This is a genomic window from Paenibacillus sp. FSL H7-0942, from assembly GCF_045040715.1.
Lineage (GTDB): Bacteria > Bacillota > Bacilli > Paenibacillales > Paenibacillaceae > Paenibacillus > Paenibacillus amylolyticus.
In genome coordinates this window covers 173,014-230,684 of sequence record NZ_CP150279.1, presented here as the reverse complement: position 1 = coordinate 230,684, position 57,671 = coordinate 173,014, and the positions used below count along the sequence as shown (strand labels likewise).

General features: G+C 44.8%; 43 protein-coding genes, 1 tRNA gene and 1 other RNA gene (1 of these 45 running past the window's edge). 7 read left to right on the top strand and 38 right to left on the bottom strand.

Annotated features, from left to right (window positions below):
- The first annotated feature begins 208 nt into the window (after positions 1–208).
- The 4 genes from MHI48_RS01070 to pdxA all read left to right on the top strand — a co-directional run bounded on the left by MHI48_RS01070 (position 209) and on the right by pdxA (position 5,433).
- Positions 209–1,891: a sigma-54-dependent transcriptional regulator gene (locus MHI48_RS01070; RefSeq protein WP_076329624.1), complete on the top strand. Its 1,683-nt coding sequence runs from the start codon at positions 209–211 to the stop codon at positions 1,889–1,891.
- A gap of 166 nt (positions 1,892–2,057) precedes the next feature.
- Positions 2,058–3,044: a 2-keto-3-deoxygluconate permease gene (locus tag MHI48_RS01065; protein ID WP_036616292.1), complete on the top strand. Its 987-nt coding sequence runs from the start codon at positions 2,058–2,060 to the stop codon at positions 3,042–3,044.
- Between the two features lie 95 nt (positions 3,045–3,139).
- The gene (locus MHI48_RS01060; RefSeq protein ID WP_076329623.1) at positions 3,140–4,435 is read left to right on the top strand and encodes a four-carbon acid sugar kinase family protein; all 1,296 of its coding nucleotides are present in this window, start codon (positions 3,140–3,142) and stop codon (positions 4,433–4,435) included.
- Positions 4,432–5,433 (top strand): 4-hydroxythreonine-4-phosphate dehydrogenase PdxA, encoded by a 1,002-nt coding sequence (pdxA, locus tag MHI48_RS01055; RefSeq protein WP_076329622.1) that lies wholly within the window; start codon positions 4,432–4,434, stop codon positions 5,431–5,433. Before MHI48_RS01060 ends, pdxA begins: the two co-directional genes overlap by 4 nt.
- Positions 5,434–5,648: 215 nt before the next feature.
- On the opposite strand, the gene MHI48_RS01050 is transcribed toward pdxA, so the two are convergent.
- Positions 5,649–6,572, bottom strand: coding sequence for an AraC family transcriptional regulator (locus MHI48_RS01050; protein WP_076329621.1), 924 nt, complete (start codon positions 6,570–6,572; stop codon positions 5,649–5,651).
- 199 nt (positions 6,573–6,771) lie between these two features.
- Here MHI48_RS01050 and MHI48_RS01045 point away from each other — a divergent pair, with 199 nt between their 5' ends.
- On the top strand, positions 6,772–9,945 hold the full coding sequence (locus MHI48_RS01045) for an alpha-mannosidase (RefSeq protein WP_083677570.1): 3,174 nt from the start codon (positions 6,772–6,774) through the stop codon (positions 9,943–9,945).
- A gap of 109 nt (positions 9,946–10,054) precedes the next feature.
- On the opposite strand, the gene MHI48_RS01040 is transcribed toward MHI48_RS01045, so the two are convergent.
- The 27 genes from MHI48_RS01040 to MHI48_RS00910 all read right to left on the bottom strand — a co-directional run bounded on the left by MHI48_RS01040 (position 10,055) and on the right by MHI48_RS00910 (position 45,219).
- Positions 10,055–10,909 carry an aldo/keto reductase gene (locus MHI48_RS01040; protein ID WP_076329620.1) on the bottom strand — a complete coding sequence of 285 codons (855 nt, stop codon included), beginning with the start codon at positions 10,907–10,909 and terminating at the stop codon, positions 10,055–10,057.
- 165 nt (positions 10,910–11,074) lie between these two features.
- Positions 11,075–12,319, bottom strand: coding sequence for a macrolide family glycosyltransferase (locus tag MHI48_RS01035; RefSeq protein ID WP_076329619.1), 1,245 nt, complete (start codon positions 12,317–12,319; stop codon positions 11,075–11,077).
- Between the two features lie 191 nt (positions 12,320–12,510).
- Entirely contained in the window at positions 12,511–13,764 is a 1,254-nt protein-coding gene (locus MHI48_RS01030) for a mechanosensitive ion channel family protein (protein WP_076329618.1), read from the bottom strand.
- Between the two features lie 148 nt (positions 13,765–13,912).
- Positions 13,913–14,554 carry a polysaccharide deacetylase family protein gene (locus tag MHI48_RS01025; RefSeq protein ID WP_076329617.1) on the bottom strand — a complete coding sequence of 214 codons (642 nt, stop codon included), beginning with the start codon at positions 14,552–14,554 and terminating at the stop codon, positions 13,913–13,915.
- A 187-nt stretch (positions 14,555–14,741) separates the two neighbouring features.
- Complete coding sequence (locus MHI48_RS01020) at positions 14,742–15,617, bottom strand: carbohydrate ABC transporter permease (protein ID WP_017691224.1); 876 nt, start codon at positions 15,615–15,617, stop codon at positions 14,742–14,744.
- A gap of 15 nt (positions 15,618–15,632) precedes the next feature.
- A complete protein-coding gene (locus MHI48_RS01015) occupies positions 15,633–16,502 on the bottom strand; it encodes a carbohydrate ABC transporter permease (protein ID WP_076210184.1) in 870 nt (289 codons plus the stop codon).
- A 147-nt stretch (positions 16,503–16,649) separates the two neighbouring features.
- A complete protein-coding gene (locus tag MHI48_RS01010; RefSeq protein ID WP_076329616.1) occupies positions 16,650–17,963 on the bottom strand; it encodes an extracellular solute-binding protein in 1,314 nt (437 codons plus the stop codon).
- 152 nt (positions 17,964–18,115) lie between these two features.
- Positions 18,116–19,882 (bottom strand): response regulator, encoded by a 1,767-nt coding sequence (locus tag MHI48_RS01005; RefSeq protein WP_076329615.1) that lies wholly within the window; start codon positions 19,880–19,882, stop codon positions 18,116–18,118.
- Positions 19,873–21,894 carry a sensor histidine kinase gene (locus MHI48_RS01000; RefSeq protein ID WP_405142770.1) on the bottom strand — a complete coding sequence of 674 codons (2,022 nt, stop codon included), beginning with the start codon at positions 21,892–21,894 and terminating at the stop codon, positions 19,873–19,875. The genes MHI48_RS01005 and MHI48_RS01000 overlap by 10 nt, the downstream gene beginning before the upstream one ends.
- A 638-nt stretch (positions 21,895–22,532) precedes the next feature.
- Entirely contained in the window at positions 22,533–22,895 is a 363-nt protein-coding gene (locus tag MHI48_RS00995; RefSeq protein ID WP_405142768.1) for a hypothetical protein, read from the bottom strand.
- A gap of 109 nt (positions 22,896–23,004) precedes the next feature.
- Positions 23,005–23,712, bottom strand: coding sequence for a uracil-DNA glycosylase (locus tag MHI48_RS00990; RefSeq protein ID WP_405142766.1), 708 nt, complete (start codon positions 23,710–23,712; stop codon positions 23,005–23,007).
- Positions 23,713–23,843: 131 nt separating this feature from the next.
- Positions 23,844–24,770: a metal-dependent hydrolase gene (locus tag MHI48_RS00985; RefSeq protein WP_405142764.1), complete on the bottom strand. Its 927-nt coding sequence runs from the start codon at positions 24,768–24,770 to the stop codon at positions 23,844–23,846.
- A gap of 349 nt (positions 24,771–25,119) precedes the next feature.
- Complete coding sequence (locus MHI48_RS00980) at positions 25,120–25,332, bottom strand: hypothetical protein (protein WP_405142760.1); 213 nt, start codon at positions 25,330–25,332, stop codon at positions 25,120–25,122.
- A complete protein-coding gene (locus MHI48_RS00975) occupies positions 25,325–25,522 on the bottom strand; it encodes a hypothetical protein (protein ID WP_405142758.1) in 198 nt (65 codons plus the stop codon). The genes MHI48_RS00980 and MHI48_RS00975 overlap by 8 nt, the downstream gene beginning before the upstream one ends.
- 190 nt (positions 25,523–25,712) lie before the next feature.
- A complete protein-coding gene (locus MHI48_RS00970) occupies positions 25,713–28,313 on the bottom strand; it encodes an ATP-binding protein (RefSeq protein ID WP_405142756.1) in 2,601 nt (866 codons plus the stop codon).
- A 63-nt stretch (positions 28,314–28,376) separates the two neighbouring features.
- Complete coding sequence (locus MHI48_RS00965) at positions 28,377–29,213, bottom strand: nucleotide-binding protein (protein WP_405142754.1); 837 nt, start codon at positions 29,211–29,213, stop codon at positions 28,377–28,379.
- 161 nt (positions 29,214–29,374) lie between these two features.
- Positions 29,375–31,801 carry an ATP-binding protein gene (locus MHI48_RS00960; protein ID WP_405142752.1) on the bottom strand — a complete coding sequence of 809 codons (2,427 nt, stop codon included), beginning with the start codon at positions 31,799–31,801 and terminating at the stop codon, positions 29,375–29,377.
- Between the two features lie 586 nt (positions 31,802–32,387).
- Positions 32,388–32,752: a transfer-messenger RNA gene (ssrA, locus tag MHI48_RS00955) on the bottom strand.
- 586 nt (positions 32,753–33,338) lie between these two features.
- Positions 33,339–33,821 carry an SsrA-binding protein SmpB gene (gene smpB / locus MHI48_RS00950; protein ID WP_076254288.1) on the bottom strand — a complete coding sequence of 161 codons (483 nt, stop codon included), beginning with the start codon at positions 33,819–33,821 and terminating at the stop codon, positions 33,339–33,341.
- Between the two features lie 260 nt (positions 33,822–34,081).
- Positions 34,082–36,877: a ribonuclease R gene (rnr, locus tag MHI48_RS00945; protein WP_405142750.1), complete on the bottom strand. Its 2,796-nt coding sequence runs from the start codon at positions 36,875–36,877 to the stop codon at positions 34,082–34,084.
- A 561-nt stretch (positions 36,878–37,438) separates the two neighbouring features.
- Positions 37,439–37,672 carry a preprotein translocase subunit SecG gene (gene secG / locus MHI48_RS00940; RefSeq protein ID WP_017691238.1) on the bottom strand — a complete coding sequence of 78 codons (234 nt, stop codon included), beginning with the start codon at positions 37,670–37,672 and terminating at the stop codon, positions 37,439–37,441.
- A 211-nt stretch (positions 37,673–37,883) separates the two neighbouring features.
- Complete coding sequence (gene eno, locus MHI48_RS00935) at positions 37,884–39,170, bottom strand: phosphopyruvate hydratase (RefSeq protein WP_036616228.1); 1,287 nt, start codon at positions 39,168–39,170, stop codon at positions 37,884–37,886.
- Between the two features lie 241 nt (positions 39,171–39,411).
- The gene (gene gpmI / locus MHI48_RS00930) at positions 39,412–40,956 is read right to left on the bottom strand and encodes a 2,3-bisphosphoglycerate-independent phosphoglycerate mutase (RefSeq protein WP_036616224.1); all 1,545 of its coding nucleotides are present in this window, start codon (positions 40,954–40,956) and stop codon (positions 39,412–39,414) included.
- A 1-nt stretch (position 40,957) separates the two neighbouring features.
- A complete protein-coding gene (gene tpiA, locus MHI48_RS00925) occupies positions 40,958–41,710 on the bottom strand; it encodes a triose-phosphate isomerase (RefSeq protein ID WP_076329607.1) in 753 nt (250 codons plus the stop codon).
- A 36-nt stretch (positions 41,711–41,746) separates the two neighbouring features.
- Positions 41,747–42,928: a phosphoglycerate kinase gene (locus tag MHI48_RS00920; RefSeq protein WP_036616219.1), complete on the bottom strand. Its 1,182-nt coding sequence runs from the start codon at positions 42,926–42,928 to the stop codon at positions 41,747–41,749.
- 151 nt (positions 42,929–43,079) lie between these two features.
- Entirely contained in the window at positions 43,080–44,087 is a 1,008-nt protein-coding gene (gene gap / locus MHI48_RS00915; RefSeq protein ID WP_017691243.1) for a type I glyceraldehyde-3-phosphate dehydrogenase, read from the bottom strand.
- 106 nt (positions 44,088–44,193) lie between these two features.
- Positions 44,194–45,219 carry a sugar-binding transcriptional regulator gene (locus MHI48_RS00910; protein WP_036616216.1) on the bottom strand — a complete coding sequence of 342 codons (1,026 nt, stop codon included), beginning with the start codon at positions 45,217–45,219 and terminating at the stop codon, positions 44,194–44,196.
- Positions 45,220–45,677: 458 nt separating this feature from the next.
- On the opposite strand from MHI48_RS00910, the gene MHI48_RS00905 reads away from it, so the two are divergent.
- Positions 45,678–45,752: transfer RNA gene (locus MHI48_RS00905), tRNA-Arg, on the top strand.
- A gap of 176 nt (positions 45,753–45,928) precedes the next feature.
- Positions 45,929–46,525 (top strand): ATP-dependent Clp endopeptidase proteolytic subunit ClpP, encoded by a 597-nt coding sequence (gene clpP / locus MHI48_RS00900; protein WP_017691245.1) that lies wholly within the window; start codon positions 45,929–45,931, stop codon positions 46,523–46,525.
- A 167-nt stretch (positions 46,526–46,692) separates the two neighbouring features.
- Here clpP and MHI48_RS00895 read toward each other — a convergent pair whose 3' ends face one another.
- From MHI48_RS00895 to MHI48_RS00850, 10 genes are all read right to left on the bottom strand, one after another.
- Positions 46,693–47,790: a stalk domain-containing protein gene (locus tag MHI48_RS00895; protein ID WP_036616213.1), complete on the bottom strand. Its 1,098-nt coding sequence runs from the start codon at positions 47,788–47,790 to the stop codon at positions 46,693–46,695.
- A gap of 386 nt (positions 47,791–48,176) precedes the next feature.
- Positions 48,177–48,929 (bottom strand): SIMPL domain-containing protein, encoded by a 753-nt coding sequence (locus tag MHI48_RS00890; RefSeq protein ID WP_047841458.1) that lies wholly within the window; start codon positions 48,927–48,929, stop codon positions 48,177–48,179.
- A 156-nt stretch (positions 48,930–49,085) separates the two neighbouring features.
- Positions 49,086–49,355, bottom strand: coding sequence for an HPr family phosphocarrier protein (locus MHI48_RS00885; RefSeq protein WP_017691248.1), 270 nt, complete (start codon positions 49,353–49,355; stop codon positions 49,086–49,088).
- A gap of 255 nt (positions 49,356–49,610) precedes the next feature.
- Positions 49,611–50,549, bottom strand: a complete 939-nt coding sequence (gene whiA / locus MHI48_RS00880) for a DNA-binding protein WhiA (protein WP_036616210.1) — start codon at positions 50,547–50,549, stop codon at positions 49,611–49,613.
- Between the two features lie 6 nt (positions 50,550–50,555).
- Complete coding sequence (gene yvcK, locus MHI48_RS00875) at positions 50,556–51,542, bottom strand: YvcK family protein (RefSeq protein WP_017691250.1); 987 nt, start codon at positions 51,540–51,542, stop codon at positions 50,556–50,558.
- Positions 51,543–51,555: 13 nt separating this feature from the next.
- Complete coding sequence (gene rapZ, locus MHI48_RS00870) at positions 51,556–52,455, bottom strand: RNase adapter RapZ (RefSeq protein ID WP_017691251.1); 900 nt, start codon at positions 52,453–52,455, stop codon at positions 51,556–51,558.
- Between the two features lie 51 nt (positions 52,456–52,506).
- A complete protein-coding gene (locus MHI48_RS00865) occupies positions 52,507–53,457 on the bottom strand; it encodes an ROK family glucokinase (RefSeq protein ID WP_405142745.1) in 951 nt (316 codons plus the stop codon).
- A gap of 445 nt (positions 53,458–53,902) precedes the next feature.
- On the bottom strand, positions 53,903–54,934 hold the full coding sequence (locus MHI48_RS00860) for an AI-2E family transporter (RefSeq protein WP_036616412.1): 1,032 nt from the start codon (positions 54,932–54,934) through the stop codon (positions 53,903–53,905).
- 162 nt (positions 54,935–55,096) lie between these two features.
- Positions 55,097–56,056 carry a thioredoxin-disulfide reductase gene (gene trxB / locus MHI48_RS00855; protein ID WP_036674745.1) on the bottom strand — a complete coding sequence of 320 codons (960 nt, stop codon included), beginning with the start codon at positions 56,054–56,056 and terminating at the stop codon, positions 55,097–55,099.
- Between the two features lie 171 nt (positions 56,057–56,227).
- On the bottom strand, positions 56,228–57,671 hold the 3' portion of the coding sequence (locus tag MHI48_RS00850; protein ID WP_076329606.1) for a lipopolysaccharide assembly protein LapB. The gene runs 290 nt beyond the window's last position; 1,444 of the gene's 1,734 nt are visible here — the last part of the coding sequence; the start codon falls outside the window, past its right edge; it ends in the stop codon at positions 56,228–56,230.

Sequence of the window (57,671 nt, the reverse complement as noted above, 5' to 3'; positions counted from 1 at the left end):
TATACTTATCGTGTGCAATTATGCATTAATTTTGAAATACATAACGATTCGATTCAGTGCACTTCATCACATTCCACTCGGAGAGTTATGAAGGCATAACACACAGGCATTTTGCAGACACAACAGGGCTGGTTCCCCCATAGGTGCCATTCCTTCGTAAGTTGGCTATAATAAGGGGATCAAAGTTTTCTATAAAGGCAGGAAAATTATGCGTACACTGGTTCACTTTATTGCTCCCTACGAATCGATGATTCCTATTATACAAGAGTGCATTCCTCGCTTTCCCCAGTTAACCATTCAGACGGACGTGGGCGACTTGGCAAACGGTGTGGAATTAGCAACTCAAGCTGAGAAAAACGGTGCAGAGATTATCATCAGCCGCGGCGGAACCGCCCAACTCATTAAAAAAGCAGTGACCATTCCCGTCATTGATGTGCAGTTATCGGGCTATGATATGATTCGTTCACTTACACTGGCAAGCCAGTTTAACGGCCAAACAGCCATTGTTGGCTTCTCCAACATCACCTCTGGTGCACAATCGATTATTGATCTGATGGATCTGCCCCTCAAGGTCTATACCATACATAGCTCGGAAGATGTCGCCCGATTACTCTTGGAGTTGAAAGCTTCCGGGTACCGACAGATTGTCGGAGATGTGATCACCGTCAACACCGCGAAGACCTACGGTCTGGAGGGGTTGTTAATCCAATCCGGACAGGAATCCATCCTTAGAGCGATGGAGGATGCACAGCTGGTCTACCGTTATTTGAGCAAAAATCATGCGATATCGATCATCCTGAATGACCTGGTTACACGGGAACATCCCAATTTACTTATTTTAAATGAACGGAATGAAGTTGTATTCGAGAACCTGACCGATTTTGGGAAAAATCCGCTGACCGATAATCACATATATCTGACCAATACCAGTCTGGAGTTCCATCAATCCCAGATCCAAAATGTGTTCATGGTGGACGATTACCAGCTCACGGTTAACGCCTATGAAACGACCCTGGACAACAAGAACTACAAGGTATATATGCTGGAAAAAGGACAACCCTATGCCTTTGCACAATTCGGCATAACAACGTTTACGGACGCATCGATGGAGCCTATCGTTGCCGAATCCCCTGCCATGCAGGCGGTATTACAGAACATTCGGGCACTCTACGAGAATCATGAACCGATCTATCTGCGGGGTGAAGCAGATTCCGGTAAATCTTTTCTGGTCAAACATATTCATCAGATGTACTCAGGTGGCGGACTCTTATTACAGATGGATCTCTCGCAAGTTCCGCCCGGTCATTTGCACAAGATACCACTCGCCAAGGTTAGAAATGTAGAGATTAACCACATGGAAACACGGATGGAAGATCCGGAGTTGCTCGCCTTTATCCAGAGCTGCCTTCAAAATCAGATTGGGGTGTTTATACTCGGGGAACAGATAATGAACCCGCAGTGGTCACTTGATCTGGAGCTTAATACAATCATGATGCCAAATCTTGCGGATAGACCAGAGGATCTGGCTCCACTGATGCAACATTTCCTGACGGATTACTACCACAAATACGGAACTACTGCGGTGAGAATCAAAGAAGATGCTCTACAGCTGATCCAAGATCAGATCACACATATGAATGTCAACCAGCTGAAACATCTGATCAAGCAGGCTGCACTCAACGAACAAGATTATGTAATCACCACGGCTACCTTGTCCCGCTTGCTGGATCAGCAACCTTCTTCAAGCCCAATGAAGTTGAACGGTACGCTGAAGGAGATTGAGAAAGAAGTTATTCAGTTCGTGCTTCAGGAGGAAAATAACAATCAATCAAAGGCCGCAGAGCGTCTGGGGATTAACCGGGCCACATTATGGCGCAAACTTAAAGATTAACTTTAAGTTTGCGTCTTTTTTATCGCTTTTATGTGTTGCATTTTTAAACAGTTAACTGTGTATTTGAAATTTACAATAATTTATTGTTGCTATATTAAACGATATGGGATAATATAATCCCTGCAAGCGCTTCATAAAAACGATTACTTCATAAGGAGCTACTACTATGAACATTAAAGCAACTTTAGATCGCATCCCTGGCGGTATGATGGTCGTTCCCCTGTTACTTGGTGCAACCATTAATACATTCTTCCCGAATGCCCTGCGCATTGGCGGATTCACGGAAGCACTTTTTGTTAACAGTGCCAGTACGTTGATTGCCCTGTTCCTGTTCATTGCGGGTACACAGATTACGTTTAAAACAGCAGGTTCCTCTGTCGGCAAAGGTTTGACCTTGCTTACGTTCAAATGGGTGATTGGTGCAGCCCTTGGTTTTATCGCTATTTTGTTCGCGGATTCAAACGGGTTATTTCTCGGTCTGGCCCCGCTTGCCATTATTGCTGCGATGACTAACTCTAATGGCGGTTTGTACATTGCTCTCGCCGGCCAATACGGGAAAGAAGATGACAAAGCAGCCTACCCTTTCCTCGCTCTCAGTGATGGTCCTTTCCTGACCATGGTAGCGCTCTCCATCTTTGGTGCGATGGGTTTTGCAAACGGTATGTTTTCCCCTATGGCCTTTGTTGCGGTATTGCTTCCACTCATCGTTGGTGTCATTATTGGTAATCTGGACCGCAATCTGGCGGAATGGCTGCATAAAGGCAGTGACAAACTTGTTCCGTTCTTTGCATTTGCTCTGGGTATGAACATTAGCTTCTCCTCCATCATTCAAGGTGGTCTTAGCGGAATTTTACTGGGTGTGTTAACCGTGTTATTAACGGGCGGAATCGGTTTCCTGCTCTTTAAAGCCATCGGCTGGAACCCCATCGTGGGTGCTTCCGAAGGTTCAACAGCCGGGAATGCCGTAGGTACACCTGCTGCCATCGTGGCTGCTAATGCTTCATTTGGCCCGATTGCCGAGATTGCTACGGTACAAATTGCAGCGAGCGTTGTAACAACAGCCATCCTGTTGCCGATCTTCATCGGGTTCCTCTCCAAACGACTGGAGAAATCAGGCGGAGTCGAGAAATACAATCAACGACCAACCACATAAATGGGTATCACCTGATTTAATTTGCTTAATCTGTGCTTAATGGATAATCTGAACGGACTTTTTATTAAATTGTGCTTACAAGGAGGGATGACTGCATGAAATTAGCCATTATTGCAGATGATTTGACCGGTGCCAATGACAGCGGGGTGCAGCTTGCCCGTCATGGCTTGAAGACCAGTGTTCTTTTTAATATAGATGAAGGCCCTCTTACACGTTACGATGCCGTCGTCTTTGATACAGATAGTCGTTCCATATCCTCGCAGGAAGCGTATGACCGTGTATATCGGGCTGCTGAATTGCTGACGAACAACGGATTTGAGACGATTTTCAAAAAAATGGACTCCACCATGCGTGGTAATATCGGCATCGAGATTGATGCTGTATATGATGTCGTAAAGCCGGACTTTATGATGATTGCCCCGGGTTATCCAAAAAATAACCGGACGATATTGGAAGGAATCCATTACCTGAACGGCGTTCCGCTGGCAGATACTGAAATTGCCCATGATCCGAAGACACCTGTAACGATTTCCTACCTTCCGGACTTGTTGAAACAACAGACCAAGTACGAAGTTGGCGAGATCACCGTCGCCGATCTGGAAGCCGGGCAGAATCATATTCGCACCAAGCTAGAGCAGTTGAAAACAAAGAATATCCCGTATGTAATGGTGGACTCCACCGAAGAAAGACATCTGGAACTGATTCTGCAGATGACTCGCGAGTTGGAGTATACGTTTACTTGGGCAGGTTCGGCGGGCATTGCCAATTACCTCCCCGCACATTACGAGTTGGAATCCAGGGCTGCGTCACTTGATATCCCGGAGAATCCCGGTCCAATCCTAACGGTGGTCGGCAGCGTGAACAAAAACTCCCGAGAGCAGCTGCATCGCTTGATGCGCAAGTCCCGCGTAGCTTCAGTCTCCTTCCATTCTTTCAAAGCGGTATCCGCAACCGCAGACCGCGCGGAAGAGATGGAACGTGTCTATAACGAGGTTCGAGACAAAGCGCTGGAAGGACAAGATGTTGTCCTCTACTCCACCGCTGAACAGGTGGATATCGAACTGGCACGAGCAACGGGCGAAATTCGTGGTCTCAATCACACGGAAGTCAGCAACGAGATTGTACTTGCGATGGGTGAGATCTGTGCCAGACTGCTGGAAGAGGGACTTTTCAAAGGGGTATCCATGACCGGCGGTGATACAGCTAAACAAATCTGTCTGAAATGGAATATTAGCGGCTTCGAGTTGCTGGATGAGCTTGAAATCGGCGTGCCGATCTCCAAGTTTATAGGGATTGATGATCTGCATGTGATTACCAAAGCAGGCGGATTCGGTAAACCGGATGTCTTTATCCATGCGATTCAAAAATTAAAAGGGGGTATTCTCGTATGAAACCTACAATTGGAATTACGATGGGCGACGCAGCAGGTATTGGACCGGAGATTATTATGAAAGCACTGGGTCATCAAGAAATGTACGATCAGTGCAATCCACTCGTTATCGGTGATGCAAAGATTCTGGAGCGTGTGTTGCCTGTCATCGGTTCAAGTCTGAACGTTAACGCGATTCAAGAGCCTTCTGAAGCCAAGTATGAATTCGGTACTGTGGATGTGATTGATCTGAACCTCGTTCCTGCGGATCTGGAATACGGTAAAGTATCTGCCGTGGCTGGAGATGCAGCATTCCAGTTTCTCGCCAAAGCCATTGATCTTGCCAAAAAACAGCAGATTCACTCCATCTGCACCGCGCCATTGAACAAGGAAGCTCTTCATCAGGGCGGGCACCTGTATCCGGGGCACACCGAGATTCTGGCAGACCTGACGGATACACAAGACTTCTCGATGATGCTGACCACGCCGAATCTGCGCGTTATTCACCTGACAACACACATGGGTCTGATCGATGCCATTGCAAGTATTAACCCGGAAAGAACCTACACCGTCGTGAAGCTTGCTCATGATACGTTGAAAAAAGCAGGCTTTGAGAATCCGCGCGTTGCCGTATGCGGAATCAATCCTCATGCTGGAGAGAACGGCTTGTTCGGTAATGGAGAAGAAGAAGAGAAACTGCAGCCCGGCATTGAGCGTGCACAGCAGGAAGGCATTAACGTCGTTGGTCCACTCCCGGCGGACACACTCTTCTTCCGCGCTGGTCGCGGTGACTTCGATATCGTTGTAGCTTGCTACCACGACCAAGGCCATGCACCGATCAAGGTAATGGGCATTGAAGAAGGCGTGAACATCACCGTTGGTCTGAAAGGCGGTATCATCCGTACATCCGTTGACCACGGTACGGCCTTTGATATCGCTGGCAAAAATATCGCCGATGATAAAAGCATGTTGGCTGCCATCCGCTCTGCTATTGAGCTGGCGCCGAAGGATCACGTTTAAGAATAGCCGTCATACGGGAACATGATTGAGAGAGTGAGTCTGGTCAGGAGGACCATCTCCAGGTAGACGTATCTTTATATAGAAGGAAACAGAAAAAGGCATTCCCTTTGTAACTTAGAGGGTTTGCCTTTTTTATTAGTCCTCTATACATTCTTGGCTGTCGCGATTTATGCAACACATCTCCACTGACATCCCCAGATTATCTCTGTCTTCAATCAGCGCTCAGGACTACCCAAAGATATCAGTTCACGCTCACTCTGTGAATGTCTGCTACGGCGATATGCGCTCGGTGACATGCCATTCAGTTTATTGAAAATTCGATTGAATTGAGAGAAGCTGGCGAAGCCACACTGTGCAGCAATTTCGGTGATTTTTTGGTTAGAATTTAGGAGCATTTGTTGGGCATTACGTATTCGGGTCATCTGAATATACTCGGTAAACGTAAAACCTGTGACTTTGTTAAACTGACGGGATAGATGATGAGCACTCACGAAAAACCGTTTGGAGATCTCTTCGAGCGACAGTTCATTCTGATAATGACTGTGAATATACGATGCAATGGCATACATCCGCTGCGACATAGACGAACCTGTCTCTTCACGAACGTAGCTATTCTCAGCCGAGTATCGATGGATCGCACACAGAAACTCAACAAACTTGCTATGGATCGCTACTGAATGAAGTGCGGAGGGATCCTGTGATAGAGCATAGATTTCATTTAAAGGGTTCAATACCGCCTTGCGTCTTTCTTCTGTAAATCGGAATATCGGGACCGGTTTATCAAAAATCGAGAACAGCTCTGTGTAACCGCTCTCAAGACCAGGTGTATTACGTGGCATGGCAAAGGTGATCATCAATCGTTTCGGCGGAGCACCCTTCGGATATTGCGTTTTATGCAGCAATGAAGGCCGCAACAGAACGATATCCAGAGGCTGGATCTCATATAAACTGCCTTCAATGATGTGCGCAGCTGTGCGATCGAGAAGGATACAGATTTCATAGAAATCATGGAAATGCTGAAATTCCATATTCAGTTCATAGGAGCGCTCGTCATAATCCAGATGATAAAAAAGTGAATCTCCAGGCTGGTTCACATGGATCGCATATCCTTGCTCGTATGCCAGAACCGATGGTGTCATGGACATGCCCCCTATCCTGATTCTAATGATTTTATTTTAGCATGAAATGCAATAAAAAGACGTTATTTTCAGCATACAATACATAGTTTCGCCCATTTCTCTTTTGTTATGATAGAGTTGATATGTTAGCGCTTGCATTATTATCACTCCAACAACGACTACAGCCTGTACTTACTACAAACCAAGGTGGGAAACCAACATGAAAATGAATTCCTTATATACTCGAATCCATACCATTGTGAAACACTTGGAACGTGCACGACTAACCTCAAAGACATATATCCCTGAGCTTTATCATAAAGAAAGTGGTTACCACTCCTGGGAACTGGTGCATGAGGACCCTTCCTCCTGGAACGTATTCCGTAAGGGTGATGGCTGGGGTGGCAAAGATGTACACAGCTGCTTTAAAACCCGCATTCGAATCCCGGATCATCTGGAAGGAAAAAAGGTCGTGTGTACCATCGTTACTGGTGCTGATGACATATGGAATTACGATAATCCGCAATTCTTATCATTCCTCAATGGGGAACTGATCTGCGGTCTAGACGTGAACCATACGGAAATTGACCTGACACCCGCTGCGGCAAAAGGTGATGAATTCGAACTGGCATTATATGCGTATTGCAGTACGTCTGCCGCGGATGTTTTTCTAAATGTATATATCGCCGAGCATCATCAGCAAGTCTCCGATTTGTATTACGATCTCAAGGCTGCGCTGGATGCTGCGGATCTGCTGCGTGAGGATGATCTGGAGCGCCTGAAGTTGGTCGAACATCTGAATAAAGCCGTGAATTTGCTGGATTTGCGCCAGGAAAACAGTGCAGAATTCCATGCGTCGGTACTGGAAGCGCGCCGATATCTGCAAGATCATGTCTATGGTGATATCCGCCCTGCCGGTGATCACATCCCTACCGTGCACTGTATCGGACACACGCATATCGATGTGGCATGGCTGTGGACGCTGGATCAGACTCGGGAGAAGGTCATTCGTAGCTTCGCGAGTGTATTGTATCTGATGGACAAGTTCCCGGAGTATACCTTCATGTCCTCTCAGCCCCAGCTGTATGCATACCTGAAAGCAGACTACCCGTCCCTATATGAAAAAATCAAAGAAAAGGTGGCCGAAGGCCGCTGGGAAGCGGAAGGTTCAATGTGGCTGGAAGCCGATTGTAACCTGATCTCGGGTGAATCCATGATCCGTCAGATTATCTACGGCAAACGTTTCTTCAAGGAAGAATTCGGCGTGGAGAACCGTGTGCTCTGGTTGCCGGATGTATTTGGTTATAGTGCAGCGATGCCGCAGATTATGCGCAAGAGCGGCATTGATTATTTTATGACAACCAAAATTGCCTGGAATGATACCAACCAGATTCCAAACGATACGATGTACTGGAAAGGAATCGACGGATCAGAGGTCCTGACCCACTTTATCACAGCAACAGACTATGACAAACATCCTGATTTCAGGCAGCGCCGCTTCGAGACGACCTATAATGGACGATTTAATGCTTCGCAAGTGAAAGGCACGTGGCAACGATACCAGAACAAAAACATCAATGCAGATGTCCTGCAATGTTTCGGATTCGGAGATGGCGGCGGTGGACCAACTGAGGAGATGCTGGAGCATGGCAGACGACTTGATGTTGGATTGCCTGGTGTACCCGCGGTGAAACGTACCTTTGTACGCGAGTTTTTCGAGAAGCTGGAGCAAAATCTGGCTGATGTTCCTTCCGTTCCTCGCTGGTCGGGTGAGCTGTATCTGGAGTATCACCGGGGTACCTATACTTCCATGGCGCGTAACAAACGGTACAACCGTCATAGTGAATTTGCGCTGGCCGATGCCGAGCTGTATGCCATGATTCATCGTCAGGCGAATGCACAGGCGGCCTATCCAACCGATGCACTGGAGCATGCATGGAAGCTGACGATGCTGAACCAGTTCCATGATATTCTCCCGGGCAGCTCCATTGAGCAGGTATATGTGGATTCCAAGAAGCAATATGAAGAAGTTCTGCGTGTCACGGATGAGCTGAAAGACAGTGCGCTGAACGGCATTGCAAGCCAAATTACATCTGATGGCGAAGCCATTGTAGTATTCAACACGACCGGATTTGTACGGACGGATGTGGTTGAACTGCCTGCTTTTGCGAGAAAAGTAACCGTCTATGATGGAGATCGCCCTGTACCAAGCCAGCGGACTCCCGAGGGAGGCCTCGTGTTCCTTGCAGAGAACGTGCCTGCATCCGGGTATAAATCTTTCCGAATCACACCAGATCTAACAGACGAGCTTGTCGCGGGAGTTTCGGTTGCACAGTGGGAAGCAGATCGGCGCCATATCCACACACCTTGGTACGATATTCACATGAATGAAAGTGCCGAGTTCACATCCGTATGGGACAAGCTGGAGGGCCGTGAGCTGCTCCAGTCTGGCAAGCGTGGTAACGTGCTGCAAGTGTTCGAGGATCGACCTGCGGAATACGAGGCATGGAACATTGACGATTATTATGAACAGCATATGTGGGAGATTAATGACCTGCAGTCGCTGGAGTGGGTTGAAAGTGGACCGGTACGTTCCATGCTTCAAGTGAAGCGACAGTTCCTGGACTCGGTCATTGAGCAAACGATCATCTTCTATGCGCACACGCGCCGGATTGATTTCCGTACGTTTGTGGATTGGAAGCAGGAGCATTTGCTGCTGAAAGCCGCTTTCCCGCTGGATATCTGGAGTGAAAAGGCCGTCTACGAAATCCAGTACGGCAACGTTGAGCGTGCTACCCACCGTAATACGAGCTGGGATCAAGCCCGGTTTGAAGTATGCGGGCAGAAGTGGGCCGATCTGGCGGAGAACGGGTACGGTGCTGCTCTGCTGAACGACTGCAAATACGGATATGATATTCATAACTCGGTGATGCGACTGTCACTGATCAAGAGTGCAACGTACCCGAATGAAAATGCCGACAAAGAGCAGCACGTATTCACCTACGCGCTCTATCCGCATCAGGGCGACTTCCGTGAGGGACGTGTCATCCAAGCTGCTTATGATCTCAACCGTCCGCTGGTTGCCCGTGAAGTAAGTCCGCAAACCGGTACGTTGCCGGGAACATGGTCAATTGCATCGGTCGATCAGGATAATGTCGTGCTGGAGGTTATCAAAAAAGCCGAGAACAACGATGATATGATCATCCGAGTCTACGAAGCACATGGCCGCCGCAGCCGCGCTTCCCTGCAATTGCCTGAGGGAGCAGGTGCTACGGCGTACGCGTGTGATTTGCTCGAGAATAACGAAGCGGAATGCGCCGTGGAAAATGGTCGAATTTCTTTTGATATCAAACCGTATGAGATTCTGACCTTCCGTATCCCTGCTGAACAGTAAACAGAAATTACGCAACATGAAAAACTGCAACAATGCTTACTATGCTTCAACAATAAAGGGCTGCCTCCTGTCATATCTGACATGAGAGCAGCCCTTCATTTGTCGTTCTTTAAAATTCTTCGTACTCGCTTGGGTCCTGATCCCACAAACGTCCATCTGGACGATTAAATGCAGAGATGACCTGCATCTCTTCTGTGCTCAACTCAAAATCGAATATATCGATATTTTCCTGTTGATGCTGCAAGGAGCCGGCTTTCGGAATGGGAATGGAACCAAGCTGAACATGCCACCGCAGAATGATCTGGGTTGGCGTTTTGCCATGCGTTTCCGCAATCCGAAGAATGTTCTCATCCTTCAGAATATCCTGTACGGCATCATTGCCACGTCCAATCGGACTCCAGGATTCGTTCACGATGCCATGCTTTGTATCCTGTTCCCGCTGATCGGCTTGGTCAAAGAACGGATGCAGCTCAATCTGATTCAGACTCGGCGCTATCCCCGTTTCCTTAATCAGCCGTTCATTGTGCTCAGGCAGGAAGTTGCTGACTCCAATGGATCGGATATATCCACGTTTTTTAGCTTCGATCAGCGCTTGCCATGCCTCGACATACATGTCCTTTTTCGGATTGGGCCAGTGAATCAGATACAGGTCGTAATAATCCAGATCCGCTCTGTACAGGGATTCCTGGATCGCCACAAGTGCTTTATCATGAGCGTGATAACGCCCCGGCAGCTTCGAGGAAATGAGTAGATCTTCTCTGGCGATGGAGCTTTGTTTGATTGCTCTGCCCACCGTTGCCTCATTCTCATAGTTATACGCCGTATCAATTAATCGATAACCCGCATCCATTGCGGACGCGATCGATTTAACGCCTTCTTCACCTTTTAAACTATAGGTACCAAATCCAATTGCAGGCACTTTCAAGCCATCGTTCAATGTATATTCCGGAATTTGATGATTCATCTGAAGACTCTCCTTTGCAAAAGGTATACAAACAATATGGTAAAAATAATGCCCCTCTCCGTTTATCTACCCCTCCATACGCGCTTGAATCAATTGGAAGTCACCACTCCGTTTTAGTCGGGTGACGGCTTCCTCTTCTAACTCTCATGAAGAGCGGTCTCCTTTTCATTCAAACGAAGAGATGGGCGTGGCCGATAACGGTTGATTGCCTATAAAGTTCTTAATAGCCATAGCAGCCTGCTTATACCCGCCAGCATCGCGTAACGTTTTCCCAATAACCTCAGCATGCTCCTTGTAAGAGGCATTACCGAGCACTTCTAATACTGCGTTTCTAAGCACATCGGGTGTAAGGTTATTTTTGTCCACGATGACCCCTGCTCCCAACTCCTGTATCCGGCCTGCTACACGCGGCTGATCCGATGTTAACGGAAGCATGATTAACGGTACATTGTAATACAAAGCTTCGCTGGTACTGTTCATGCCTGCATGTGTCAGAAAAGCATCTACACACTGCAACACTTCCAGTTGGGGGACATAGGGTCTTATGATGAAATTATCAGGAATGAGATCAGCAATGGGCTCTATATCGGTATCCTTCCCAGAAGACAAGATAAACTGCACAGGCAAATCACGAAAGGCCGTAAAGCAAAGCTTATAAAAATCAAGATCTTTATTTAAAATGGTTCCCATCGAAATATAAACGACCTGCTTATAAAGAGCATGCAGAGATTCATTTGCAAAAGCTGGCGCATCCTTGCGTGGGATAATGGATGGGCCGGTGAACACAAAGCTGTCGTCCAGCTTGTCCCCCATGGGTTGAAAATAACGACTTGTATAGACAATCTTCAGTTGTCCTGAATGCCCTGAAAGTTCCGCCAGGGAAGGTACAGCCACATCGAATTGGGAAGCTATTTGCTGGGACATTTCCACGATGCTGTTATATAGCTCCTTGACCTCCTCCGTATCATCCTTCAGTTGATTGTCTGATCCAAGAGGCTCCACAAAAACAAAGGTGCTGGTTGAGCATACCGTTGGTATACCTAACTTCTCACCTAGAATTTGTCCTCCCCAGCCTATTATGGAGTCAAAAATGATATAATCGTAGGTTTCAAGTTCGATCAGATTCAGAACATCTGGTATAAAGCGTTGAATCACTTTATTCAATATCATATATAAAAATTGGTAAGGATGTTTGAGTTCAAATGGCTTCATACCAGGGTTGTTGAGCAGGGTTGCCTCGTTGAAGGAATAGGCCTTAAATTGTGCGCCTAACACTTCAATCTTCGTCCGGTATTTTTCGGTACAACAGTAGACCACTTCATCACCGTTCTCTACCAGTTCCTTGATTAATCCAAGCGACGGATTGATATGGCCTTCTGCAGGGATCATCACAACTAATACACGTGCCACGGCACTCACCTCCATTAAATTTTCCAACAATCAAAGCGGTACATTGTATATCCATATGATTGAGAAGATAAAGAAAAATAGAATATGGAAATCAAACCCATATAAACATACTATTAATTATTTCCATTTTTGTAAATAGTAAATATGTCACTTTTTGAATAAAAAAAAGCACCTTTACGGTGCTTCGGATCTCAATATCCGCTCGAATATTGTTTGTTTTCTTTAAGTTGCACGATATCATGTCCGGTTGGATTTTGGAAGGCCCGTAATCCAAATGTTGACGCCACCGCGAAGATATGGTCAAAGATATCCGCCTGAACGTTCTCATATACACCCCAGTTAATATCATTGCTGAATGCATAGATTTCCAAAGGCAGCCCGCGATCTTCCGGTGCTAATTGTCGCACAATCATCGTCATATCTTTATTGATTTTTGGATGGTTCCTCAAATATTGATGGATATATTCCCGGAACACACCAACGTTTGTGAGCTGTCTGCCGTTCACGTTGCTTTCAGTGTTGACCTGGTGCTCCATGTTGTACGCTTGAATTTCTTTCAATTTTGCCGTGACATAATCAGTCAGGTAGTGGATTTTCTCAAATTCAGCCACCATCTCTTCCGTACAAAAACGGATACTGCTGATATCAATATAGATACTCCGCTTAATCCTTCTGCCGCCGGACACCTGCATGCCTCTCCAGTTACGGAACGAATCCGAAATGAGGGCGTAGCTTGGAATCATCGTAATCGTTTTATCAAAATTCATAACCTTTACCGTGTTTAATGTAATGTCGATGACGTCACCGTCCGCATTATACTTTGGCATCTCGATCCAGTCACCAACACGCACCATATCGTTCGACGATAGCTGTACACCCGCCACGAGGCCCAGGATCGAGTCTTTGAATACGAGCATTAATACCGCCGATAACGCCCCAAGTCCACTAAGGATAATGAGTGGGTTCTGTCCGATCAGGCTGGAGATGACGATAATACCCCCGATAATGAACAGGACAATCTTGGCTACCTGAATGTAACTCTTGATTGGGCGAATCTTCGACACCTCATAGGTACGATAGATATCATCGAAGACATTCAGCAGAGCATTCAGAACCGTAATCATGATAACAATCATATAGGTCATTGCTGATTTTTCAATTATGGCCTGATAGGGCGAGAAAATATAAGCAGAATAATAGATTATAATGGCTGGCACAAGATGCGACAGCTTCTGAAATAAATTTTTCTGAACCACAATATGGCCCCACTTGAAACGGTTGTTACTTACGATACGATGGACCGTCTTCAGTACCACTCGCTTGGCAATCACATTCGCCAATATCGAGATCACTGCTATAAAAATAATCATAATGATGTTTGAAAGATAACCAATGGAGGGTCCACTCATGCCGAGTTCTTCTAGTTGATTTCTGATAAAGTCCATTGTTTCCTCCTGACATAATCTAGTTTAGCCTATTATTATAAAGTAGTTTGAGAGGGCAAGCAAAGTTTGTGCTTCCACTTCATTCTTCCTATGTATTATATATATTAAAAAAGGACCCTGTCATTCAAAGAATGATGGGTCCACTTAATTATGTCGTCTTTTCATCATGCTCACTAGAAATGTCCAATAACTCACTCACCGTGACCATACGGTACCCTTCCGCGACCAGTTCATCCACCAGCACACGAACCGCCTCCACCGTCTGGGAACGATCCCCGTAACCGTCATGGAATATGAGCACGCTGCCAGGTTTCACCGCCGACCGGGTATGCTCCAGAATGTGCTCAACGCCGGGATTGTCCCAATCCCTCGCATCCCCGTTGACCGCACCAATCGTGCGATATCCACGCTCCGCTGCCAAAGACAGTATATCATCGTTTACGCCAAAATACGGCGGTCGGAAGTTGCGGGCAGGTTGCCCCGTAACTTCTTGAACAAGACGTTCTGCGCGTTGCAGCTCCTCCCCGGCTTCCTCCAGCGTCAACTTGGTCAGATCTGGATGCGCGTACGTATGGTTGGCAATCTCATGCCCTTCACGGTGCACCTCCGCCGCAATCTCCGGGTGGTTCTCTATCTCTTGGCCAATCATGAAAAACGTTGCCTGCCCACCGGCACGGCGGAAAATCTCAAGCACTTGAGGTGTATACACCGGATGCGGTCCATCATCAAATGTGAACGCCACAACCTTTTCCCGAACAGACTCCTGCTCTACCATCGCGATATTGACCATATTATAATGACCCCTCTCTGCAACTGCCTGGCTACATACCCCCTTATTATTCCATGTCTATACGACGCGGTCTAGTCCAGAGATCACACCTTGCGAAATACCGAATCAAGCCGATATCTACCAGAAAGAGAGTACAGCAAGCAAGCATCGAGCCTTTTACCGACACGCCCTCCAGTCCAGCCTCCAGCTAACCTTTAATTGCACCTGCGATCATACTCTTCTGCACCTGTTTGTTCAGCAGCAGATAGATGACCACCGTTGGCACCGTCGTAATCATCAGTCCAGCACCAATGATACCCCATTGCGTAATGTACGTTCCCACCATCGACATCATGCCCACCGTCAATGTCTGGTAAGCCGTGTTATTGATAAACGTGACCGCAAACATCAGCTCATTCCAGCAGGACAGAAATGTGAAGATGGCTACCGTTGATATAGCCGGGGTTACCAGAGGCAGAATAATAGAGAAAAACGTCCGGTATATGCCGCAGCCGTCGATAACCGCCGACTCCTCCATCTCTCTTGGGATACCTTTGAAAAAACTGCCCAGAATGAATACCGCCATCGGAATGCCAAATGCCACATAGGGAATGATCAGAGACCAGTAGCTGTTGAGCAGGCTCAGATTCTTCAAAATAATAAACAATGGCAGCAGCGCCGCATGAATCGGCACCATCATGCCCAGCAAAATAATGGTCATCGTCAACCCGCTGAGCTTCCAGTTCATTCTCGTGATTGCGTAACCCGTCATGGAGGACAGGATCAGTACCAAGACAATGGAGGCCGCAGTAACCAGCACACTATTCATAAAATAGGTCAGCACATGGCCATCGGACATTGCTTTGGTGTAGTTGCTCCACAGAAATGCTTTGGGCAACCCGGCTACATCACCGCTGAAGATCTCACTGTTATCTTTCAGGGAGAACAGCGCCAGCCAGATGAGCGGGTAGATCTGCACAATCGCGACGAGGATCAGAAACGCTTGCAGGAACACTTTCCCGATCGGTCCGGAGATGGACCTCGGCTTGGGCTTTTTTTGCAACATAACTTCTACGGTACTCATGCCTTATGCCTCCCTCTACTCCGTTTTAAACAATGAATTAATGAGGATCGTACACACCAGACACTCCACAATGATAAAGACCGAGATTGCACTGCCATATCCGTACCGGAACGTATCAAAAATGGTAGCGTACATCAGCGTGCTTGGCACTTCAGTGGTGTAAAATGGCCCGCCACCTGTCAGCACATAGATCAGGTCAAACACCTTGAATGCGCCGATGACCGAAAAAACAAGACTCACCTTCAGAATTGGCTTCATCAGCGGGATCATAATGGACCACGCCGTGCGAATACGGGAAGCACCATCCATTCGAGCCGCTTCGAGCACATCCTGAGACACGGACTTTGCTCCTGCATACATCAGCAACATGTGATACCCCACGTACTGCCACAAGGTTGGAATAAACGATGCCGCCAAGGCGGTGTCCTTCTGCCCCAGCCAGTCCTGTGCCAGGCTGGATAAGCCGATACTTTGCAGCAGCACGTTCAGCAGACCATAATCGGCATTGTAGATTTTTGACCACAACTGGGCAATAACCACCGTTGAGATCAACACCGGGATGAAATACACGGTCCGGTAGAAGCCTTCCCCCTTGACGTTAGACGCCAGAATCAGTGCGAGCACCAACGAGATCGGCAGTTGAATGAACACCGAAGCACCCGCGAATAACAGGGAGTTTTTGATCGAATTCAGCACACGGGTATCCTTAAACATCTCTACATAGTTGTCCAAGCCGATAAATGTACCCCTGCCTACGCCGTTCCAGTCCAGCAGACTGTAATAACTGGAGACAAAGATGGGAATAAGCACAATTCCGCAGAACAGAATCAGGGTGGGCAGTACAAAGACGGCTATCGTGCCTTTATTGGAAAATACAGAGTTCATTGTTGTTCTCCTCTCAAAGGCGTGACCGGGATATACCGGACCACGCCTTGTTTGGGTTCATCTTCATTGTTAACAGGCTTCAACTTGGCAAGCTCACGAGCTTACACATGTAAGGGTTGCAATTGCGCGTATATTAACCTGCGCGTCCTACAGGCTCAGCTCTGTTGGTTTGAGCTTTGCCATCTGTTTGCAGAACTCCTCCGGTGTTACATCACCGGCAAGCAGCTGGGCAATCAGGTTTTTGTGCGCTTCGGCAGACTCCGCTGGCAGGATGTTATCCCACCACGCGATGAATGAGGTCGCCGTTTTCATAATATCTGCCGCAGACAAATCTAGGGAGGACAGGCTGGACGTGTCGAGTGTATCTGTTTTCCAGCTTGGCAGGCCGGCTCCAGCCAGGAAACCTTGTGTACCAAGCTGCTCGCTCAGATACATGAGGAATTCCACGGCTTCCTTCGAATGCTTGGTATTCTGGTTGATGTAGAAACCATCGACGGCTCCGCCGAAGATTTCGGTATTTGTGCCTTTGCCATCTTCAAATACCGGGAACGGAATCACTTTCACTTTGCCTTTGACAGCGGAGGACGGGTCCTCAACTCCTGCATTCACCCAGTTGGCCTGGAACATCATCGCCCCGTTGCCTGCATTAAATGCCCCCAGCATCTCGTCATAGCTCATGCTGAACATGCTGCTGTTGAATGCTCCTGCTTGTGCAAGCTGCTGCATTTTGGTCGCGGCGGCTACAAAGTCGGGCGAATCCCATTTCGACGGATCTTTAAAGGCTTCCATCACCGCAGCATTGCCTGCCTGACGCATCGCAATAATGTCGTACCAGTACATGCCCGGCCAGCGGTCCTTTTCTCCAATCACAGCCGGGGTGATCCCCGCCGCTTTCAGCTTGGAGACCGCATCCAGCAGTTCGTTATAGGTGGTCGGAATCTTGGCACCCGCCTGCTCGAACAGTTCCGTATTCACGTAAAGGTTGGCGATATGTGTGTACACGGGCAATGTGTAGATTTTGCCGTCCATATTGATGGCCTCCGCCATACCCGGACCCATTCGTTCTTTGATATCGTCCGTCAGGTAACTTGAGATTTCCAGCACATTGCCGGATTTGATGTACGGCTGCATGAAGCTGCCGCCACCCATGCCATAGAACAGATCTGGCGCTTCACCGGCTGCAATCGATGTTTTGACTTTGGTTTTGTACTGTTCTCCTGTCGTGCCCGTACGTTCAACCTGGATGTCCGGATGCTCGCTGTTCCATTTCTCAACAATCTCGGGCAGCAGCTTGGCCGAAGGATCGGTATTGCCAACCGATTGATCCCATAGCGTCAGCTTAATCTTGCCATTACTTTCCCCCTGTGTACCACCGGACGAACCGGATGAACATGCCGCCAGACTGCTTACAATTCCCAGAGTCAGAATTAGACTTGCTGATTTTTTTAATAGCGCTTTCATCTCTATGGACCTCCCTATGTGTTTTAGTTCGTTCTAGCCCATATTTTAGGCGAACTGTGCGTTGTTCTCCATTTAGAAAACAGGCATCGATTTGTAATATTCGAACATATGTGGAATTGGAACTGGTAGTGTGGGGGGTACATTCTCGTTTTTCAGGTTTTTACATTCCGATATTCGTTCATGGACCGACCGATATGTTTTTTGAACAAGACGCTGAAATAATGCGGGTCCGGGATGCCTACCTGCTGCCCGATCTCATACCCCTTTAAATCGGTCTGCTTCAGCAACGTTTCGGCCTTTCTCATACGAAGCTGCGTCATATATTCCACAAATGTCTGCCCGGTCTCTTTTTTCATCAGCCGCCCCAGATGGCCCGAACTTACGTAAAAAGCAGCCGCGGTGCTGGAAAGCCCCACTTCCGCATTGCCCATGTTCTCTTCAAGATAAGCCATCACCCGGTCGATCAGATTACCTTCCTTGGCCTGTCGTTTGGCTTGTATGACATCCGATACCGTGCGGACATGCTGTTCCAGCATGCTTTTTAGTTCAGGCAGATGACCTGCTGTAAAAATGGCCGCAACGGCCTCTTTGTTCAATGCGTACTCTCCCTCAAGCTGTTGCTCTATGGCGGCACGCTGGCACTCCGTAACCACATCCATGGCTGCCATCCGAAACTGTGAAACGTCCGAGAACGGCACTGACAGCATACGCTCCAGCAACAATACGGCTTCTTCCCCCGCACCAACACTGACGTAAAATTGCAGTTGTTGGAGCAGCTGAGCATCCGAGTGGTACCGCCTTTTTCCGCCTTCGATGACCAGATCCTCGAAGCAAATAACCTGATTTTTCCCCACAAACGCCTGATAATCGAGTGCACGACAAGCTTCCCGGTATCCCACACAGGCCCTTCCCCATCCTGATTGCCATTGCCCAATCCCTACGGTCACATCAACTTCACACCCTTCGAGCTTAAGTGTATGTTGAAGTTCTTCCTGAAGCTGCTGCACCTGATTGGAAAATTCCGTATCCGCGCCAAGCGAGAGCACAACTATCCGGTTATGCGGGTCCATGACGATAATGGTTTGCGGATCCTGCGGATAAAATGCCTGCACCTGCTTCATGCCTACCATCCGCAGCAAAATATGTATTTCCTCGGCAGTATGTGGATGGGCTTCTGTCTGATGCTGGCTTAATTGGGGCTGACCGTGTTGTTGTTGGGGTCCTCGATGTGCTTCATGTGTTTGGAGTGTTTGGGGTGTTGGGTGATATGGTTCGGACAGATGTTGATATACCTCTGGTGCAGCTATCTTCGCTTGCGGTACAGCAACCTTCACCTCCATTACTGCGATGCGTGATCCTGGTTCGCCTGAAGAGATGGGAATACCGAAGAAACGCGCCTTCTCTTGTAGTTCATCCTCAGGTATCACATCACTTAACCATTGATTTACAAATCGCTCCCTGAGATAAGGCAGGCTCTGCTTCATCTCCTCTCGCAGCTTCATCAGCTCGTACTCACGCCCCATCTCCTGCTCGATTGCCACTCGCAGCTTCGCCGTAACCTGTAATAACTCAGAAGCACGAATGGGTTTCAAAATAAAATCGGATATGCCCAGCTTCACACTCTGACGAGCATATTCAAATTCATCATGTCCCGTCACAACCACGATTTTTAAGTTCGGGTAACGCTCCATGAGGATACCGCTCAGTTCAATGCCGTCCATCTTGGGCATGTATATGTCCGTGAACACGATGTCTGGACGCAACAGCTCAACCTGATTCAAGGCCTCTTCAGCATCGGAGGCCTCACCAATGATAGTCATGCCTTGCTGCTCCCAATCGATACGCATGCGCAGCAGATTTCGGATGAGGTACTCGTCATCCACAATCAATACCTTTAATGGTTCCACAGTTAGTTCCATGATTCATCGGCTCCCTTCGGGATCGTTATGATAATGGTGGTTCCTTTTCCAACCTCGCTATGCAGCTTAAGTCCATCTTCTCTGTCATAGAAAATGCGAAGCCGCTCCATCGTTCCCCACAAGCCAAAGCTTGGATTGTGTTTAGCGTTATAGGTAGGATTAGAAGAGTTAGATGGGTTAGATGAGTTCGAGCGATTAGACCTGTTCACTTCTGTGTGTTGAACCTGTTGCACTTCTTCCTCGGACATACCGACTCCGTCGTCAGTGATCGTTAGAAGTACTCCCTCCTTGGATCGACGAGCTTGGATGCGTATCGTGCCCGGGCTGCCTTTGGGACGAATACCGTGATACAGCGAATTTTCCACCAACGGCTGGAGCACAAGCTTGGGAATCATCACTCGTTCACAGCCTGAATCGATATCGTACTGCACCTCAAATACACCGGGGTATCGCACCTGCTGGATCGTCAGATAATTGCGTACAATCTCAACCTCCTCTTGCAGCGTAATCAGTTCACGCCCTTTGCTGACACTCAGCCGATAATAACTTCCGAGCGCTTCTAACAGCTCACATACCTTATCGTTCATACCCGACATCGCCAGGGAGGTAATGGAATCAAGTGTGTTGTATAGAAAATGCGGCTTGATCTGCGCCTGAAGTGTATTCAGCTCTGCTCGGCGGATCGTCTGCTGCTCCTGAATGATGCGTTTCAACATCTGCTCAATCTGCTCGATCATCTGGTTGTAACCTCCATATAGCTGTGCGAATTCGTAACTGTTCAGCTCAACCGTCACTTTGCGGAAGTTGCCACTTGGCGCTTTCTGCATGGAGCGAAGCAGCTTGTGAATCGGCTTAATGACGCTGCGCGAGATGATGAATGAACTGACAAAAAAGACAGTCCCGTTTACCGCCAGTAGGATCAGCGCAAGCAGCACCATGGATTTATTGCGGGTATCGGTAGCCTGGTATGGGCTCATGCTGATGAATTTCCACTGATCATCACCAGACGAACGATAGGTAACCGCATATTCCTGACCACGTGAATGTAAGGTGATGAAGCCGGAGGGCTGCTCTTGAAATGTTTGTTTTAACTTGAGCTGATTGGCCTCTAACATCTCGTGCATCCCTCCCTGTCCAGAAGCGGCAGACATGGATTCATCGGATACAGCAGGCACGGCTTTCTTTCCATCGTTTGCGTTCGTTGCGATCACCCGCTGATGCTCATCCAGAATGGCGACCTGAAATGAATCCGGTGCAGATAGGTTAGCATAGGCTTGAGCGATGGATTTGCCCTTGATGTTCATGACCAAAAATCCAAGCGGAGACGTATCATCCAAATCTCGAATGAGACGAATAAACGAAACCACCTCGTGCCCATCATTCTCCCCCATCGTCGAGACTCCGCTGTCGTTGTTGCCGCCATTCAGCCTGAGCAGATATCGTCCGTTATGCTTCAGTGCCTGTTCGTACCACGGCGCTTCCTTCACATTCGCTTCCATAAACGTGGGCCATTCCTGTGTACCAACCGAGAATCGGTGCCCCGAATTATCGTAAATATATACTGAATCGATAATTGGAACCGCTTGCATAAGATTGGTCAAATAAGCGCTGACTTTGGACTGTGTCTGTAAATTGGAGTACACATTGCCCTGCCGCAGCAGGTTCTGCAAGTTGGGATCGGAGAAAATCATTTTCGAATAATTGTTCACGTTCTCGATCATCAGATTAACGTTGGTCTCAATGGATGTAATCATCTGAAGTGATGCCTCATTGATCTTTCGCTGCGCATCACTTTCCGAGATTCGATTCAACACCAATGCACTGAACCCCACCGTTAGCAGAATAATGACAAAGTAGGCCAACGGGATTTTAAAAGCGAGTGTCTTGGGCTTGCGTTGAATGAACGCTTTGAAACGGGGAGTCCAATTCGTCTTCATTGCGCTGGTGTTCGCTTTTGCATTTGCGTTTGCTTCTGCATCGCTCTCAATATCTGATTGGGCTGTTGCTTTCACTTCTATTTTTCATCCCCTTCTGTTACTTCTCTTGCTCCTTCATCTGTTGTTGCATCTTTTGCTCTTTGATTCACTGTGACCCTCCTTTGGTTCCGATGTGTGATGGGTTTATCGGTTGTGATCGGATGACCTGTTGTGATATCCACCACTCTCTCGGATTTTATACAATTGTATATTATAGGACTGTGCATGGAGGAGGCTCAACTCTTTTTATCGCTTGGGGATGGCTTGACTGAGTGAAATAGAATGAGGTTTTGGGGATCTGATCGTTGTGAATGCTGCGGGTAGGGGCACCTAATTGGAGCCGCAAGAAGTACTGCTTTATAAAATGTTGGAGGTACAGATAATAAGTTGTGGTTTGTGCCGGGTGGAGAGAGAAGCGGGGGAGAGACGGAGGATCTGAGTACACAAAAGAAGATGGTAAACGTCTACCTTGATATGGCATACTTTTGAGCAAGATTACAATATCTACGGGCATAATCTTACTACTTACAGAGTGTTGATCGAGTGGTTAAGGCTGGGAAGTCCAATTATGGTCTTCTCGTATGATGAATTTAAGTGGGGAAAATGTTGGGGGCAAACTGCCCTCGGGCAGGACAAGTACAGAGTTCGTTATGGTAAGAAACAGCGAATCGTGATCAAAGCGAGAATTCGGTAACTCCTTTTTTGGAGGTATATTTCAGCGTGTAGCTTCCTTCTGTGCCATATGGCATCGTAGCGATTTGGATGCGGGTATAATCCAACCGACTCTCTCTCAGCACTTTTTTAATCAGCACTATGCTCCGATCTTCGTCCGTTACCACACAGAAAATGTTCATTACATATTCCTTCGGATCAGCCACACGGCTGCCCAGGTCACATCCATCCACCTCTCCCAACTCCGACTGGGTCAGAACGGTTTCCAGATATTCCATCACCTTTTCCTGCAACCAATGATCTCGTTTGCTACCCTGCGCGCTCTTCAGTGGATATTGCACCACAAGCCAGTATTTTTCACTCATTTAGCTTCACCAACCAATCTTTATATGATAGGGCATTACGTTATGTGTATTAGCACTTGGACGATAAAAACGCATATGTCAGCCTTACATTCCTCCAGTTAAAAATGGGCTAGATAATTGACCTCACAGCTTTTTGAAATTGTACTGCCCTTCCATTTGCAGGATGGGGAACATGGTGATTTTTAATGAGATGTGAGCTTAACGTGTCTGCTGACTTTCTGCCAATAGCCACGATCTGAGCATCAGGATTCAGTTGCATAAGCTGTCTGGCGAATACCACACCATCCTCCAACTCTGCCAAAGTCGGCGTTCGATTCGTCATCCTGTTTTCGGCAGATTGATAAGGATGAAAGGGATAAATGTTCCAAAATATAAAGTCCGTTGGTTTCCACCTTGAACTGGATAACACTTCACCCCATATGATGGATGCTGTCGGTTCTGCGAAACCATACAATGCCTGACTCCGGTTAGGTTTGGCGATATTGGCTAGGCTTGTTCGGACACCCGGCTCGCCTGAAAAAATCATCTGGTGATTCACCAGCGAGTGATTTCCGGTAACCATTCGCTCAGACGTCAAGGGTACGCCGGAGAACCTCGCCCCTTGATAGCCCACAGCTTCAGCAATAAAAATGTACCGAGCCTTGGACATTCTTGGTTCCAAATACCTGACCAAATGTTCAGAACGAATCTCCACCGCTTTGGGGCCGATATCATAGCCCGTCACATAATCTCTCCAAGGATTAATCACATTTACTGGCGACACATATGCTTGTATCCCTGCAACAAACTCGCGGATCTGTTGCTGCGTTTGGCTCATGTTTTTTTGCCTCCTTTGGGAGATTACAGAGTATATCGGGCTTGCACCAGCTTATTTCACAAAGATTATATCATAAACAGAAAAACCACCAACCAGACCGCTGGTTGATAGTGGATAGAAACTGTAGAAAACTATTGCGTTATAACTTCTTCCCACTGACCATTGGTGGTTTCTTTGTAGGTAAAAATGTTTCCATCATACTTTCCCTGAATAAAGTTAGAACCCGCTTCTTTCCATTCCTTAGTAACAGATAGGACAACTTTAGAATTCTGTGAATTTATTAAAACGTATTTCCCTCTTGATAAATTAATCTCAAAGGCTACTGGATAAAAATCGTACCAGAATAGTTTGTCTGATTTCTCTCCCAGTATACCCGCATCACCACCTTTAGAGAAATGAGGACTGATGACTCGAAACCTGAACTCTAACCACTTTCTGGGATCTAAAGGAAATTCATAATGACTATCGGGCTCCACTATAATATATGACTTTTCAGGAACTGGGTGTTGAACTTGAACTTTGTGCTCGATTATTTCTTTTGATATTATTCGAAAAACTAAATATACCAATATGAATAGTATCGAAGTAATTACAGGTAATTTAGGCTTGTTCCTCAAAAAAACACTCAATCCAAGACCAATAATCAACGGAAACCATATCCATGGATCTCCCAATGTAATGGCCCCCATAATATATGATTTATCGCTAAAGGGATAGAATGCTGGTAAATCATGTCCCATATAGTCTAAAAATAAGTGTCCAAACAAGACAGACAAAATAGAAGATCCCCAGATTAATTTGAAACTTGTCTTTTTATAGAACAGTTTTGTCAAATATGCTATTCCTAAAGCTAAAAGGGGTGTAAACAATATAGAATGGGACCACGGAGCTACACTTCTATCCCCAAAAATATCAGGAATTATTCCACACAGAGCACCCGAACATAGACATATTATAATATTTTTCCATGTATCCCTTGGCAAAAAGCAGTATGCAATTACCGCCCCAAGAAGAGCATGTGATAGAAGATGAAACAACAAATATAAGTACGGATCCAAAATAACTACTCCTTTACTCTGTTAGCATCAACAATATGATATTTAATGTTAAACATTATAAATTAGTTTTTCATATAAAAGACCTGAGAGTCGAACCTCTTCCAAAGGCCTGCGGGGAGTAGTCTCCGTTTGGATGTATCCAATCTACTTTCTTAGATCTAAATTCGCGTACCAAGCCAGCATAGGTTCCACAAAATAGAATCAACAAGCTTTAAGGATTCCCACAACAATTGTTGGTTCGTATGTACTTTCTCTTATCATAATTCGGTCTAGTTAAAAGCAAACTTTGGATACCTGGATATGTTTCAAGCAAATATGTACCTGATAAGGTTGTCTCATTCAAAAAGCGTTAACCGCTTTTAATAAGAGATCGGATTCTTTTTACAGCTTCCCTGCCAGCAGACAGGTCAGCACTGCGCGGATTTTCTGGCTTCAACTCTCTTGCAATTTGATCTGGATCAACCAGTTCACCAAGCCACTCTCTCATTTGCATGCTGAGTGTACTTTTCCCGGCTCCATTGGTACCCGCAAACACAGTCATGACTGGTCTGGTTTCACTCATAATACTCAAACTCCTGGCGTTTCCCAGTAGCATCAAATATAATTTCGAATTTATTGCCTTCAGCATCTTCACGAACGCGTTTGTTGTTCTTTATATAATAAATAGAGGCACCTGATTCTATAGCTTGTTTCCGTGCATGTTGATTTGCTTTTTTTAAAATTTCTTGGAGCTGTTCTTGATTTGTAAACATCTTGAGTCCCCCAATTTAAATTTCTGTTTATTATATCATAAACAGAAAAACCACCAACCAGATTACAAGTTGATGGTTTCTTGACTCTAATGGAGGCGAGGGGGTCGAACCCCTGTCCGAAGATAACGGCACATAAGCTTCAACGGGTGTTCAGAACAAAATATAGTTAATTATTCAATACAGAGCCCTATTAAATATTATAGAAAGGCATAATAGCTTCGTTCTTAAAGTACTCCTCAAATATAAAAGAACTGTCTTTCTTACTATTATTAAAGTTATATTCAATTGCTAAAACAACTTCTGCAGTATCTATATCTAATTGAAATTTCTCACGTATATAATTCTCTTGTGACAAATCAAATCTATGAATGACATTATTATTTATAAAATTCTTGCCTAATTTATAAATATTAGCAGACCAATTCTGATAGTCCTCATAATCTAGGATAGGCATATATATTTTAGCGTTCTCACAAATTTCGTAGCCATCTCTAAACGCTACAATCTTATTTTTTAAATATGGATGACCACCAGTTCCTTCCAATATATAAGCTGTTTCACTGTCGCATTCTTTTAAAACCCTTAGATTAACACCTTTTTTGACCCATATTCTTACTACTCTCTTTAGAGCATTGCGCTGCATGAAGAAACTATTAAATAGGCCATATCCATTTTTAGTAAAGATCAATTTTTGATCTTTAAAATTAGTTACTCTAAAGTCACTCGTAACTTTACTATCGCATATGTTTATTTGCTTATCATCTCCATTCTTAAATACTGATTTTAGCTTATCAATATAACTTACTAGAAGTTGCTTTTCCAGTTCAGATAAAAATGGAAGATTACTATTCAATTCGTTTCTACTTAAATCTAAGTCTATCATGCTAGTCGGCCCTTTTAGGACAATGGTTGGCCACTTACTAATAATATAGCTTTCAACCTTCTTGTCGTATCTTTCAGGTATAACAATGCCGTTACAGATTAAATTAGGCATATAAGTTACAGATTCATTTTTGCCTTTCAGTCGAAACGGGTCTATTTTATAGTCGTATGACCATTTTATTTCCTCAAGATCGTACCCTCCCCCACACTCCAAAATATTCCATTTACCATATTCATCATTTTTTATCTTGTTTTTTAGAACTTCATCATTAAGTAAAACTCTTATGTCATCTAATCTATACCAATTTACTATGATACTTGGGTCTAACTCACATTTTAATGGAATAATAATTTTGGTTCCAATAAACTCTCCTTTAGTTCTATTTTTTGTTATACTTATTACTTGATCATACTTGTTTGTCTCAAACGAGAATATATGCTCCGAACCTAGCTTTCTAGTTTCAACTTTTATCTTGTCTCCAATTAAGAAGCTCGAGAGAATGCCTATACCAAATTTTCCATTTCTGAGTATGGATGATTCTTTAAAATTTTTATCCTCGTTCAATCTATTCCATTCTCTGCTCTCGGCAAATGAAGCCCCTATCTTCAAAAAATAATTCTTGATAACATTAATATCCATACCTATTCCGTTATCTTCAATTATAAATTGCTCTCTAGAAATAGTTATTTTAACTTCTGCTTCATACTCATTTTTTTCAATAGCCCTTCTCGTCTTACAAGCATCAGTACTGTTTTGTATAAGTTCCCTTATACCATAAGATGGATTCTCACCATACAAAGGCTCAATAAGTAGGCCAATTAATCTTATATCAAAATTAAATTTCAACCTCTGACCAACAAACTTTGAAGCTTCAATCCATTCAGTATTCTTCAGATTAGACGTAATTCTTCTAATTGTTAATTTCATTTCTATAGATCCATATACTTCTCCTAAAACAGCCCAAGAATGGTCTAGTTCATTTTGAATATTATCAATTAATTGATCCATTTCAATATAAACCTCAAAGTTCCTTGGCTCAGAATAAACATAGATTGTCTCTGGATTATCATAGATTATCTGAGAATGGAAAACACTTTGGTGTTTAAAGAATTCCTTTTCAGAACTTTCACTTCTAAATTCACTAAGCAAAAGTCTATATCTATCGATTCTATCGTCTGTAATATGTAAATAGTCAGCAATTCTAACCAGAGTCATCAGATAAACAGCTCTACAACCAAAAGGTGTTTTCCATAACTCTCCATACTTCCTTTTCAAATAATCCATTACTTGTCTTAGATCAGTTCCATGACTATGAGCCACTAATCCTACCAACTCATACAAATAGGAATGTCGTTTCTCATTATAATTAATAAATCCAGATTTCCCCGGAAAACCATTAGTTGCAATTATATTTGCCAAAAAAGGATGATGAATACGAATGAACTTTGAGGCAACCCCTTTATGAACATCGTAACTTTCAAATGATAACTTTTCTAAATCTAAGAGACTTTCAATTTTGAGGCCTTCATCTTTTTTATTTTCTTCTTTAACGAAGTCATTCCATAGAGTTTGAAAATGCTGTCCTGTAAAAACATTGACCGGATTCTCTTTATATAAAAATTTAAGAGAATCAAAATTTATATGCATTCCTAAATCATGATGTAAAACACTTAAGATTAGAACAAATATATCTGTGGAATTTAGTAACTCTAAGGTTTGTTCAGGTATAAGTTTATTAGTGGTTTCTAATACAAACTCAACATGCTTGGAAGAATGGTCTGTATATTCATCAAAAAAATACATATTTTTTTCAGCGAATTCTTCATATTTCAAAAAAACACCCTCACACTCCAATCTGTGTTCTTCCGTTAATCGGCTAAGTAATCTAATTGGTATTTTTATCTTCATAAAATAAATTCCTTCTACTTGGTTAGTTTATTATTAACAATTTGAGGAAAATGGTAAATAAAATTAATTTTTCTCTGATGGATACGATGAAATTTCAGCACGCTTCCATTCCCATATACTTTTTTTTATAGTATTCAGTTCACTGTCAAAACCAATCCATAGTCCTGACATAGTATCAGCATTTATCCCTATTCTAAGTTGGAAGGCACCATGATAATTTAAACCACGCTTTAAATCATTCCACTTACCTGTTAAGAAATGTCCTTGTATTTCCCCTTCTAACCTATACTCTTTACCACCAGCTATGAAATTTGCTTCTATTTGTTCACCTTTTTGCTTAATTTCTACATTTTGGTCCTCATTAATAGAAGTAAAACAATAGCTCTTTGTATCTTCTAGCGCCCACCTTTCATGCCATGTTCCCGCAAGTGAAATTCCATCATAGTCTACTCCCTGACTAATTTGCTTTTTTATTTGTCTGCACGCTGGGCCTAATGTTCCTAATAAATCATCATCGTTCTTAACAAAATGGTACTTGCCTGTATTTATACCCAATAAATCACTTGGAATATGTAAATTCTCGACCCCTTCAGGTAGCAAGAAAAACACATTTTCTCTTCCTAAATGCCCCATAAATAAACCAAGTTCAAAAATAACATTATCTCTTGCCGTAACTACCTGTTGTTCTCTCAATGTGGTTATATCATCAGGAGAAAATACAAAAATAGCAAAGTCATACTTCTTTGTAGCTGTTAGTAAATCATCTAAAGTAGCACTATTATAGTTGAAGTTTCCTTGATTCCAAATATTGGTTAAAAAAGTGTATTGTAATAGTTCTTGCAGAGCCTCAGCAACCCTCAAGCCTTCAATTGAAGAGCCGATAAATAATCTTTGCTTCATGTTTCCACAACTCCCCAAACCTTATTTTTATTAGTAATTACTTCCACGTAGTACAATGAATCTTTAATAGCCTTAGAAACATATTCTGTAAAGAGGTCAACTTACTATACATTGTAAACCACAAAATGATTTTATTGTTGTAACATAAAGAAAATCTCCAGCTATTTACTCACTCTCTTTAAGCCACTAATAAATTGATTACTTTTGGCATTTTTCAGCAAAATCCCTCTTAAAGAATTCCAATAATCTAAATCAACTGATTTCGATATGTAGTTACAAATTACATATGCTAACTCTTCCTCAAACTCATACCATTTATCACTGTATATCACTTGTGTCCTGGATGAGTTTAAATCAAGGTCTCTATTACCACAAACATCAACTACCAATTGCAGGGTTAGTGGCCAGTTAATCTGAACCTGGTTTTTTTGCAATCTCCATGAATCAGGGAAAAGTGTCGTCGGAATTTCAATACCATGCAAAGAAAATTTTGACTTAGATTTATAAACACTATTGTAAGATGATGTTTGTCTGATTTCATTCCCCGCATTCACACCAATAGAAGATGAATGCATATTAATTTCATTACTTCCCATAGAGTAAGATTTGTTCAACTCATAAGATTTCCCATCTATAGACACTTCCTTTGTAAGCAGCTTTAGTTCTTCAACTGGTCTTAGTTTATCTTCAAGAAGATACACAACCACAAAACCCATAATCCCCGTTTTTCCCTTATCTTCTATTTTGAATTCTATTCTCCTTATATTCTCGTGTTCTTCCCAATTATCTTCTTTCACATCGATTTTTACATCTTTAAAACTATTTTCGTCGCGAAATTCTATTTGATCATTGGATTCGATAATTATTTTAAATGGAGGGTTTGGAATTACATTTTTTACAGATTGTATAAATTCTATATCACTCATTCTATCCCAAGGGTTCCTTTTTTTCCTTAATATTAATTTAGTTGATGTGCCTGGAGTCTTTCTCTCACCTTGTTTAATTAAAAAAATACTTTCTTGCCCTTCAACAGTTAAACTGATTGGTTCACTTGAGTCATGAGGACCATAAATCCTTCTGGTATCAACACTAAGAGTGTCACTAACCATGAAGCACGATAATATTCCGATGCCGAATCTTGAGGTAGGATTAAAATCAGCCTTAGATTCTGCCTTCAATTCATAAAAGTCAGATGATTTGTAAAACGATGAACCAACCCTTGAGTAGTATCTATCAATAATATCCTGATCCATACCAGTGCCATTATCAATTACTTCAAGTACATCCTGATTGTTTTCTTTTTTGTATTTGATTTTTATTTCTGGTATATAATAATTCCCCCACCGCACTTCTAAAGCTTTTCTCAATAAGCATGCATCAATGGAGTTTTGTATTAACTCTCTTAAAGCAACTTCAGGATCACCATATAACTTAGTTCCCATTAATAAATCAATTACCTGACTCTTACTAAGATTAAATTGAGTATCTTTATACAGATATAATGGCTTCCCATAAACATCTTTTTTTGTTGTTATCTTTGTTCTATCAACTTTAAATGGAATTTTTAGACTTATATCCCTATGTACACCACGGTGAAAATCATTAACAGAAGATATGATATTGTTGCATGCACTAAGCTCAAAGTCTATTATGTTACAAAAAGCATGTATAGAAGCTTCAATGGCTGGGTGGGTGCATTTAGCATGGAATTGAATTTCTGTATTACTTATAAGCCAAGATTCAATTGCTCGGTGTTTATTCCACTCTCTAAGAGACACGGGGTGTTTCACGGCCAAGTGTGAAAACAATACACTGGGAGTACGCTTTGCATCAAAATCTAAAACATCAGCCAATCTTAAAATAACTGCAACCAGAGGCAGACATGCATAAACCCCCTGACCACACAAAAGACGCTTCTCAAGTTCTAATAATGACAATGCATTTTCATTATGACTAAAACATATCTCTGAGATTTCCCAAGCCAAATCTGTATCTTTATATCTTATTTTATTTGCCCATTCTCGAGCAATTACTTCTCTTGAGCGATATGAGTGTGTTTCCCTAATATAATCAGAGATCAAATAACCTTTTAATAAATCCGCTTTACTATAGTCACCTTGAATGATAAGATCATCAATTGCTTCCATTCTATCAGGTCTAGCTAAAGTAAATCTTTTAAACTGAGAATATTCCCTTTCTTCGACATCATCTGCGAATTCTAGATTAACATCCCATACCTTTTTCCATGATATTACATCTTTTTCCTCGGGAGCCATACCAATATCATGAAGAAACGCACTCAAAATGAGTAATAGCAATTCTGGAATTGATAATTTATCAATATTTTCTTCAGAGATAAGCTTTTCCATTAAACTTATTACTCTAAACAAATGGTCTCCATCATGAAGTGTAAATTCACCCATGTATCTCAGAATTGTTTTTGTTTTATGATAAGAGTAGTGGGACACCTCATCTACCAGAACTATGACATGATCTGATCCTTCGCTTCTACACTTTGAGACCAAAGCTCTGTATAACAAACTATTTTCTAATCTTAACTTTGTCTCTTCCCGCCAGTCGTCATTCATATGAAATCTCCCATCTGAGTATATTCTCCTAAAAAAGCTTTCATTTTAAATCAATAAAATCCCAATAAATCAATCAAATAGAAGATATCTCCACTCTACCAGCTGTAAAATTCATTTATTTTATTTTTAACCCATCAAACTCTATTAATCTCCATATCTGTGTTTCATGATAGTTCAAAGAAATTGTGCTACTCTGTCCTATAGGTCTTCTAAAACTTTTATCAATATATACTAATGTTACCTCAGCATAAACTTACTACCTAAGAAATTATAATTACTTGTTAACCTCGATTGTTAAGCTCAAAAACAATATCTCAAATTATATGTACACTCCCAACATCATATCAACTGGGCAACATGCATAAATCACCTTTTTATCAATTAAATTACAACAACCAAAATATAATTACGCTGTCTCACCAATAAGTTAAGGGTGAGACGAACACTATGCTCAAATACCATCATAAGTATAATAACATCTATATTGGGAAAGGAGAAGAAAGAGACTCTTAGGACCTAAAATTTTCGACCTTTATAACAAAGATACGCAAAACAGCCACCAAATGGTGGCTGTCACTGATACTACTAATGGAGGCGAGGGGAGTCGAACCCCTGTCCGAAGATAACGGCACATAAGCTTCTACGGGTGTAGTCACAGTTTTGATGTCACCCGAGTATCGCCCCGTAACCGGCTATACGTTGGGTCAGCCTGATTGTCTTCTTCAGCACACCCCAGGCGGAGATGTGACAGCGTATCCCACTACTAGTTAGCCCCTATCCCTGTCACATGGGCGATGCAGGGTAGAAGCACGCACACAGTTTCTTAGGCTGCGAAAGCGTAGTTTGTTTGTTGTTTGCCGTTTAATAGGCTTTAGCGTTGATAAAGCGGACGCGTCCCCACTACCCGCTACCCATGCTCGAACTATCCCCGTCGAATCCATAAACGCCCCCTCAATGAAGAAGGGCTCCAGGATTAATCCGTGAATACGGAGCAAAGGTGCTGCACATCTTTTTCCTCCAAGGTAAAAAGATGTTTCTTTCAAACTCGGCATTCCTGTCTGCTACATGAGTAATCATAACACAGGACACATCACCGAAATAGTACAGATTGCTGGAAGACATTCCAGCAGGCTGAGCATGTGTACAAGGTTATACAATACAACAGGCTCAATCGTCTACATATTATACCGCGTCACTAATCGGAAGTAAAGTTTCCCAGATCGGATCACGAACAACTGCACCTAAGTATTTTACCCACTACCCTGACAAACTACGCAACATGTGATAATTTAGATTCATCACCACACTTAGCTCCATGCTCCTAGCAATGTACTTAATCACACACAACAAAAATCAGCCAACTGCATACTTCAGCTATTCACATCAAATCACCTTCCCCAAACACAAATAAAAAAGCCTCAATCTTGCCCATTACAGGACAAACCTTGAGACTCCTTAACTCGTACAACACTCTTCCTAGCTGCATCATGACAACTAACTTACACCTAAGATGCAGCTTTCACGCCCAGCGCTCCACTTAACGCGCAACCTTCTGCTTCTCGCGCAGTACCCGTTGGATATCACGTTGTGCATCCCGCTTGGCTGCAGTCTCACGCTTATCAAACTGCTTCTTACCTTTACCCAGTCCAAGCAAAAGCTTTGCGTAACCGTTGCGGATATAGATCTTCAGCGGCACAATGCTGTACCCATCCTGTTTCGACAGCCCAAGCAACTTATGGATCTGCACTTTATGCATCAACAACTTGCGCGTACGTGTTGGATCGAGCGGATTATTTCGGTTCCCTTGTTCAAAAGGACTAATATGCATATTGTGAATATGAATCTCACCGTTTCGAATCGTGGCAAATGCATCACCAATATTCGCACGGCCGTTACGAAGAGATTTGATCTCCGTTCCGGTAAGCACCATGCCCGCTTCATACGTATCTTCAATGAAGTAGTCATGGGAAGCCTTTTTATTCTGTGCAAGCACTTTACTCTGTCCATCATTCTTGCCCATGTCCTCACTCCTTCTCCGTAAAATAAGCCGGTACCATGCTCTATAGCAGCGCACCCAATGTTGCACCAAGGTACCACGTGCCAGACCTTAATTGTAGCAAGTACGGCTGTTAAAATCAAGAAAGAGGCGACCTCTGCCGCCCCTCCTCATTACACCACTTTCAGACTGTGCGAAACAACACACCGGCTGAAGTGACTATTTTCTCCAACACTTAACCTGGAGGAACGAATTGTAATCCATTTCTTCAAGTTACGTTAGCTTTATTTTTTCTTTTTCCGTACAAAAGCTGCCGTGCCGTTACCAGCTGCACCTTTGCTCTTCTTCCGCTTGCGTCGTGGTGCTCCGCCTTCCTGAGCGCCACCAGGAGTTGCATTCTCTCCGATAAATACGCCGCTCGGCGAAGTGTTTTTGCGTCCACTTCCGCCTTTGCCACCTTTACTGCCGCCCTTGCCGGACTTAAAGCTTCCTTCACCGCGACCGCTGCCGCTGTTCAGGCCACTTCCTTGTCCATCGGTTGAACTACTATCCGATCCACCCGATGTAGAGCTATATCCGCCTTTACCTGAGCCAAAACCAAAGCTCACCGCACCTTTGCCCCGGCCAGTTGATCCTCCAGCATCACCAGCACGACGCTCACCTTTTGGTTTGCCGCCGCCTTTACCTGCGTAGCCACCAGCTGCGCCCGCGCCCGCGCCTGCACTCGCTGCTCCACCGCGACCGCCACGTCCACCTTTGCTGCTTTCTTCCGTTGATCTGCCACCACGGCTGGCTCCAGCACCTGTCGAACTGCCTTTGCCGCCACGTGAACCGCTGAAACCACCCGGTCCACCCTTGGCACCGCCGCGTCCGCCGCCGCTAGTTGGACGTCCACCTTTACCACCGCGTCCGCCACCAAAGCCGCCAGGACGTTCACCGCGAGGTTTCATATCCACCATTTCAAAATCAATCGTATACTCTTCCATGCTTACACGTGCCACACGGATCTTCACTTCATCACCGATGCGGAAGACTTTCGAGGTACGTTCACCAATCAGAGCCATATGCTGATCGTCAAAATGGTAATAATCGTCCGTGAGTGCGCTCAGGCGAATCAAGCCTTCAACCGTGTTTTCCAACTCAATGAACATACCAAAGCTGGTCACACTGCTGATCATGCCTTCGAACTCTTCGCCTACTTTGTCGAGCATGTACTCGGCTTTTTTCATTTTCTCCGTATCCCGCTCAGCTTCTACCGCCACACGTTCACGTTCCGAAGACTGCTGCGCAATATCGGACATACGTGCTGCCAAATACTCCTGACGTTTCTCCGGCAAAGCACCATTATTTTCAATGACTTCGCGAATCACCCGGTGAATGACGAGATCGGGATAACGACGAATTGGAGACGTAAAGTGACTATAGAATTCTGCCGCGAGGCCAAAGTGACCTGACATTTCAGAATCATACTTCGCCTGTTTCATGGAACGGAGCATCATCGTACTAATCACGGTTTGTTCTTTCGTTTCTTTGATATCCTCAAGCAACGATTGAAGCGCCCGTGGATGGATCGCATTGCCACGTCCTTTGACCTGGTGTCCAAAATTCGCCGCAAAGGCGAGGAAATTTTGCAGTTTTTCCTGATCCGGATCTTCGTGCACACGATAAATGAACGGAACCTTCAACCAGTGGAAATGCTCTGCCACTGTTTCGTTCGCTGCCAACATGAACTCCTCGATGATTTGCTCTGCGATCGAACGCTCCCGTTTCACGATATCTACCGGTTTGCATTCTGCGTCCACAATGATTTTGGATTCTTCAAAATCAAAGTCAACCGCACCGCGGCGCATACGCATAGCACGCAGCTTCAGGGCAATCTCTTTCATCAGATGGAAATCATCTACCAGATCCTTATAACGCTCGAGCAATTCCGGCTCTTCACCTTCAAGGATTTTACGGACGTTGGAATACGTCATCCGCTCTTTGGTTTTGATTACACTTGTGAAAATGTCATGTTTTACAACCTTCATCTGGTCGTTGAACTCCATCTCACAAGACAGTGTCAAGCGGTCTACCTGCGGGTTCAAACTACAGATTCCGTTGGACAGACGTTGTGGTAGCATAGGAATAACCCGGTCTACCAGATACACACTGCATCCACGGTTGTAGGCTTCCTGATCAAGCTTGGAATTCTCCTGCACATAATAGCCAACGTCGGCAATATGAACACCCAGACGGTAGTTCCCGTTAGGCAGTTTCTCTACATTTACAGCATCATCCAGATCCTTGGCATCTTCGCCATCAATCGTGACAATGTTAAGTCCGCGCAGATCACGGCGACCCTGTTGTACAATCTCTTCATCCGTGATGGAGTCGGGTGCTTTTTCCGCCTCTTCTACCACTTCATCGGGGAAAGCTTCAGGCAACTGATGCTTGCGAATGACGGACAAAATATCAATACCCGGCTCATCCTTATGACCGAGAATCTCGATCACTTCACCCTCGGCTGCCGCACGACCCTCCGGATAGCTGACGATTTTTGCTACGACCTTCTGTCCATTAACCGCCCCTGCAAAATTGGTACGTGGGATGAAAATATCGCGATTAATCCTTTTGTCATCCGGAATGACAAATCCGTACACCTCATGGCTTTGGAACACACCAACGACTTGTGTCACAGCACGGGTAACAATACGGACGATCTCACCCTCCAGGCGACCACCTGAAGGTCCTTGAGATGTGACTTTAACCAATACCGTATCACCATTCATCGCACTTTTCATATCATTGGCGTGAATGTACACATCCGGGTGCTCCCGATCCTCAGGGATAAGGAAAGCGAAACCTTTGGCGTGAGCCTGTAAACGTCCACGTACCAAATCCATGCGCTCTGGCATGCCATAGCGATTGTTACGGGTCAGCAAAACTTTACCGGATTCCTCCAGCGTATTAAGCATAATCAAAAAGGCTTTGAAATCAGCTGCATCTTCAATAGCGAAGTGCTGTTCCAACTCCTGATAAGTCATAGGTTTATAAGCGGTATCCCGCATGAAGTCGAGCAATTGTTGTTCTGTTATCATTAATATATTCACCTCGGGAAACATAAAAGTGTAAGCAAGTCTCATCTCTTTATGTATCGGAATTCTTACCATTTTCATGCAATACAATATCACTGTTGTGCAGAGTGTAGTAGTGCAACCATACTATCTCATACCCTAGTATACACGAATTCAATCCGGCCCATCCGTACTACGCAAAAAAACCGCGGTCGCCGGGCGCTCCTCTAATATCACGCTTTCACATATCTCTACAGACATTTTATGCGATACACGTGCTGTGCGCATCTGGAAAAGGACTACATCCGGAAATTTTCTGTACACATGACATTCATTATAGGGAGTGAGTTCGCGTAACGAATAAGCGAGGGACATACCATACATGATAGGGGTGTGTTGCATGTTAAGGAAGGAAAACCAAACAGAAGTGAGAAGAAGACCTAAAATCATGGAGTCTATAGATTAAATTCTTGGAAAAGTTTGGACGCGTAAGAATTTATTAAAAAACCCCCGTTTCTTCACGAAACGAAGGTTCATCAATTAAGCCATTAGCTTAAGCTATTCATTGAACAGCAGTTCCAATTCTTACTTGGAAGCCACCGTAACAACAATAGACAAAATCATAAATCCTGCACCCAGTACCACCGTTGCACGTTGCAGGAAGAGATCCAATCCGCGCGCTTTCGTTTTACCGAAAAGATGTTCCGCACCACCGGAGATGGCACCCGCCAAACCAGCGCTTTTCCCGTGCTGCAGTAATACTACAGTGATTAGACCGATCGAGAAAACAACGAGCAGCAATTTCAAAGCAATATCCATTCTTTCCACCTCCTACCCATGTGGGCATACATCTCACCATAAAAACAGTTACTTTAATTGTAACATAGCTATGGTTGTACTACAAGTAGTACAGGTTTTACAATGCCCTAAATTTCACCATCTGCGTGATCCTTACGTTATACCATTACTTCGTTGCAATAAAAAAGACAAGCCGGTTACCCGGCTTGCCCGTAAAAGCTGGATATCCAGCTTATTTTTTAAGGTTGTAGAATCCTTTAAGACCATTGTATTGAGCCAGTTCACCCAGTTGATCCTCGATGCGGAGCAATTGGTTGTACTTCGCGATACGGTCTGTACGGGAAGGAGCACCCGTTTTGATTTGACCAGCGTTAGTTGCAACAGCGATGTCAGCGATTGTGCTGTCTTCGGACTCACCGGAACGGTGAGAGATTACAGCTGTGTATCCTGCGCGTTTAGCCATTTCGATTGCATCAAATGTTTCAGTCAATGTACCGATTTGGTTAACTTTGATCAGGATGGAGTTACCGATACCTTCGTTGATACCTCTGCCCAGACGCTCAGTATTTGTTACGAACAAGTCATCACCAACGAGTTGTACTTTATCTCCCAATTTCTCAGTGAGCAATTTCCAACCATCCCAGTCATCTTCGGACATACCGTCTTCGATTGTGATGATTGGGTATTTCTCAACCCATGAAGCCAGAAGGTCAACATACTCAGCGGAAGTGTAAGATTTACCTTCGCCAGCAAGTGTGTACTTACCATCTTTGTAGAACTCAGTGGAAGCAACGTCCATACCCAAGAATACGTCAACGCCTGGTTTGTAACCAGCTTTTTCAATTGCTTCGATGATTGTAGTGATTGCTTCTTCGTTCGAACCAAGGTTCGGTGCGAAACCACCTTCGTCACCTACAGCTGTGTTCAAGCCTTTGGAGCTCAATACGGATTTCAAGTTGTGGAAGATCTCTGCACCTACGCGAAGAGCTTCTTTGAAGCTTGGTGCTCCAACTGGAAGAACCATGAACTCTTGAACGTCGATGTTGTTGTCAGCATGCTCACCACCGTTGATGATGTTCATCATTGGAACTGGCAATGCTTTAGCGTTGAATCCGCCCAGGTAAACGTACAATGGCAGGTCCAGAGCGTCAGCAGCTGCGCGAGCTACTGCCATGGATACAGCCAGGATTGCGTTAGCGCCCAGTTTACCTTTGTTTGGCGTACCATCCAAAGTGATCATCAATTTGTCGATACCCAGTTGATCCAATGCATCCATACCGATAACTTCTGGAGCGATTGTTTCGTTTACGTTTTTAACAGCTTGCAGAACGCCTTTACCGAGGTAACGGGATTTGTCACCATCGCGAAGCTCAACGGCTTCGTGGGCACCAGTAGAGGCACCGGATGGAACGATTGCGCGTCCGATTGCTCCGGACTCCAGGTATACTTCAACTTCTACTGTAGGGTTACCGCGGGAGTCGAGGACTTCGCGAGCGTACACGTCAGAAATAATAGTCATTTGTGATAATCTCCTTTAAATTTAAATTTATTATAAATTAGGACCACTTGTGTTTTCCCTTTTCCACTACGTCAGCAGAATTGTCCTCTGATCGCTGTTATCCCCTGATTCCTTTGAACTTATTTTCATAAGTTGGAATCATGTGATAAAGGCGAACGCGTTGCTTCTTCGGACAATTTCTGCTTCCTTCGTTCGGGGGTAAACTCCAAACTTCCCAATTTCATATATGTTGTTGCGTAACTTATTTACGGGTAGCGATGACGGATGTACCTGTCATCTCAGCCGGTTTAGGCAATTGCATCAGGTCAAGGATCGTTGGCGCGATATCTGCCAGGATTCCGCCTTCACGCAGCGTTACATTTGCATCAGTAACGATGAATGGAACCGGGTTCGTTGTATGAGCTGTGAACGGACGTCCTTTCTCATCGAACACCATATCCGCGTTACCATGATCCGCCGTGATCAGTACAACGCCGCCTTTGGCAAGTACTGCATCCACAACACGGCCCATGCACTCATCTGTTACTTCAACCGCTTTGATGGTAGGCTCCAGCATGCCGGAGTGTCCAACCATGTCAGGGTTAGCAAAGTTCAGAATGATGGCGTCATGTTTGTCTGCTTCGATCTCGCGAACACATGCATCAGCTACTTCATACGCACTCATCTCTGGTTGCAGGTCATACGTTGCAACTTTTGGTGAGTTGATCAGTACACGAGTTTCGCCCGGAAGCTCCACATCACGACCACCGCTGAAGAAGAAGGTAACGTGCGGGTATTTCTCAGTTTCTGCAATACGCAGTTGTTTTTTATTGTTCTGTACAAGGACTTCACCCAGGGTGTTGTCGAGGTTCTTCGGCGAATAAGCCACATAACCTTCAACCGTCTCGCTGAACAAAGTCAAGCATACAAAGTGCAAGCCCACAGGGAACTTCGGACCACGATCAAAACCGCGGAAATCCTGGTTCGTGAATACTTGCGACAACTGGATCGCACGGTCAGGACGGAAGTTGAGGAAGATAACGGAATCGCCGCTCTCAACCAAACCTACCGGCTCACCATCCGCTTTAACGATAACCGTTGGTTCAACGAATTCATCAAATACGGATTTCTCATACGATTCTTCAACCGCTTTGAGTGGGTCAGTGTATTTTGGTCCATCTCCATAAACGATGGCACGGTATGATTTCTCAACCCGTTCCCAACGTTTGTCACGGTCCATCGCGTAATAGCGACCTTGAACCGTAGCGATTTTACCTACACCGACTTCTTCAATCTTAGCGATCAGTTTCTGCATGAAGTCTTTACCACTGTCTGGCATAACATCACGGCCATCCATGAAAGCATGAATATATACATCATTCATTCCTTCTTTTTTGGCCAGATCTAGCATAGCAAACAGGTGGTCGATGTGACTATGTACGCCGCCATCAGACAACAAGCCGTAGAGATGAAGTTTTTTGCCGCTTTGTTTCGCTTCACGAACGGCTTTGACAAGTGTTTCATTGTCGTAGAACTCGCCGTCACGAATGGATTTGGAGATACGGGTCAAATCCTGGTATACGATCCGGCCGGCACCAATGTTCAGGTGACCTACCTCGGAATTTCCCATTTGCCCTTCTGGCAAACCTACAGCTTCACCGCATGCAGTGAGCGTTGTATGTGGGAATTGGCTCATGAAACGGTCATAGTTCGGTTTCTTGGCTTGCGCTACCGCATTGCCTTCCACCGTGTTACGCAGACCAAAGCCATCCATGATGATCAGTGCTACAGGTTTTGGAGCTGTCATCTTACTTCGCCCCCTCAACAAGCGCGATGAACGAAGCCGGCTGCAAGCTGGCACCGCCAACAAGTGCGCCGTCGATGTCGCTTTGTCCGAGGTATTCTGTTACGTTCTCTGGTTTAACACTGCCGCCGTATTGAATACGAACTGCATTCGCAATTGTCTCGTTGTACAGATCCTTCACCAGCGTACGAATGTAAGCAATAACTTCATTCGCATCTTGGGAAGTGGAGGATTTGCCTGTACCAATCGCCCAGATTGGCTCATAAGCGATAACAACTTGGGCCGCTTGCTCTGCAGACAGACCTGCAAAAGCAGCTACTGTTTGCACTTTGCATACGTCTTTTGTTTGGTTCGCTTCACGCTCTTCAAGCGTCTCACCAAGGCAGAAGATTGGAGTCAATCCGTGACGGAATGCTGCATGCAACTTTTTATTGACAGTCTCATCGGTTTCCGCAAAATATTGACGGCGCTCCGAGTGACCAATAATGACATAATCCACACCCAGGTCTTTCAGCATCACGCCGCTGATTTCACCTGTGAATGCACCGTTATCTTCAAAATGAAGATTTTGTGCACCAATTTTGATGTTTGTGCCTTTAACAGCTTCTACCAGGGATGGCAGATTTGTAAACGGTGCGCAGATTACAGTTTCCACGCCTTCAACTTCCGCTTTTCCTTTAACTTCCTGAATGAAGTCATTGGATTCGGAAACCGTTTTGAACATTTTCCAGTTACCTGCGATAATCGGTGTTCTCATGGGTTTCAACTCCTTCATGCTATAGACTACTAAAACTTACTTGTCGTTCAATGCCACTACGCCTGGAAGTACTTTACCTTCCATGAACTCGAGCGATGCACCGCCACCTGTAGAGATGTGGTTCATCTTGTCAGCCAATTTGAACTTCTCAGCTGCTGCTGCGGAGTCACCGCCACCAATTACAGTGTAAGCTTCTGTCTCAGCGCAAGCTTCCGCTACTGCACGAGTACCGTGGGAGAATGGCTCGATTTCAAATACGCCCATTGGTCCGTTCCACACAACCAATTTGGAGTTTTTGATTACATCAGCATAGATCTCACGTGTTTTAGGACCGATGTCGATACCTTCCCAATCTGCTGGGATACCATCGATGTCAACGATTTGTGTGTTTGCTTTCGCACTGAAATCGTCAGATACTACGATATCTACCGGCAGGTAGAAGTTTTTGCCCAATTTTTTCGCTTTTTCGATAAAACCGAGAGCAACATCAAGTTTGGAATCATCCAGCAAGGATTGTCCAATCTCATGTCCTTGTGCTTTGAAGAACGTGTAAGTCAGACCGCCACCGATGATTACGTTGTCTGCAATGTTCAGCAGGTTGTCGATTACATCGATTTTGTCCTTAACTTTGGATCCACCAATGATAGCTGTGAAAGGACGCTCAGGGTTGGAGATTGCTTTACCCAACACTTCAAGTTCTTTCTCCATCAACAAACCGGACACTGCTGGAAGCAAGTGAGCGATTCCTTCAGTCGAAGCGTGTGCTCTGTGAGCCGCGCCAAACGCATCGTTAACGAAAACGTCAGCCAGTTCAGCAAATTGTTTTGCCAGTTCCGGATCGTTTTTCTCTTCGCCTGCGTGGAAACGAACGTTTTCAAGCAACAATACGTCTCCGTTGTTCAGTTCAGCGATTTGAGCTTTAACAGCGTCACCAACAGAACCGTCAGCTTTAACAACTGTTTTACCAAGCAATTCAGACAAACGCTCAGCTGCTGGAGTCAAACGCAAAGATTCAACCACTTCGCCGTTAGGACGACCCATGTGGCTTGCCAAAATGACTTTAGCGCCTTTTTCAATCAAGAAGTTGATTGTAGGAAGCGTTGCACGAATACGTTTGTCATCTGTAATTTTACCATCTTCGAGCGGCACATTGAAATCTACACGGACAAAAGCCCGTTTTCCTGTCAATTCGATATCGCGTACACTTTTTTTGTTCATCTGTATTTCCTCCGCACCCATGTATTTGGTGGACCAATCAAGAGCTAAAATCCCTCGTCAATCCTGGTGTTTTTGAGAAATTTGCAAAATGTAGATATATAAAGAGCGGAAACAATATAGCATCTGTTTCCGCTCTATGTTATTACAGATATTACTTAATCATTTTTGCAAAGTGCTCCAAAGTGCGAACCAATTGTGCAGTGTAGGACATTTCATTGTCATACCAAGCTACAGTTTTAACCAATTGTTGGTCGCCAACAGTCAGAACTTTAGTTTGAGTTGCATCAAACAGGGAACCGAAAGTGATTCCTTGGATATCGGAAGATACGATTTCGTCTTCTGTGTATCCGAAAGTTTCTGGATCGGAAGCTTCTTGCATAGCTGCGTTAACTTCTTCAGCAGTTACTTTTTTGTTCAGAACAGTTACGAGCTCAGTCAGGGAACCAGTAGCTACTGGTACACGTTGAGCTGCACCATCAAGGATGCCTTGCAGTTCTGGGATTACCAGACCGATTGCTTTAGCAGCACCAGTTGTGTTAGGGATGATGTTTTCAGCTGCTGCGCGAGCACGACGGAAGTCACCTTTAGGGTGTGGAGCATCCAATGTGTTTTGGTCGCCAGTGTAAGCGTGAATTGTAGTCATCAAACCTTGAACGATTCCGAATTTGTCTTGCAGTGTTTTTGCCATAGGTGCCAGGCAGTTTGTTGTGCAAGATGCACCGGAGATTACAGTTTCAGTACCGTCGAGGATTTCATGGTTTACGTTGTAAACGATGGTTTTCATGTCGCCAGTAGCTGGTGCGGAGATAACAACTTTCTTAGCTCCACCTTTCAAGTGTTTCTCAGCTGCTTCTTTAGTTGTGAAGAAACCAGTACATTCCAGAACGATATCTACGCCCAGGTCGCCCCAAGGAAGTTCTTCCGGGTTACGGTTAGCCAATACTTTAACTTCTTTGCCGTTCACTTTGAAGAAGCCATCGTGTACTTCAACATCGCCATCGAAGCGACCTTGAGTTGTATCATATTTGAGCAAATGAGCGAGCATTTTAGCGTCAGTCAAGTCGTTGATTGCTACTACCTCGATGCCTGCTACATTTTGAATACGGCGGAATGCCAAGCGTCCAATACGTCCAAAACCGTTAATACCTACTTTAATCATGAGTAAGTTCCTCCCAAGTTTTGATTAATTTTTTATGAAACTTATATATTCAAGACAGACGGTGAAGTCCGTCAAGACAACAATAGTTGTGATGCAAAGTAAAACCTTATTCCATTTCAGCAACGATGACTTCGGCAGCAGCCTCATCAATAATCAGAATATCTTCCTGACCAAATCGTAACACGGAATGTATAGCAGCAGCTTTGCTTTTGCCACCTGCAATTCCAATCACAACATCGGTTCGTTCAATATCCTGAAGTCGCATACCCAGTGTAAGCATGGTATGTACCACCTTACCCTGATCATTAAAGTAATAACCGAAAGATTCAGATACGGCCCCTTGCTCCTGAAGTTCATCTATAATCTCCGTCGCAAGTTTGCGTCTTTTGGCCATCTCTACGGCATCACCAATTCCATGAATAACAATCCGTGATTGCCTGATCAGCTGCAGAATCTCCTGAACACTAGGGTCCTGGATTAATGATTCATAGGCATGATCACTGAGCAAATCCGGTACATGCAGGAGTTTGTATTGCGCCCCTACCCGTTTTGCCATTGTGGATGCGATCGTATTAGCCTGAATTTCAAGGCTTTCTCCAAGTCCACCGCGTGCTGGTACGAACCAGACACCTTTGAGCGATGTTGGCGGATTTAGTTGTTCTGCGACTTCGGCCGTTGTTGAACCACCAGTAACGGCGACAACGTCGTTGTCACTCATGATATTGCCGAGAGCCTTCGCTCCGGCTCTGCCCAGTTCCCTTTTGGCAAATGGAGAAACGTCCGAATCACCAGGAACCACAACTACCTTTTGCAGACCGTAGGCTTGCTTGATGCGCTCTTCCAGCTCGGATAATCCGAACAGCTCTTTGGCTACGGGCTCTAACTGCTGCAGCAAATCATACCCTGCCTCACTGATCTTCATTCCTGCACTGTCAATTTCGATAAGTCCCTGAGCCTTTAACAGATCGGTCTCAGCCCTCAGAACCCGCTCGGTCATCTGCATGGAATTAGCTAACGTTCTCCGTCCGATCACATCCGATAACATGATCTGTTGCAGAATCGTATACCTCTTTTTCAAGATATCCATGAGATCAGGCAGAAGCTGCTTTTGTACTTCTAAAATCGTTCGCATGCTTTCCACTCCCGCAAGTTCTCGTTCTAAGCTCTCTTTCGTGGCCCTAAAACGTCCCGGGTTAACTTTTTAAGTCCCACGTCTATTCTACCTAAAACTGACGCGACATGCAAGTGTTTCAACGTGTTATTTCGACACGCATTCAGCGTTTGTACGCGCCTATTTTCACAATCCCAGACTTCCATGATCTAGGACTAGCTCACACATACCATATATAGAAGAAACAAATGAATTCAATCTACATATCGCTCAGAATTACATTTCATACGGCATGTCCAAAACCTCTAATAGCATTTACTTAAATGCACTCTTTATCCACTCTTCTTCATCATGATCATTTTTAGGTTAATCCAAACCAATACCACAACGAACTGCTTGCAATTAAATATTTCATGAGCTATAATCATTATTGCTGTCATATATTTAGAAAGCTACATAAATTGGTAGCAAATTAATGTGCGCCCGTGGTCCAATGGATATGACGTAGGCCTCCGAAGCCTGAGATCCAAGTTCGATTCTTGGCGGGCGCGCCATTTTTATTTAACAGCTCATAACCCATTTAACCAATGAAACCGGAAAGGTTTCTTTTTTTTGCAAGTTAGTTTGACTTTCTTTGACTTTTTGTTTGGAATTGTTTATTATGTGGGTAATACGGTAACAGTTTAAGTATAAACACCAATAACATTTACATTCCAAGGAGGTTTTTCACGTGAGTTTTATTCCAATGGTCGTTGAACAGAGCAACCGGGGTGAGCGCGCCTACGACATCTACTCCAGATTGCTGAAGGATCGTATTATTTTCCTTGGTAGCGATGTTAATGACGTAGTGGCTAATGCCATTATGGCACAGATGTTGTTCCTGGCTGCGGAAGATCCGGAGAAAGACATTCACTTATACATCAACAGCCCAGGCGGATCGATTACAGCCGGTATGGCGATTTACGATACAATGCAATTCATCAAACCGGATGTATCTACCATCTGTGTAGGTATGGCGGCTTCCATGGGTGCATTCTTGTTGAATGCCGGTGCAAAAGGTAAACGTTTTGCATTACCAAACAGTGAAATTATGATTCACCAACCACTTGGTGGTGCACAAGGTCAGGCTTCTGACATCGAAATCCGTGCTCGCCGCATCCTGAAAATGCGTGATACGTTGAACCGCATCATCTCTGAGCGTTCAGGTCAACCGCTGGAGCGGATTGAGAAAGATACAGATCGTGACTACTTCATGAGTGCTGCTGAAGCCGCCGATTACGGTATCATTGATAAAGTCATCGAAAACGTAGGATCACAAGGCATCTAAGTGTGACGTAGACCACGGTCTATGCGTTAACATAATCAACACCTAACGTAATCAGCAACATATAATTGTGTTGTCTATACGAGAAGAAGCCCTCATCATAATTATGATGGGGGCTTCTTTTTTCATTTTATAAGGAAGAAAACTTAAGAGTGCATAATAATGATTCTTTATTTGGTTCCATTTACATTATTGAAAGGTTCCGTGCCTTTAGGGAGAAGCTCTTTGTACGTAAATGGCATTTCAGGGAATCCCTCTGCGTACGCCGTATACTCATACAACTGGAAGAACACAACTACACCCGTTGGTGTCACATAGAAATCTTGATCTTTATTTAACCCTTTATAACCGTCGAGGTATCCACCGCGGGCTTTCAGTTGTTCACCCACTTTTTTACTCAACGTCTCGCGCATGGTTTTGTTATTTTGCAGCACATCATCTAACGTAAGCTCCTTACCTGTGTCCAGTGCAAAGGTGTGGCCCGTACGGTACGTCATACCATGAGCGCCAGCATAATCTTCGTATCGTTGTGTAATGAGTCCCAGCACGCCTTTTTCGTTGTACGTCACTACATAGGAGCTCTCAAATGCATATGGACGGTTGGCTGTTGCACCGCCGAATTCAGATGTCTGTTTCTTGAAGTCAGCTACATACGCATCCACTTCGTCTTTCAACACTTTGTTGATCGCCGCTTCAGCTTCTTTGCTGGCAAGTCCACTCACTTGCGGATATTGAACATCTACTTCAGCATTTTTTACAGTAACATTAACTGTTGCCGCTTTAATTTTAACGTTATTTTGTTTCACTTTGCTGAGTGTCAACGTTTTGGTTTTGCTATCCCAATTCCCCTGTACACCCAGATAATCTCTCATTGCCGAGAATGGGATATATAATCTGCCGTTGATCAGCTTTGCGTCCACTTGAGGATAATAGTTGTTAATTCGAACACTCGGCTCGCCATCCAATAGGCTGATCGTCATTGTGTTATTGGCTGCTGTCAAAGCGTACTCTTTGGTTTTCGCATCATATTTCAGCGTTCCACCTGCCACATCTTTAACTGCCGTAAGAGATACCCAAGTTGAACCACCTTGAAGAAGTCCTTTTTGAGTCAGTGTTTTTCCACCCGACTTCAGGGTCACCTCAGCTGTGGTTGTCACTTTCGAGGATACCGATGCCGCCTGAACCGAACTGTCCTGCCACACCGAACCGCTACCTACAATAATTCCTGCTGCGAGCAATGCACTTGTCCATTTTTTCCATGATGTCATATATAAAACTCCTCTCCGAATTCACAATTAGGGATCATTGCGTATGTAATCCTGACCTGATCGCATATCTCATACGCCACCTCTCTATTATAATTAACCCGATTTCGGAAAGGTTTACAGCTCGAGTTACAATGTTGATGAATATCAGTAGGAAAATATAAGGGGATATGACCTTTTTGTCACGAACAACTATACAAAAAAGATACCAATATACAGCATTTCATGTTGCTTCAAAAAGGTACCCTTCTATATAACTTCATCAAAGTTTGCTTTTCCAACAAAAAAAGACTCTGTCCACAGGACAAAGTCTTTGTCATTATTTCGTTGTACCCTTCACATGACACTTAAAAAGGTTCTTGAGTTTACAATCCTTAGTTCGATCTTGTTTATTTCATTTCATACGTGATATTCAGGATTGTACTTACTTTAACCTGGCCTGTTTCAATCTCAGTACCACCTGCTGTATCTTGTGCTTTGGACATCAACGCCTCGCTTGCATAGAATACAGGCACATTGGCATCACCTTGGCTTACTGAAAGAACAGCACCCAGTTGACGTTTAACTGCTTTTGCAATGGCGCCAGCTTTCACATCTGCATTGGCAACAGCTTTTTCAATCACTTGGGATTCATAACTTTCCGGATTTTCTACAGTAAAGCGTACGTTTTCAATATTGTTGGCACCCGCACCCGAAGCAGCATCGAGCAACTCGCCAATCTTGTCCATCTGACGATATGTGACTGTCAGCGTATGATGCGCTGTATATCCTTTAATTTGTTGTCCGTCTTTTTCACTATACGTATAGTTGGGTTGTACAGAGAACTGACTCGTTTGAATGTCGTCTGCACTGATCTTCCACGTGTTCTTCAGCAAATTGGATACTTTTTGAACTTTGGCAGCATTCGCTTTTTGAGCAGATGCAGCTGTCTCTGCAGTACTGTTCACACCAATGGACAGATACGCGATATCAGGCTTCACCTGAATCTCACCTTTACCCACAACATTAATCACATTCTGTTGTACTCCCTGAACCTCTGCAGCGTAAGCATAGTTACCTGGTGCAACCCATGCTGTTCCTCCAACAAGCAACGTACTTGCCACCAGCACCGCACCAAACGGTTTCATCCATTGTTTACCCATCACGATAGCCTCCTTATGTGTTAACATCTCAAACTTTAAACGATTTGATACCTTAACAGACGGGACAAATTCCATAATGTTGCACTTGACGATAGCAAATACGTCAATAACGCAAAAAAGCCCCTTTCGGGACTTCTTCAATGGATTGATCATGTCTTATTGGTTTTCGAGCTCTTCCTTGCTTACCAGACTAACTAAAGCGTTTACAGCCTGTTCGGCATCCGCGCCTTCTGCACTAATCTGGATTTCCGTACCTGTGCTAATTGCAAGGCTCATGATCCCCATGATACTTTTTGCATTAACTTTTTTGTCGTCCTTCTCGACGAACACTTCAGACGAGTACTTATTCGCTTCTTGAACGAACAGTGCCGCAGGTCTGGCATGGAGACCCGTTTTCAAACGGACAACTACCGGGTGCTTTGTCATGGAAACTTACCCCCTATTATGAAATCTGGACATTAAATACACAATTATATTTATACAACATTATACCATTAACCCGTGCAGGACACTAGAAGAAAAAACTCAGGGTGCTTTGACGGACATTATTTTGCCCTAATTTCATCTTTTGCACAGCGCATCCAATGACCTAAGTAAGTCCCCTAGTTCCTTAACGGTTGACTTCCCCGACTTTTCTGTTCAGCAGAAACAGCCGACCTTGTTACTTTACCCCACTCCGTCTCAACCATAACGTTCTGTGCGTACTTTCTCAGCCAGCTCATCAATTTTACGAAGCCGATGGTTCACTCCCGACTTGCTAACTGTACCTTTAAGGAGTTCGCCCACTTCCTTCAAATTGATATCTGGATGAGCGAGTCGAACTTCCGCCACTTCGCGAAGCTTCTCAGGCAGCGATTCCAGACCAACTTCCTTTTGCAACAACCGAATATTATCGATTTGTCTTACCGCCGCTCCAATGGTTTTGTTCAGGTTGGCGGTCTCACAATTGACAATCCGGTTAACGGAGTTACGCATGTCGCGCATAATTCGTACATCTTCAAACTTGAACAAGGCCTGATGAGCACCAATGATGCTGAGCAGCTCAATGATTTTCTCGCCTTCCTTAATGTATAGGATGAATCCTTTTTTCCGTTCTATACACCGTGCATTCAGATGAAATTCATTGGCCAGGTCAACCAGTGCCTGACAGTGCTCTTCATACATAGACGCAATCTCCAGGTGGTACGAGGAACCTTCCGGATTATTAACCGATCCACCGGCCAGAAATGCACCGCGAAGATAGGCCCGTTTACAACAGTTTTGCTGAAACAATTCCGTACTGATCCCTGGGGTAAAGAGAAAGCCCTCAGATACAATATGAAGACTATTGAGAATCTCCTGTACCATGGTTGGAATACGAACAATATATACATTGTTCTTTTTCAGCCGCATTTTTTTGCGGACCAGTAATTCCGTATGCACTTGAAAATGCTTTTTAAGCAGAGAGTATGCCCGTCTTGCAATCGCGGCATTCTCCGTCGAAATATCCAAGATTACTTTTTTATTCGATAACTGCACTGCACCAAGCATACGGATGAGGGCTGAAAGTTCCGCCTTTTCGCAGCACGGTTCGCTCTCGATCATGGTTAACTCTTTTTTGGTCTGTGCTGCAAACGACATGGGACTTCACCTCTTCCGTAACATCCAATTTTGTACCAGTTGGTAGATGTGATGACTTAACTTGTCAGCATCATGACGCAGATAGGTTTTGAACAGAACAAGGGTATCTGCAACCACCTGATAGCCGGCACTTTCGAGTACATTCATATCCAGTACAACCGGTTTTGCTCCTTTTTCCGCATACTTATTTTGCACTTGCAGCGGAATATCACCATTATTTACGATAACATAGTCGAAGAGCTGATGACCTATATGCTCGTGTACCGCCTTAAGGTGGTCACTTACCGTATAGTTATCTGTTTCTCCCGGCTGTGTCATCACATTACAGATAAACATCTTCACCGCATCAGCCTCTACCACAGCTTCTGCAAGCTTAGGTACGAGTAAATTGGGAAGGATGCTTGTATAGAGGCTGCCTGGCCCGATCAGAATAGCATCAGCTTGACGAATGGCCTCTACTGCCTCTGGCAACGGCTCCACGTGATCCGGTTCAAGGAAAACACGTTTGATGCGTCCACCCGCCTCAGGAATTTTGGACTCACCTGTAATAATTGTCCCATCTTCCATCTCGGCATGCAACACAACGGCCTGGCCTGCGGCTGGCAATACCTCACCTCGAACGGCAAACACGCGGCTAAGCTCCCGCACTGCGGTCACAAAGTCGCCCGAAATATCCGTCATTGCAGCCAAAATCAAATTTCCCAAGCTGTGGCCTGCAAGCCCCGCGCCTGTATTGAAACGGTACTTCAACATATCTGAAAGCAATGGTTCTACATCAGCCAGTGCCGTAAGCACGTTGCGAATGTCGCCCGGAGGCGGCATCTGTAGCTCATTGCGCAGGATGCCTGAACTTCCACCGTCATCTGCAACTGTGACGATGGCCGTGATATCCAGCGGCTTCTCTTTCAAACCGCGCAACATCACGGATAATCCGGTTCCGCCGCCCATTACAACTATTCTCGGACGTTCTCTTCGTGGTCCGGCCTCTTTCATCCCTTCACCCTCTTCAATGACGGTCCCGGTCAGCGTCGCGATGGCTCACGGTAACAGCTTCTGTCTCGCTGCTTCCCAACATCTTGCCCAAATATTCCGATATTGCTACCGAACGATGCTTGCCTCCGGTACAGCCGATTCCAATAATAACCTGGCTTTTGCCTTCCTTCCGGTATTGCGGAATCAGGAAATGCAGCATATCCAGCAGCTTGGTCAGAAACGCCTGTGTCTCTGGCCATTTCATAACATATTCATACACATCACTATTCTGTCCCGTATTTGGTCGCAAATGATCAATATAATGCGGATTCGGTAAAAAACGTACATCAAACACCAGATCAGCATCAATCGGAATGCCATACTTGAATCCAAACGATGTAATATTCACCGACAGCATTTGGCTTTCCAGATGAGAAAAACGGGATATGATGCGTTCTTTCAGTTGAGCAGGCTTCATTGTACTTGTATTCAGTACCTGAGTCGCAGAGTTTTTGAGTTCCTCCAACATCTTGCGTTCCAGTCGGATGCCGTCCAGCGGCATGCCCTCAGGAGCCAGAGGATGTCTGCGCCTGCTTTCTTTGTAACGCTGAACAAGTACAGAATCTGTAGCATCCAGGAATAAAATCTCGCAATGAATGGTAAAATGATCTTTAATATAGTTCAAAGACTCGGACAGAGCCGTAAAGAATTCACGCCCGCGCAGATCGATAACCAATGCAACCTTACCAATCTTGCCGTTTGACTGTTCAATTAGTTCCGCAAATTTTGGAATCAATACCGGCGGCAGATTATCCACACAGAAGAAACCCAGATCCTCCAGGCTTTGTACTGCAATGGTTTTACCTGCTCCGGACATGCCCGTAATGATAATGAGCGTGGCGCCTGTGCCTGGTGATCCTTCACCTTCAAGCATAAATGTCCCCTCCTTATCATATTGCTGTCTTCATATATTGTTACGAGGATACTAGGAACGCAAGAGAAGACCTGCTGCACCCACAATACCTGCATTATTACCAAGTGTAGCTTCCAGAATCTGAACCCCATCTTGCAACGGTTCTGGCGTCAGCTTAGCAAACACAGTACGGATTTCATCAAATAAGAAATTGCCCGCTTTGGATACGCCACCACCGATGATGAACATCTCCGGGTTAATGACAGCTGCTACAGTAGCCATGGACTTGCCCAGGTAAAAGGCCGCACGATTCACAATGCGCTGTGCCACTTCATCGCCTGCCTTGGCAGCATCAAATACTTCTTTGGCTGCAATCTTGTCGACGAGTGCCAGTGACGTATGATCCCCGCGCTCTACGGCATCCTTTGCCATACGGATAATACCCGTTGCAGACGATACTGTTTCTACACATCCCATTTTACCACAACCGCATTTGATGGCTTCCAGATCAGGTACAACACTGATATGACCCAGTTCTCCCGCCATACCGGAGAAACCCTGATAAATATTACCATTCAGGATCAAGCCTCCGCCAACACCCGTACCGAGTGTATAACATACGCAGTTGTCTACACCTTTACCCGCACCTGCCCAGACTTCACCCAGTGCAGCCACGTTTGCATCGTTATCTATTTTGATTGGCTTGCCCAGACGTTCTTCCAGAATCGAACGAATGGCCACATTCCGAAATCCGATGTTAGGGGCATGAACGATAATTCCCTCGCGTACATTCGTGAAACCGGCCACCCCAGCACCTACACCCTCAAGCTGTTCCCAACTGTAAGATGATTCGGCTACGATATGTCGGACATACTTCTCGATGTTGGCGATGACCGTGTCTACGCCCTTATCCACTTCAGTCGGTCCTTCATACGTATGCATTAGCTGACCTTGTTCATCGCATATACCGACCTTGATTGCTGTTCCGCCGAGATCGACCCCAACGTAGATTTTCTCAGACATGCTGCAAGCCACCTTTATCTATCTAAAATAGTTTAAGTCCTACGTACCAACTATAATTGAAGGATACGCCTGGGTCAAGACGAGAAGACCTCTAGTACCTCCTGCTCCGCCGGGGTTGTGAACAACATCACACACCGTTTTTGAATACGTATACATCCTCATTACCTTCATTTATAAACGCACGCTTTATTCCTTCCTCTATAACAGAGGAAGCCTCAACTCATGATATTGCATCTTCACTCGTTCCATTCATAAAAGATCAACATCGTCCCCTCAGAGTGGTGACTCGTCTTATGTACCCCACCACCTGTCATTCTTACGCAGAAAGCTATCTAATGACGGTATTGCGAACAAAAAAAGAGCCTTCCATCCACAGGAAGGCTCCCTTACTTTTATGAAAATCTGAAATTGTAGAAATTGGGCTGACTCAGTTGATTTTTCTACGTTATAACTTCGTTTCCACACGTACCGGCTCTTCCGTCTTCTCCATCTTGTTCACATCCAGAATATCGAGCAGGAAGACAAAGATCGGAATACCAATGATCAGTCCCCAGATCCCCAGGAAGTGTTGCGACAGAATTAGTACGATAAAGGTGTAGAACATTGGCAATTTGGTCTTGTGTGCCATCAGTTTTGGATTCAGGAAGTACGTCTCCAAAGCATGAATAACAATAATCATGATGATCACAATAATGCTTAATTTCAGTCCACCCATCTGATACCCAATCAGACAGAGCGGTACAAGTGAGATGATAACCCCCGCAACGGGAACCAGACTGAGCATGAACACCAGAATGGTCAGAGCGAACAGATACGGGAAACCCAGAATCCATAAGCCCAGTATCGTCAGTACCGTATTAAACACCGCAATAAGAAGCTGTGCCTCAATGACTTTACCAAAAGAAGATACGAACTTGTCTCCCAGATAAGCAACTTCATTGTAGAACCATCCAATTTTACTTGTTTTGAACTTGGACGTGAACTTGGATATCTCCTGCTTCTGCAACAAGAAGAACAGACTCAGAATGATGACGAGCAGAATAAACTCCAGCCATTTGCTCAAAGCGAAAATATATTTCAATGCATCATTGGTGTAATTTTTAATATCGAAGGATTGAAGATAACCCGCAATTTTGGACGCAAAATTATCACCGTCTGCACTATCCAGAAATTTCATAATCTCGTTTGTCAACTGGACGACCTGATCCACGATCCGTGGTGAATATCTGGAAATGCCAAGCACAATGACTGCGATCACAATCATATAGAGTAGGATGACCACAACTTTATAATTGATTGGAAACAACCGATTCAAACCACCTGTAATGAAATGCTGTAACCTGTTCATGACATACGTCACCAGGAACAACAGCAGAATCATGTGCAGCATACTCCCCATACTGAACAAAATTAAACAGAACAAGAGCAGGATTAAAAATCGTCTCACTGTCGCATTCTGTAACCAATCTTTTATCATTTCCCCCAAAATCTTCACCTCACAGCTAATATGCCCTATATGTATACGATCTCATGCCCACTGTAGTTTCAAAAAAAGAGAAGCCTTCCGGCTTCTCTCATTTCATGAGACTTCCCGTTGTCTCTTATTCCCAGCATATGCCTAACCTCACGCATGTAATGCTTATTTATCCAACGTTTCGCTCCAATCATGGACAATGCTTCCTTCAAGGAACTTCTCACAATCCATCGCGGCCATACATCCTGATCCTGCAGCCGTAATAGCTTGACGATACTTCGTATCTTGAACATCGCCACAGGCAAATACACCTGGAATATTGGTCTCCGTTGTTCCGGGTTTAACGACAACATAGCCATGTTCGTCAAGTGCAATCGCATTACCCAGGAATCCGGTATTCGGTGTGTGACCAATGGCAACGAATACGCCATCTGCTTCAAGCAACTCTTCCTGCCCCGTCTCGTTGTTGCGCACTTTCAGCCCTTTGACACCCAAAGCTTCTGGTACGACCTCGAGTGGAGTACGGTTCAACGCCCACTTCACCTTTTCATTGCTGCGAGCCCGATCCTGCATAATCTTGGATGCACGTAATTCATCCCGGCGGTGAACCAATGTCACGTCTGTTGCAAAACGAGTCAGGAAACTCGCTTCCTCCATCGCGGAGTCTCCACCGCCCACGACCACGATTTTTTTGCCTCGGAAGAAGAAGCCGTCACATGTCGCGCATGTACTTACACCACGTCCCACATTTTCCTGCTCGCCCGGAATACCGAGATAACGAGCGGAAGCACCTGTGGAGATAATGATCGATTCAGCTTCCAGTTCACCGATTCCTCCAACTTTGACCTTGAAGGGCGGTTTGCTGAAATCAACCTCTTCCACCCAACCGTTTTTGAATTCCGCTCCAAAACGTTCAGCTTGCTTACGCATGTTGTCCATCAGTTCCGGACCCATGATACCTTGCGGGAAACCGGGGAAATTCTCAACTTCCGTTGTCGTCGTCAATTGACCACCCGGCTGAAGACCTTCGATAACCAGTGGTTTCAGATTAGCACGAGCCAGATATATCGCTGCTGTCAGACCCGCAGGTCCCGTTCCGATCACAATCGTTCTGTATTTAGACATATAGATACAGCCTCCTTAATTAAGGTGAGAATGTGTTGTACTAGCGATGAACTTGCCAAGATGATATCCTACAGGCGTTTACGAAGCCCATTCGTTAAGTTTACCCGTTTTCCCGGTTGTTGTATCCTTCACCTGTTGATGTCTTTCTGAAAACGAGTTGAAGCGAACTTTCTATACTAGTGGTGGCTTGCTGTTACAAACCGAATGAATCTGTTTAGCATACTTGCTAACCGTTGATGCCGATATCCCATACCGCTCAGCAATGCTTTGATAGGTAACGGGCCGACTGTGATTCTTCGCTGCCAAATATTCAAGTCCTGCAGCCCAACCCTCAATCTGCTTCGTACCCGGAACTTCCGGATGTACCCGGGATACATAATCCGTCCAGAGCCGTTCCATCTCTTGCTGCAACTCAGCCTTTGCTTCAGACATCTGTAACGCACGATCAACAACCGCCTGCCAATGGGAGGTTGAACCAGTGTCCGATTGTTCTGATGTGGATTGAACCTTCCCAATAGACTTCAAGGCTACAGGAGAAAAGGGTCGAACCACCTGAGTATTCCGATCCTCATGTTCAGCCGATTTCAATCCGTTCAGTACAGTTTGTGCTACCTCAAGCAGATCCTGTTCTTCTCCAGGCTCTTCAATAAAGGATTGCAGAGCCTGTTGCACCTCATAGTCACCGATCATCCCAAGCGCATGAATAACCTGTAGCTTGGTTGCCCGATCACCATGACGCAATGCCCAGAAGAAGGATGAGCGAATCAGTGGATCATTCTTCATTTCTTCAGGTATGCCACTACCGTAGTTCTCCCACTGTCTGAATTGCTCATCAAATGGCAGATGATAGTGATAGCTCAGCTTCTCTGGCTCTTGCTCGCCTTGTTTTACAGCCTCAAGACCTGACAGATAATACCGGGATACTTCGGAACCCGGATCAAGCTTGGACACATGATGCCATAAACGCTCAGCAGCATCATAACGTTCTGTATTATAAGCCGCCACTGCTGCATAGTGAGCAAGTGCCGGATCAGCAGCTGTCTCTTCGTCCTTGAGCAAACGCCGGAAGTGAACATAAGCCGTATCGTGTTGGCCCAGAATTCCCATCGTTGTCGCCAGTTTGTAGACTTGTTCGTGCTGGAAGGGCACGATGACCCGCAATTTTTTGATCAGAAGCAGCACTTGATCAGCCCGGTTCTCATTTTGATGGAAAATGGCCAAATTACAGAGTGCATGCAGATTACCTGGTTCCTGTTCAAGCACTTCGGCAATGGTCTCTTTTGCTTTGGGAAACAGACCCATATAATAGTAGGCGAGTGCCAGATTGTTACGGGCAGCCAAGTAATCAGGATAATCAGAAGACATGCCTTCGAGCAATTCAGCAGCCTGTGCAAATTTTCCTTCTTCCAGCAGTTCCCGTGCCTGATCGTGCTCCACTACACCTTTGCGTGATTTGATTCGATTCAGTTTGGTCGGACGATCCAGCTCATAATACAGAAGCTCCATCATCTCTTCGGCTTCCGTCATGAACTGACCTTGAGTGTCCTCCTCCAGATAGGTAACAAGTGCTTGCTCGGCTTCCTCAAACCGATCCATATTTGCATAATTGTTCGCC

Excerpts from the sequence above, each read along its gene's own strand:
- MHI48_RS01065 (WP_036616292.1), top strand. The coding sequence starts at position 2,058 with ATGAACATTAAAGCAACTTTAGATCGCATCCCTGGCGGTATGATGGTC.
- MHI48_RS00960 (WP_405142752.1), bottom strand. The coding sequence starts at position 31,801 with ATGAATGACGACTGGCGGGAAGAGACAAAGTTAAGATTAGAAAATAGT.
- MHI48_RS00990 (WP_405142766.1), bottom strand. The coding sequence starts at position 23,712 with ATGAGCCAAACGCAGCAACAGATCCGCGAGTTTGTTGCAGGGATACAA.
- MHI48_RS00910 (WP_036616216.1), bottom strand. The coding sequence starts at position 45,219 with ATGCGAACGATTTTAGAAGTACAAAAGCAGCTTCTGCCTGATCTCATG.
- smpB (WP_076254288.1), bottom strand. The coding sequence starts at position 33,821 with ATGGGCAAGAATGATGGACAGAGTAAAGTGCTTGCACAGAATAAAAAG.
- MHI48_RS01050 (WP_076329621.1), bottom strand. The coding sequence starts at position 6,572 with ATGACACCATCGGTTCTGGCATACGAGCAAGGATATGCGATCCATGTG.
- MHI48_RS00920 (WP_036616219.1), bottom strand. The coding sequence starts at position 42,928 with ATGAACAAAAAAAGTGTACGCGATATCGAATTGACAGGAAAACGGGCT.
- yvcK (WP_017691250.1), bottom strand. The coding sequence starts at position 51,542 with ATGAAAGAGGCCGGACCACGAAGAGAACGTCCGAGAATAGTTGTAATG.
- MHI48_RS01020 (WP_017691224.1), bottom strand. The coding sequence starts at position 15,617 with ATGAGTACCGTAGAAGTTATGTTGCAAAAAAAGCCCAAGCCGAGGTCC.
- secG (WP_017691238.1), bottom strand. The coding sequence starts at position 37,672 with ATGGATATTGCTTTGAAATTGCTGCTCGTTGTTTTCTCGATCGGTCTA.
- MHI48_RS00865 (WP_405142745.1), bottom strand. The coding sequence starts at position 53,457 with ATGTCTGAGAAAATCTACGTTGGGGTCGATCTCGGCGGAACAGCAATC.
- MHI48_RS00995 (WP_405142768.1), bottom strand. The coding sequence starts at position 22,895 with ATGAGTGAAAAATACTGGCTTGTGGTGCAATATCCACTGAAGAGCGCG.
- gpmI (WP_036616224.1), bottom strand. The coding sequence starts at position 40,956 with ATGACAGCTCCAAAACCTGTAGCACTGATCATCATGGATGGCTTTGGT.
- rnr (WP_405142750.1), bottom strand. The coding sequence starts at position 36,877 with ATGATAACAGAACAACAATTGCTCGACTTCATGCGGGATACCGCTTAT.
- MHI48_RS00895 (WP_036616213.1), bottom strand. The coding sequence starts at position 47,790 with ATGACATCATGGAAAAAATGGACAAGTGCATTGCTCGCAGCAGGAATT.
- tpiA (WP_076329607.1), bottom strand. The coding sequence starts at position 41,710 with ATGAGAACACCGATTATCGCAGGTAACTGGAAAATGTTCAAAACGGTT.
- whiA (WP_036616210.1), bottom strand. The coding sequence starts at position 50,549 with ATGTCGTTTGCAGCACAGACCAAAAAAGAGTTAACCATGATCGAGAGC.
- MHI48_RS00975 (WP_405142758.1), bottom strand. The coding sequence starts at position 25,522 with ATGTTTACAAATCAAGAACAGCTCCAAGAAATTTTAAAAAAAGCAAAT.
- MHI48_RS01015 (WP_076210184.1), bottom strand. The coding sequence starts at position 16,502 with ATGAACTCTGTATTTTCCAATAAAGGCACGATAGCCGTCTTTGTACTG.
- MHI48_RS01030 (WP_076329618.1), bottom strand. The coding sequence starts at position 13,764 with ATGGACTTTATCAGAAATCAACTAGAAGAACTCGGCATGAGTGGACCC.
- MHI48_RS00970 (WP_405142756.1), bottom strand. The coding sequence starts at position 28,313 with ATGAAGATAAAAATACCAATTAGATTACTTAGCCGATTAACGGAAGAA.
- MHI48_RS01060 (WP_076329623.1), top strand. The coding sequence starts at position 3,140 with ATGAAATTAGCCATTATTGCAGATGATTTGACCGGTGCCAATGACAGC.
- MHI48_RS00860 (WP_036616412.1), bottom strand. The coding sequence starts at position 54,934 with ATGATAAAAGATTGGTTACAGAATGCGACAGTGAGACGATTTTTAATC.
- MHI48_RS01070 (WP_076329624.1), top strand. The coding sequence starts at position 209 with ATGCGTACACTGGTTCACTTTATTGCTCCCTACGAATCGATGATTCCT.
- MHI48_RS01025 (WP_076329617.1), bottom strand. The coding sequence starts at position 14,554 with ATGGTCAATATCGCGATGGTAGAGCAGGAGTCTGTTCGGGAAAAGGTT.
- MHI48_RS01010 (WP_076329616.1), bottom strand. The coding sequence starts at position 17,963 with ATGAAAGCGCTATTAAAAAAATCAGCAAGTCTAATTCTGACTCTGGGA.
- MHI48_RS01045 (WP_083677570.1), top strand. The coding sequence starts at position 6,772 with ATGAAAATGAATTCCTTATATACTCGAATCCATACCATTGTGAAACAC.
- gap (WP_017691243.1), bottom strand. The coding sequence starts at position 44,087 with ATGATTAAAGTAGGTATTAACGGTTTTGGACGTATTGGACGCTTGGCA.
- eno (WP_036616228.1), bottom strand. The coding sequence starts at position 39,170 with ATGACTATTATTTCTGACGTGTACGCTCGCGAAGTCCTCGACTCCCGC.
- rapZ (WP_017691251.1), bottom strand. The coding sequence starts at position 52,455 with ATGCTTGAAGGTGAAGGATCACCAGGCACAGGCGCCACGCTCATTATC.
- pdxA (WP_076329622.1), top strand. The coding sequence starts at position 4,432 with ATGAAACCTACAATTGGAATTACGATGGGCGACGCAGCAGGTATTGGA.
- trxB (WP_036674745.1), bottom strand. The coding sequence starts at position 56,056 with ATGTCTAAATACAGAACGATTGTGATCGGAACGGGACCTGCGGGTCTG.
- MHI48_RS01040 (WP_076329620.1), bottom strand. The coding sequence starts at position 10,909 with ATGAATCATCAAATTCCGGAATATACATTGAACGATGGCTTGAAAGTG.
- MHI48_RS00980 (WP_405142760.1), bottom strand. The coding sequence starts at position 25,332 with ATGAGTGAAACCAGACCAGTCATGACTGTGTTTGCGGGTACCAATGGA.
- MHI48_RS00965 (WP_405142754.1), bottom strand. The coding sequence starts at position 29,213 with ATGAAGCAAAGATTATTTATCGGCTCTTCAATTGAAGGCTTGAGGGTT.
- MHI48_RS00890 (WP_047841458.1), bottom strand. The coding sequence starts at position 48,929 with ATGGGTAAACAATGGATGAAACCGTTTGGTGCGGTGCTGGTGGCAAGT.
- MHI48_RS01005 (WP_076329615.1), bottom strand. The coding sequence starts at position 19,882 with ATGGAACTAACTGTGGAACCATTAAAGGTATTGATTGTGGATGACGAG.
- MHI48_RS00885 (WP_017691248.1), bottom strand. The coding sequence starts at position 49,355 with ATGACAAAGCACCCGGTAGTTGTCCGTTTGAAAACGGGTCTCCATGCC.